Source organism: Pseudomonas sp. MWU16-30323 (assembly GCF_020515595.1).
GTDB classification, from domain to species: Bacteria; Pseudomonadota; Gammaproteobacteria; order Pseudomonadales; family Pseudomonadaceae; genus Aquipseudomonas; species Aquipseudomonas yamanorum.
In genome coordinates, this window is record NZ_JAIWYM010000042.1 from 1 (window position 1) to 40,781 (window position 40,781).

Here is a 40,781-nt window from a genome sequence, read left to right on the forward strand (position 1 = left end):
TCCGCAAACTACAAGCCATCCGCCTGGCTGCGGAGGCTCAACAATGAACATTGTTATTCCCCTCGTATTCACCACGCTATTTATCGGCGCCAAGTCACCCGTCCCGTTGCGCGGTACAGGTGAGGTCGTTCGCCCGATCACCGTACTCCGTCCCTATAACCCTTATAGCCAGTCATTGGCGCAGTCTTAACCATTGGATTAATTCGAATGCCCCAAGAATTTGTTTTGCTGGGTGATAAAACCACCCACGACGGTGAAGTGATCTCGGCTTCGTCCACGATGTTCGTCAATGGCAGGCCCGTGGCTTTAGTCGGTGACGAAGTCAGTTGCCCCCGGCATGGGCGTAACGCGATTACCGAGGGTACCGATCAATGGTCTGAAAACGGCCAGGCGATGGTCGTCAACGGCTGTCACAGCGAGTGCGGTTGCCAGGTGATTTCCAGTGCTTCCGATTGCAGGGTGGGTTGAGCCATGGGCTGGGATCGTCAGGCACCCGATAGGGGGGAAGTTCCGGCACCGATCGTGGTGAGCCGCTGGATATTGGCGGCGGTCGTGGCGGTGCTGGCCAGTGTGCTGCTGTTCTTGCTGTATGCCTCTGAGCGCGTGCCGCCGCTGCACGCCTTGAACATCTGGGCAGTGTCCGGCTCACCGTTGCTGATCTGGCTCCTCGCGTTTGGCGCGCGCGCTTACTTCTACGGTGGCGCGCTGAGTCATCAGCAGTTTCTTGAGGAGGAGGCGTCGGTTGCGCAACAGGCCTGGCAGGGCTGGGCACAACGTTATCTGGCCGTCTGCGGCAGTTGCGTGCTGCTGCCGGATCAGGTGTCTGCCGGCACGCTGTCGCAAGGTACTGTCAACTTTCCAAACCGTAGTGGGCAAGCAAGGCGAATTGCTGCCTTGTCGGCTTCGCAGGTCAGTGCGCTAACGGGATTGCAGTTGCTGCTTCAGGCACTGGACGCGACATTGCAGGCGCTTCCGGCGGGCCAGGCGCTGCACGTCACTTTGTTGAGTGATGTCGAGCCCATGCATCAGCCGGCGTTGCGCGATGCCTGGGAGCAGAGTTGGGTGGCGGTGATGGGCACGCCAATACCGGAAAAACTCACCGTGACTCACGAGCTGCCCTACCAGTGGATTGACGACACACTGAAGACGGCCAGCCCGGCCTTTGAGTTGATCCTGGTGTTGCAGCTACAGGGTGGCGCGGCGTATTCCGATGGATTGGCGGCATTGCTGTTGTGTCCCGACAGGCTGGCATTTGAGCTGGGGCTGCCAGTGAGTGGAAGGTTGTTACGCCCGATGCCGCTGGACATCACCCAGTTAAAAAACGAACTGGCGCTGTTTTTGCAAACCCAACCCGTCGCGCGTCAGGCCTCAAGCCTGTTGGCCGACGACGCAGACTGGCATCCATTAACCGGCGATGTCGTGGCTATCAGCAGCCAGACCGGCGCATCACTGAAGGCTGGGCAATTATGGATTCAGGAGTACCTGTGGGGACGCTCGGGCCCATTTAGTCATTGGCTGGTGACAACCCTTGGGGTTGAAATCGCACGGCATCAGCAGCGGCCTTTATTGTTGCTGGCCCAGGACGAAACGCGGCATTGGATCAGTACCGTTACCACCGGAGAATTGGCATGAAGCAGGGAAGCAATTCGTGGCGCCTGATTGGCATGTCGGTATGGGCCGTTGCATTGGCGTCGGTGTCAGGTTGGGTGATCTGGAGGTATGGTCAGGAGGTGGGACTCCTGGAGCCTGGGCAAAGGATTTCTGTTTTCCTGCTGATCATACTTATCGCCGCTGTGGGGCGACTTGCACCCCGTTTGCTGATGCAACTCAAGCGACTCAACCATCGTGACCAGGGCCAGGTGGATAAGGTCTATCCCCAACCAGACGCGCGTTTGGCGCCGTCGCCCAAGCCGGGTTTTAAGCTCGATGAGCTAGTCCATTCGCTTCACGTAAAATACGGCCTCTTCTGGCGCCGCAAGGTGCGTTTTTTTATCGTCTTCGGCGAGCCTGAACAGATGGCCGCCATCGCCCCCAGCCTGACCCAGGACCACTGGCTGGAAGGACAAAATACCGTCCTGTTGTGGGGCGGCAGCGTGCACGCCAAACGGGATGAGTCGTTGCTGGCGCAGTGGTGTGCACTGAGCCGCTGGCGTGCCCTGGATGGTGTTGTCTGGGCGCTGACCCGCGATCAAAGCGTCGACGATGCGGCGATGGCCGCCGGTGTTCGCTACTTGCGGGGCCTGTCCGCTGGACTGCGCTGGCAACTCCCGCTCCATCTTTGGCAGGTCTGCGACAGTCAATGGCCGCAAGCCAAACGTCAGGTCGACGCCGTCGGCTGTCGGCTGCCGCCAAAACTCACCGCCGCCGCCCTCGAAACCCACCTTGCAACCCTTATTGAGCCCCTGCGCGAAGCCGGCTTGGCCCAGATGAAAATCAACAACGCCCACGACTTCCTCCTGCGTCTGTCCCGCGATCTGGCGGCCGAAGGCATTCCCCGCTGGTGTCAGGCGCTCGCGCCGCTATTCGATCAATTCACACGTGGTGTCCCTCTGCGTGGCTTGTGGTTCAGCCTGCCGGTGGAGCGCGTTTCCAAGGATCATTTCTGGCCCATCGACCCGGCCTGGGGCGGCGTTCTGCAAGACAAACCCTTTATCCGCCGGGTCGGTTGGAGCATCCCGCGTATCGGCTACGCCCTGGCCATGAGCCTGGCGCTGGTGTGGGCCGCCGGCTTGCTGCTGTCTTACGTCAGCAACCGCGCCCTGATCACCCACGTGCAAACCTCGCTGACTGCGTTGCAGCACTCCAAACAAGGCGACGAACAGTTCCGGGCCTTGCACGAGCTGACCCGCGAACTCGCGCGGCTGGACTACCGCGCCGAACACGGTACGCCCTGGCACCAACGTTTCGGCCTGAACCAGAACCAGGCCCTGCTCGACACCCTGTGGCCGCGCTATGTCGAAGCCAATCACCGCCTGATGCGCGATCCGGCTGTGGCTAACCTGCAACGCCAACTCATGGCGTTGATCCAGCTTGCGCCGGACAGTCCCGAGCGCGTCGGCGCAGCCCGGGTCGCCTACGACCAGCTCAAGGCCTACCTGATGCTGGCGCACCCGGAAAAAACCGACGCCGAGTTCCTCGCTAACACCCTGAATAACGCCGAACCGTCGCGCCCCGGCGTGTCCCCTGGCTTGTGGCAAACCCTGTCGCCCGCCCTCTGGCAGTTCTACAGCGAGCAACTGCCCGCACATCCCGAGTGGCGCATCCCGGCCAACCCGACGCTGATCGCCCAGGCCCGGCAAGTCCTCCTCGGCGAACTCGGCCAGCGCAATGCCGAAGCCAGCCTCTACCAACGGGTGCTCGACGCCTCCATCAATCACTCACCCGCCCTGGAGCTGCGCCACATGGTCGGTGCCACCGACGCCCAGGCGTTGTTTTCCAGCGATGCCCGCGTGCCCGGCGTGTTCACCCGCCAAGCCTGGGAAGGCCAGGTGCGCCGAGCCATCGATGACATCGCCGAAGCCCGGCGCGAACAAATCGACTGGGTCCTCAGCGACCAGCCCGGCGATATCGCCAGTGACCTGACGCCGGCCATGCTGAAAAAGCGCCTCACCGAGCGCTACTTCGACGACTACGCCAGCGCCTGGCTGGACTTCCTCAACAGCCTGCGCTGGCATCCCTCTGACAGCCTGCCCGATGTCATCGACCAATTGACCCTGATGAGCGACGCCCGCCAATCGCCGCTGATCGCACTGATGAACACCGTGGCCTACCAGGGCCAGGCCGGCACCCGTGGCCAAGGTCTGAAAGACACGTGGGTGAAATCCGCGCAACAACTGATTGGCCAGGACAAGGTGGAGATGCTCGACCCACCGCTGCAAGCCGGCCCATTGGACGCGACGTTCGGCCCGCTGCTCTCCCTGATGAGCCAAGAGAAGAGCCTTAACCTGCACACCTTCCTGACCCAGGTCACCCGTGCCCGTCTGAAGTTGCAACAAATCAGCCACGCAGCCGATCCGCAGGGCATGACCCAGGCCCTGGCGCAAAGCGTGTTCCAGGGCAAGAGCATCGACCTGACGGACACCCAATCCTACGGCAGCCTGATCGCCGCCAGCCTTGGCGCCGAGTGGTCAGGTTTGGGCGAAACGCTGTTCGTGCAGCCACTGGACCACGCTTGGCAGCGCGTGCTGCAACCCTCAGCCGCGAGCCTCAATCGCCAGTGGCAGCGTGCGATTGTCACGCCTTGGCACAGCGCTTTCGCCAGCCGCTACCCGTTTGCCGCCACCGCCAGCGACGCCTCGTTACCGATGCTCGGCCAAATGATCCGGGCCGACTCGGGGCGCATCGAACAGTTTCTCCAGAGCCAACTGGGCGGCGTGTTGCGCAAGGAGGGCAACCGTTGGGTGGCCGACCGGCACAGCCAGGGCCTGCGCTTCAATCCGCAGTTTCTCGCGGCTATCAACCAACTGAGCGACCTTGCCGATGTGCTCTACACCGACGGTGGCATGGGCCTGAGTTTCGAACTCCAGGGCAAGGCCGCCCGGGACATCGTGCAAACCACCTTCATCCTCAACGGCGAACGGCACCACTACTTCAATCAGAAAGAAAGTTGGCAACGCTTCACCTGGCCCGGGCGCAGCGACTATCCGGGAGCGAGCCTGAGCTGGACCAGCGTGCATACCGGAGAACGTTTGTTTGGTGACTACCAGGGCACCTGGGGCCTGATTCGCCTACTGGAAAAAGCCCGGCTCACCGCACTGGACGATGGCGAGAGCCGCTACCGCATGGTGCTCAAGGCGCCGGATGGCCTGGATCTGACCTGGCACCTGCGCACAGAACTGGACGCCGGGCCGCTGGCGTTGTTGAAGTTGCGGGGTTTTACGTTGCCGCCGCAGATTTTTCTCACGGGGGAGCGGAGTGAAGGATGAATCCCGGGGAGGTGATCGTCCCTGGCACATTCGGCCAAAGATCCGCCACCAGGAAGAGCCGTTCGGCTTCTTCCCATTCTCCTTCGCTGTTTTCCACCAGGCGCACCAGCAATTGCGCGGGCGCCATGGGGTCCAGTTCGGTTAGCCAGTGCTGCATCCGGGCCGCGTCCCAGGCTTCGTCCGCCGGGTAGTGCGCCGGTGCCAGCCACGCATGGCGGGGCAGAGGTTGCCAGCGACCGGCGGGGCTCTGCTGGATAAACCTCGACCAATCGCGCTGATGCAGCCAGCGGCCATTCAGGTGCTGCGGATGCGCGCCCACCGGCGCCTGCGCCATGCCGGGCCATGGGTAGAGCAAATACCCGCCCAGCCATAGATGGGCATCAAATCTCTGGATATCCAACGCCGCCAGTATTTCGCGGCTTTCCGGCCGGGCGGAAATCGGCAATTGATGCTGCGCCAGATGGGCCAGTTTGCGGTCGAGCCGGTCATGACAGCCCGGGCCCAGCCATTGCGCGGTGTCCCGGCCATCGCCGTCCTGGGGGCCGAGGTAGAGTTTGATCGCCAGTTCCAGGTGGTGCACGCCGTCACGGTCACGCAGCAGCATGTCCAGCTCGCCCAGGGTATGCCCGGCCTGGCGGATCGGCAGGTTGGCCGCCAGCAATTCCACACCGGGCGCATGCTGCACGGCGAATTGCCACAACCGTTCGTAGTACAGCCCCAGTCGACGGGTACGTGCCTGGCTCAGCCAGTGCAGCAAGGCGCTGCTGTCCTGGTCCAGCTGGCGCAGCCAGTGTTCCAGCAAGTGCGGGGCCTGCACCCAGTCGCTGCCGGTGAGCGGGTGGCGTTGCGGCCAGGGTGTCTGCTCAAGCATCGGCGGGGCGAGCATCACCCACGCGAGGTCGCGCACCTCGGGGTGACGCAGTTGGCGGGGCAGGTGCTGTAAATCAGGGAACAGAGTCATGGTCCGAGCATAGCCTTTTACAGTCGGGAAGGGGGCTGAGAACCGTTGTCGTCTGGGGTTTGCGGCGACAAAGGATTTTGTGTAACGCCGGCTTTCGCCCATAATCGTTCTTTTTTGCCAGAACCCGAACCCCGCAGGAGCCCCATGGAGCAATTTCGCAATATCGGCATTATCGGTCGCCTGGGCAGTACCCAGGTGCTGGACACCGTCCGCCGACTGAAAAAGTTTCTGCTCGAGCGCCACCTGCATGTGATCCTCGAAGACACCATCGCTGAAATCCTCCCCGGCCACGGCCTGCAAACCTCGTCGCGCAAGATGCTCGGTGAAGTCTGCGACATGGTGATCGTGGTGGGCGGCGACGGCAGCCTGTTGGGCGCGGCCCGGGCGCTGGCGCGGCATAACGTGCCGGTGCTGGGGATCAACCGCGGGAGCCTGGGGTTCCTCACCGATATTCGCCCCGACGAGCTGGAAGTCGAAGTGGCCAAGGTGCTGGACGGCCATTACCTGGTGGAAAACCGCTTCCTGCTGCAAGCCGAAGTGCGCCGCCACGGCGAAGCCATCGGCCAGGGCGACGCCCTCAATGACGTGGTGCTGCACCCCGGCAAGTCGACCCGGATGATCGAGTTCGAGTTGTACATCGACGGCCAGTTCGTGTGCAGCCAGAAGGCCGACGGCCTGATCGTCGCCACGCCTACCGGGTCCACGGCCTACGCGCTGTCGGCCGGCGGGCCGATCATGCATCCCAAGCTGGATGCCATTGTGATCGTGCCGATGTACCCCCATATGTTGTCCAGCAGACCTATCGTGGTCGACGGCAACAGTGAGTTGAAAATCGTGGTGTCCAAAGACATGCAGATCTACCCGCAAGTCTCCTGCGACGGGCAGAACCATTTCACCTGCGCCCCCGGTGACACCATCACCGTGAGCAAAAAGGCACAGAAGTTGCGGTTGATCCACCCGCTGGACCACAACTACTACGAAGTGTGCCGCACCAAGCTGGGCTGGGGCAGCCGCTTGGGGGGTGGAGGCGACTGATGCTCGATCCCGCGCGTAGCTACGACCTGATTGGTGACGTGCACGGTTGCGCTCATACCCTTGAGCACTTGCTCGACCGGTTGGGTTACCACAAGCAGGGCGGCACCTGGCGGCATCCGTCGCGAATGGCCGTGTTCCTCGGCGATATCATCGACCGTGGCCCGCGCATTCGCGAGGCGCTGCATATCGTCCACGACATGACCGAGGCCGGCCAGGCGCTGTGCATCATGGGCAACCATGAGTTCAACGCGCTGGGCTGGAGCACGCCCGCACCCCCCGGCAGCGGCAAGCAGTTCGTGCGTGAGCACACGCCACGCCATGCGCGCTTGATCCATGAAACCCTGACCCAGTTCGAGCAGCACCCGGCAGACTGGCACGACTTCCTCGGCTGGTTCTACGACATGCCGCTGTTTGTCGATGCCGGACGATTCCGCGTGGTGCACGCTTGCTGGGACAACGGCTTTATCGAACCCTTGCGCGCGCATTTCCCGGACGGCTGCATCGACCAGCACTTCCTGCAAGCCGCTGCGGTGCCGGGCAGTTTCGCCAGCAACGCCTTCGACCGCCTGCTGCGCGGCACCGACATGCGCCTGCCGGACGGCCTGACCCTGACTGGCGGCGACGGGCTGACGCGCTCGTTCTTCCGCACCAAGTTCTGGGAAGACGACCCGAAAACCTACGGCGACATCGTGTTCCAGCCTGATGCGCTGCCGGAACCGGTGGCCGCCACGCCGCTGTCGTCCACCGAGAAAAATTCCCTGCTGCGCTACGGCGTCGACGAGCCGTTGCTGTTCGTCGGCCATTACTGGCGCAGCGGTAAACCGGCGCCGATCCGTCCGAACCTGGCCTGCCTGGACTACAGCGCGGTGCTGTACGGCAAGTTGGTGGCTTACCGGCTGGATCAGGAAACCCGCCTGGACCCGCGTAAATTTGTTTGGGTCGATGTCGAGCGCCCTGAGGTTATTACATGAGTACCGTGGCTGTATTACGCCTGCCGCTGGCGGTGGATTTGAGTGGTTTCGTCAAGCTTCTGCAGCGCATGCAAGTGCCCCATCGCGTCAGCGAAGAAGCCGGGGAGCAAGTGCTGTGGGTGCCCGATTCCATCAGCGAAGACGTGAAGGTCTTGTACCAGCGCTTTCCGGCCGGTGACCCGGACCAGCAACTGGATATTCCGGCACAGGCAGCGACGGCCAAGCGTCCGGGGTTTGTCCAGCAGCTGCGCCACAGCCCGGTGACCGGACTTATCCTGCTGCTGAGCATCATCGTCGGCGCCGTCACGCTGCTGGGGGATAACCTGCAAGCCATGAGCTGGCTGACGTTCCTGCCGTTCAGTGTGTCGGGCGAGTACCTGCACTTCACGCCGCTGGCCGACAGTCTCGCATCGGGGCAGTGGTGGCGGTTGGTCACGCCGATGCTGATCCACTTCGGCATCCTGCACCTGGCCATGAACGGCATGTGGTATTGGGAACTGGGACGGCGTATCGAGCTGCGCCAGGGCAGTATCAACCTGCTGGGCCTGACCCTGTTGTTCAGCCTGGTGTCGAACTACGCGCAGTACTATTTTGGTGGTCCTGGCCTGTTTGGCGGGTTGTCCGGGGTGCTGTACGGCTTGCTCGGGCATTGCTGGATCTATCAGTTGTTGTCGCCGAACCCGGCGTATCGCCTGCCTCGCGGGGTGTTGGTGATGATGCTGGTGTGGTTGGTGCTGTGCCTGTCGGGCCTGGTTTCGATGATCGGTTTCGGCGAAATCGCCAATGCGGCCCACGTGGGTGGCCTGGTGGTGGGTTGCCTGACCGGTTTGTTGGGTGGCTTGTACAGCCGCCGCAAAATGTCTCCTATTTAGTTAAGGAAGAGTCTTATGTCCTCTTTTGTCGAAATGATCGAAAACATCACCCCGGACATCTATGAGAGCCTCAAGCTCGCCGTGGAAATCGGCAAGTGGTCCGATGGCCGCAAACTCACCGCCGAGCAGCGTGAACTGTCGTTGCAGGCGGTGATCGCCTGGGAACTGCAGAACCTGCCGGAAGACCAGCGCACTGGCTACATGGGCCCGCAGGAGTGCGCCTCGAAGTCGGCGCCGGTGCCGAACATCCTGTTCAAGTCGGATGCCATCCATTGATTGAGATTGGCCGTGGTGCAGTCAGCAAGATGTCGGCGCAGTTGGGTGAGCCGACCGTTCAATACGCGTTTCGCCTGGGCGACATTGAGGTGCCGGTCAACCCGTTGATTGGCACCACCGTGCGCCTGGAATACCTCGGTGCGATCCATTGCACCCATTGCGGTCGCAAGACCAAGACCAGTTTCAGCCAGGGTTACTGCTACCCGTGCATGACCAAACTGGCCCAGTGCGACCTGTGCATCATGAGCCCCGAGCGCTGCCATTACGACGCCGGCACCTGCCGCGATCCGGCCTGGGGTGAAAAATTCTGCATGACCGACCACGTGGTGTACCTGGCGAATTCCTCGGGGATCAAGGTCGGCATTACCCGCGCCAGCCAGTTGCCTACCCGCTGGCTGGACCAGGGCGCGAGCCAGGCGCTGCCGATCATGCGGGTTGCCACGCGCCAGCAGTCGGGCTTCGTCGAAGACCTGTTCCGCAGCCAGGTGGCCGACAAGACCAACTGGCGCGCGCTGCTCAAGGGCGACGCCCAGGCGGTAAATCTTGCGCAGGTCCGCGACGAACTGTTCGCCAGCTGTGCCGAAGGCTTGCTGGGTTTGCAGGAGCGATTTGGCCTACAAGCCATCCAACCGGTTTCCGACATCGAACCGATCGAAATCCGCTACCCGATCGAGCAGTACCCGGCCAAGATTGTCAGCTTCAACCTGGACAAGAACCCGATTGCCGAAGGCACGCTGATGGGGATCAAGGGCCAATACCTGATCTTCGATACCGGCGTGATCAACATTCGTAAATACACGGCCTACCAGCTCGCCGTGCATCAGTAGAAGGACAACAGACATGCGCACCGAACAGCCGAAGATGATTTACCTGAAAGACTATCAGGCGCCGGACTACCTGATCGACGAGACGCACCTGACCTTCGAGTTGTTCGAGGACCATAGCCTGGTCCACGCGCAGCTGGTGATGCGCCGCAACCCCGAGCGCGGCGCCGGCCTGCCGCCGCTGGTGCTGGACGGGCAGCAGCTGGAGCTGCTGTCGGTGAACCTGGCCGACCAGGAGCTGACCGACGCCGACTACCAGTTGAGCGACAGCCACCTGACTGTGCACCCCACCAGCGCGACCTTCACCCTCGACACCACGGTGAGGATCCATCCGGAAACCAACACCGCCCTGGAAGGCCTGTACAAGTCCGGCGGCATGTTCTGCACCCAGTGCGAGGCCGAAGGTTTCCGCAAGATCACCTATTACCTCGATCGCCCGGACGTGATGAGCGTGTTCACCACCACGGTGATCGCCGAGCAACACAGTTACCCGGTGCTGCTGTCCAACGGCAACCCGATTGCTTCCGGCCCTGGCGAAGACGGCCGGCACTGGGCGACCTGGGAAGACCCGTTCAAGAAACCGGCGTACCTGTTCGCACTGGTGGCCGGTGATTTGTGGTGTGTCGAAGACACCTTCACCACCATGACCGAGCGTAGCGTGGCGCTGCGCATCTATGTCGAGCCGGAAAACATCGACAAGTGCCAGCACGCCATGAACAGCCTGAAGAAGTCCATGCGCTGGGACGAAGAAGCCTATGGTCGCGAGTACGACCTCGACATCTTCATGATCGTCGCGGTCAACGACTTCAACATGGGCGCCATGGAGAACAAGGGCCTCAACATCTTCAACTCCAGCGCCGTGCTGGCCCGTGCCGAAACCGCCACCGACGCCGCGCACCAGCGTGTGGAGGCGATCGTCGCCCACGAGTACTTCCACAACTGGTCGGGCAATCGCGTCACCTGCCGCGACTGGTTCCAGCTGTCGCTGAAGGAAGGCTTCACGGTGTTCCGTGATTCGCAGTTCTCTGCCGACATGAACTCGGCCACCGTCAAGCGTATCCAGGACGTGGCCTATCTGCGCACGCACCAGTTCGCTGAAGATGCTGGCCCGATGGCCCACGCGGTACGCCCGGACGGCTTTATCGAAATCTCCAACTTCTACACCCTGACCGTGTACGAAAAGGGCTCGGAAGTGGTCCGCATGATCCAGACCTTGCTCGGGGCCGAAGGCTTCCGCAAGGGCAGCGACCTGTACTTCGAACGCCACGACGGCCAGGCTGTGACCTGCGATGACTTTATCAAGGCCATGGAAGACGCCAATGGCGCCGACCTGACCCAGTTCAAGCGCTGGTACAGCCAAGCCGGTACACCACGCCTGGCGGTGAGCGAGTCCTACGACGCGGCGGCTAAAACCTACAGCCTGACCTTCCGTCAAAGCTGCCCGGAAACCCCGGACAAAGTAGAGAAACTGCCGTTCGTGATTCCGGTTGAACTGGGCCTGCTGGACAGCAAGGGCGCGGGTATCGCCTTGCGTCTGGCCGGTGAAGCCGCTGCGGGCGCCACGTCCCGGGTGATTTCGGTGACCGAAGCCGAGCAGACCTTTACCTTTGTCGACATCGCCGAACACCCGCTGCCGTCTCTGCTGCGCGGCTTCTCGGCGCCGGTGAAACTGAGCTTCCCGTACAACCGCGACCAATTGATGTTCCTGATGCAGCACGACAGCGATGGTTTCAATCGCTGGGACGCCGGCCAGCAACTGTCGGTGCAGGTGTTGCAGGAGTTGATCGCCCAATATCAGCAGGGCAAGGCATTGGTGCTGGATCAACGCCTGATCACCGCACTGCGCAGCGTATTGAGCGACGAAAGCCTGGACCAGGCGATGGTCGCCGAGATGCTGTCGCTGCCGAGCGAAGCCTACCTGACTGAAATCAGCGAAGTGGCGGACGTCGAGGCCATCCACGTGGCCCGCGAGTTCGCCCGTAAGCAATTGGCCGATCACCTGTTCGAAGGTTTGTGGCTGCGCTACCAGGCCAATCGCGACCTGTCGAAGAAAACCCCATACGTGGCCGAGGCGGAACACTTTGCCCGTCGCGCCTTGCAGAACATCGCACTGTCGTACCTGATGCTCAGCGGCAAGCCGGAAGTGCTGGCAGCGACCCTTGAGCAGTTTGACGCGTGCGACAACATGACCGAGCGCCTGACGGCGTTGGCGGTGTTGGTCAACTCGCCGTTCGAAGAAGAGAAGGCCAAGGCCCTCGCGGTGTTTGCCGAGAACTTCAAGGACAACCCGCTGGTCATGGACCAGTGGTTCAGCGTGCAGGCGGGCAGTGGTTTGCCGGGCGCCCTGGAGCGGGTCAAGGCGTTGATGCAGCATCCAGCGTTCAATATCAAGAACCCGAACAAGGTACGAGCACTGGTGGGCGCGTTTGCCGGGCAGAACCTGATCAACTTCCACGCGGCCGACGGTTCGGGTTATCGGTTCCTGGCGGATCTGGTGATCCAGTTGAATGGCTTCAACCCGCAGATCGCCTCGCGGCAGTTGGCGCCGTTGACCCGCTGGCGCAAATACGACAGCGCGCGACAGGCGCTGATGAAAGGTGAGCTGGAGCGGATCCGCGCTTCGGGCGAGCTGTCCAGTGACGTGTTTGAGGTGGTGAGCAAGAGCCTCGCGTAACTGAGACCGCCGTTTTCTCAAGGCTGAGCACTGCCTATGTGGCGAGGGAGCTTGCTCCCGCTGGACCGGGCTGGCGCTCCAGTGCGCAGCGCTCCCAAGATTTTGGGGCCGCTACGCAGCCCAGCGGGAGCAAGCTCCCTCGCCACAAGTGTTTTTAGATAACCGGCGGCCAGCGCAGGTCTTGAGCATCTTCGTCGGTATAGCGCGGAAAGCGCTCGGCGATCATCTCGTGGGGCACCCCCAGCGGTATCGCGCTGGCAGCGTCCAGACGGGCCACTTGCTCAGCCGAGAGTTGCACCGTCAGCGCGCCCAGGGTGCCATCCAGCTGTTCGCGGGTGCGCGGGCCCAGAATCGGAATCAGCGCGGTGGTGGAGCGACGGGCTTTTTCCCGCAGCCAGGCGATGGCGATGTGCGTCGGTGTGGCGTCCAGTTCACCGGCGACGGCCAGCAAGGTGTCGAGCACCGCTGTTTCCCGGGCACTTTTTTCTGCGTGAACCAGAATCCCCAGCTTGCTGGCGCGGGTATCGTCCTGGCTATTGCGGTACTTGCCGGTGAGAAAACCACCCCCCAGCGGTGACCACAGTGTGGCGGCCAGACCCAGGGCTTCGGCCATGGGCAGCAGCTCACGGTCGGCGGTGCGTTCGGCCAGGCTGTATTCGGTCTGGATCGCTACCAGCGGCGCAAAGCCGCGCACTTCGGCGAGCAGGTCGGCGCGGGCAATGCGCCAGGCAGGGAAGTTGGACAGCCCGGCATAGTGGATCTTGCCGGCCCGCACCAGGTCATCAAACCCCCGCAGGATCTCTTCCATCGGCGTGACGTTGTCGCTGATATGCGCCCAGAACAAGTCGATGTGATCGGTGTTCAGGCGTTTCAGGCTTTCTTCGACAGCGCGCACCATGTTCTTGCGGTTATTGCCGAGCTTGAGGGTGCCTTCGTCCTGAGGCTGGGTGCGCAAGGTGTACTTGCTGGCGATCACCAGGCGGTCGCGTTCCGACGCAATGAACTCGCCGAGCAGCACTTCCGATTGGCCGAACTGGTAGCCGTTGGCGGTATCGAGGAAATTACCACCGGCCTCGAGGTAGCCGTCGTAAATCCGCTTGGATTCTTCGCGCTCGGCGCCATGGCCCCAGCCGGTACCGAAGTTGGCGCTACCCAGGGCCAGCTCTGAAACCCGCAGGCCGCTGCGACGGCCAAAGACTTTATTGCGCATACGAGAACTCCTGACGCTGTGGGTTATTTAAATGTCTGGCAACATCTATTTAATATGATGTGAGTCATATTTTTCGTCAAGCGGCTTTTTTTACCCTTGAAGGGAAGGGCGTCTGCTCCTGACACTTTCTGACAGCGGCCTCTGCTAAGCTGCGCCACCTTCTATTTTTCGAGCGTGATCAACGTGTCGCGTACCAGCCGTCTGCTGACCTTGTTGCAAGTCCTGCGGGGCAAGAAACGCCCGGTGACGGCCGCCGTGCTGGCGGCGGAACTGGAGATATCCGAACGCACGCTGTACCGCGATATCGCCGAGCTGACGGCGTTGGGCGCGCCGATCTATGGCGAGGCGGGCGTGGGCTATGTGCTGCGTGCGGGCCTGTTCCTGCCGCCGCTGATGCTCAATGCCGACGAGACCGAAGCCATCGTGCTGGGCTTGCGGTACGTCGACCAGCGCGGTGATGACGTACTGAGCCAGGCGGCGGCCAATGCCCTGGCGAAGATTGCTGATGTACTCGACCCGGCGGCCCAGGAAGCGTTGCGCAATCCCACCTTGCTGCCGGGCCCACCGGGGTTCGGCTACCCGGAAAATCGCGTGCCGTTGAACGTGTTCCGCGAGGCCATTCGCGGCCAGGCCAAGCTGCACATCGATTACGCCGATGCCAGCCAGACCGCCAGCCAGCGCCTGATCTGGCCCCTGGCCCTGGGCTTTCTGAATGAAGTGCGGGTGATCGTCGCGTGGTGCGAATTGCGTGGGGCCTATCGCACCTTCCGTACCGACCGCGTGGCCGCCGCCAGCCTTTACGGCGAGCGTTATCCGGGGCGGCGCAGCGACTGGCTGCGGGGCTGGCGCAAGCTGATGGAGCAGAACGAATCCGGGCCGTTCACTCCTGACAAGAACTGACACAACGCTGCTTTAGCATGGCGCCATAAATCACTAACAAGGAGCTGTCACCATGTCCCAACCCACCCCCGAACTGGCCCCGGCGATTGCGGCCTACATTGCCGCTGCGAACGCCGGCGACACATCCTTGGTCGCCGACTGTTTTGCCGAAGATGCCAACGTGTTCGACGAAGGCGAGCATCAGGTCGGTACCGCCGCCATTGCGCGCTGGATGGAAGACACCGGGCGCCGTTACCAGCCCAAGGTCCAGGTGCTGAATGTGCAGCACCGCACGGGCAAGGTGCTGGTCAGCAACCTGATCACCGGTAGCTTTCCCGGCAGCCCACTGGAGCTGCGCTATACCTTCCGCCTCAACGAGCAGGGCAAGATTGCCCGATTGGATATTTCCCTGTAGCGGTCATGGCATACTGCCGGGCATGACTTTCGACTCGCCACTCGCCGCCTACCAGCACGCCATCACCCAACAGGGTTTCGTCCCCGACGACGCCCAGCGTGAGGCGGTGCAAGCCCTGCAAGACTGCCATCAGGCCCTGCATCACGGGCATGGGCCTATCACCGGGGTGTACCTGTGGGGCCCGGTCGGCCGGGGTAAGACCTGGCTGATGGACCAGTTCTACCAAAGCCTGCGAGTGCCGGCGCGGCGCCAGCATTTTCATCACTTCATGGGCTGGGTGCACCAGCGCTCGTTCCAACTGACGGGCACCCACGACCCCTTGCAGGCCCTGGCCCGTGAACTGAGCCGGGAAGTGCGGGTGCTGTGTTTTGATGAGTTGTTCGTCAATGACATCGGTGACGCCATCATCCTCGGCCGGCTGTTCCAAGTGATGTTCGAGGAAGGCGTGGTGATGGTCTGCACGTCCAACCAGCCACCGGACCAACTGTACGCCGATGGCTTCAATCGCGATCGTTTCCTGCCGGGAATCGAGGCCATCAAGCGGCATATGCGAGTGGTGGCGGTGGACGGCGGGGAAGATCATCGCCTGCATCCAGGGACCGCGCTGCAACGTTATTGGGTCGATCAGCCTGAGGCGTTGGCCGAGGTGTTTCACCAGTTGAGCCATGGGCAGGCGGTGAGCAGCGCGCCGGTTGCGGTGGGCTACCGCTCCATCGTGGCGGTGCAGTCCAGTGAGACGGTGCTGTGGTGTCGCTATGCCGATCTGTGCGAGCAGCCGTTGGCTGCGATGGATTTCATGCTGCTGTGTGATCGGTTCAAGGCCATTTTGCTAGGCGAAGTGCCGAATCTAAGCGCACAAAAGCGTCCGGGACGAATTGCCCGTGGCACCGAAGATGCGGCCGAACGGGTGGATGCCGGTGACCGGGAGCTGCCAGAACTGTCGGTGCATGACGACAGCGTCCGGCGGTTCATCGCCCTGGTGGACGAGTGCTACGACCGCAAGGTGCCGCTGTATATCGAGGCCAAGGTCCCCCTGGAAAGCCTCTATACCGAGGGTTACCTGGAGTTTTCGTTTCGTCGCACCCTGAGCCGCCTGCAAGAGATGCAACTGGCGCGGTTTGGCGAGCCTGGCGTGCTTTCACGCGGGCAAATGTAGTTAATCTCCTTCATCTAATGCCTGCTCCATGCTTACAATCGAGCCCTTTTATGGGGACCGAGTCCCTGTTGCACCGTTAACGAGGAAGGAAATGGACACCGCAGACATCCTGGTGCTGCAAGCCAGCTACACCAATCCGGTACACGCCGAGGCCATTGGCCTGGTGCTCAATCATTACGCCGAAGACCCCATGGGCTTTGGCCAAAGCTTGCCGGCCGACCGTTTGCAGCAACTGCCGGCGGAGTTGGCCAAGCGTGCCCATGCGTTCAGCGTGCTGGCCTTTGTCGGCGGCACGCCGGCGGGTCTGGTGAACTGCTTTGAAGGGTTTTCCACCTTTGCTTGCCGTCCGCTGGTGAACGTGCACGACGTGGTGGTGATGGACAAATTCCGTGGCCTGGGCTTGAGCCAGAAGATGCTGCAAAAGGTCGAGGAAATTGCTCGTCAGCGCGGCTGCTGCAAGATCACCCTCGAGGTGCTTGAAGGCAATGGCGTGGCGCAGTCGGCTTATCGAAAGTTCGGTTTTGACGATGCGGTATTTGATACCGAGCATGGCCGCATGTTGTTTTGGAGCAAACCGCTTTAATTAATGTTTATTTAATTAAAGGCAAAAAAAGGCGCCAGCAAGTGGCGCCAAGTTGACCTTAGCTATCAGAGCGGAATAGCACAGGGTATTACGGGTAAATCAGGTGTTAGGGGTCGTGGTAGTTTGATCGGCAGTGGCAGGTTTTGCAGTCTTGCCGTCAGCCATTGCTGTTTGCTGGGCCGTACCGTGGGTCTGTTCCTGAACGAAGGCGAAGTTGTTGTAGAACGCCTTCGAACGCTCTGAACCGCCTTCTGCAAAGGCTGCTACGGAGGTCATGGTCATCAGGCCGGCAAGGATAACAGTCGAAATTTTCATGGCAGTGTCTCATTAAGTGTATTGGGTTCCGCGCGTTGTGATCAGCGGCGGGATGGGGAGACTGTGGGCCAATGATATTAAGTAAGGGTTAACCTCACGCTGACCGAAAGTTAACGATTTCGTTAACTTCCCATCTTTCGCAGCGATGAATACAGAGCTTTCAGTCCAGTGCAAGGCTGATGGCGCGTGGGGCTCCCCAATAGTTCCGTTGCAGCGCGCAGTTGTCGCGATAGGACTGGCTGTCGCGGTAGGCGAGCACCGTGCGGCCCCGCAGGCGCCCATCAAACGCCAAGGGCCGCCAACGTCCAGGTAGCTGTAGTAATTGTCATGGGAGCCGCCACGTCGGGTTTCACCGCATTGCGCGGATGAAACCCGGGGGATTCAAGCTACTTGAGGACCACGTTGGCGGCGTCGTTTTGCTTGGGCTTGATCAGGCTGAAATCAATCAGCGGTTTTTGCTGGCGTGCATAGGGATCGCCAATCAGTCGCGGCCGGGGCTTGAAGCTGTCGCTGACCAGGCTCTTGCTGGGGTCCAGTTCATCGAAGCTCAACCCTGCCATGTCGGCCCAGGTATGGATCAGCTGCGAGCTGGTGTAGGGCCGCTGCAAGTCACCGGCAAAACTCCAGTCATGGCTTTCACGCCACTTGGGCGATGCGTAGGCCATGAACGGGATGGTGTACATCGGCGCCGTCGGCTTGCCTTCGTTACGGCCCAGGGTGGTGTGGCCGGCCGAGTCGAACACGTCTTCACCGTGGTCGGACAGGTACAGCAGGAAGCCGTTGGGGTCAGTCTTGGCGTAGTCCTTGATCAGGCTCGACACCACGAAATCGTTGTACAGCACTGCGTTGTCGTAGCTGTTGTAGGTCGGCAACTGCGCGTCGCTGATCGCCTCGGGCACGCCTTGGCGGTCGGTGAACTTGTCGAAGGTCGGCGGGTAGCGGTACTGGTAGCTCATGTGGGTACCCAGCAGGTGCACCACGATGAATTTGCGCTCGGCGGTGTCGGACATCGCCTTGGCAAACGGCTCCAGCACGTCGCCGTCGTATTGGCGCGCATTCTGGTTACGGTTGTTGTTCAGGTACACCTGCTCGTCGGCCTGTTCGGAAAAGGTCGTGAGCATGGTGTTGCGCTTGGTCATGGTCTGCTGGTTGGTGATCCAGAAGGTCTTGTAGCCGGCCTGCTTCATCACGCTGACGATGGACGGGGTCTTGAGGTACAGGTCCGGGTTTTCTTCGTCGGCGAAGGTCAGCACCTGTTGCAGCGCTTCGATGGTGTACGGGCGCGGGGTGATGACGTTGTCGAACACCGCGAGCTGGTCCCGCAGCTTGTCCAGCTCCGGCGTGGTGTTGCGCGGGTAGCCATACAGGCTCATGCGCTGGCGGTTGGTGGACTCGCCGATTACCAGCACCAGGGTCGACGGCTGGCCGGCCATGCTGTCTTTGAGGTTGGTCAGGGGCGGGATCTTGCTGGCGCTGGTCAGCATGCCTTGCATGTTATCCAGTTGTTCGGTGTAACGGCGGTAGGCGACGATCATCTGCCATGGCACTGCCGGCTCGATGCGGGTTTCAAAGCGGTCGATGGCCAGTTCCATGGTCTCGCTCTTGGCGATCTGCTTGACCAGGGGGTAACCGACGATGGCAATCACGATGGCGGCAGCCGCCAGCATGGCCTGGCCACGTGGCAGGTACACCGGGCGTACGCGGGTCCACAGGAAAATCGCCATCGCGGTGTGGGCAATGAACGCCAGCACGATCCACCAGGCAAAGTATTGGGTGGCGTATTCGCCCGCTTCAGAGATGTTCGACTCGAACATGATGAAGATGACGCTTTGGGAGAATTCCTGCTGGTAGATGAAGAAATAACCCAGGCTGGCCATGGAGCAGGCCCACAGCACCACGCCAATCAAGCCTGCCACCAGGCGCGCGCGACGCGGGAACAGCAGCATCGGCGCCAGCCACAGGGCGCTCATGAAAAATGCCTGGCGGAAACCGCTGAAGCCGGAGGTGCCGGTCAGTTGGATCAGCAGTTGGGTAATGCCCGAGAAATACCAGAAGAACAGGAACATCCAGCCGAGGCCGGCCCAATCAAAACCTTTCGCAGACGTAGTGCTGCGTTTGAACATCGCCATCCAGCGCTCCAACCCGATAATTTTTCAGTGTCAACGCGCAGGGATGCACGTAAACAGAGGGCCTGCGCACGTGGCGCGGCCCGATTCGGCGGGAGTATCGGGATGAGGATGTGAAAACTTCGTGAGTTATTCCTGAACGGTTCGTTCAGCTTAGGTTCAGCAAACGGCGGGCTGGGTGCCGGACGGCTGATTGAGCTGGCCCTGCAAGTGCGAGCGCAGACGCATGACTTCCTGCTGCAGTTGATCGCGCTCGTCTTTCAACTGGCGCAATTCATCGCGGCGAATAGTGACATAGAGGGTCTGGGGCGGACGGGTCATGTGTGCAGTGCTCATTGCTTACCTCGCAAATAGCCGGTGTATCGCGGTGCCAGAGCGCTTGATTCGAGGCCCTCGGCAACAGTCGAGGCAATTCTGAATTCTTTTTTAAGTGAAGGGAACTTTTTTATTTTTGATGGTCGCTGTGACTTTTAACCCACTGAAGGCTAAAGGATGGCCACTTTTTGTCATGAAACTATGCCAATCCGCTCTGGACTAACCCTCATTAGCCTCATTGCGCTATAAACTGTGACACACATTTATTCGTAGTAAGGAGCATCAGCACATGCAACTGGGGATTATTGGACTAGGCCGCATGGGTGGCAACATTGCGCGGCGCCTGATGCTCAATGGGCATACCACCGTGGTTTACGACCGCAATGAAGCATTCGTAAAAGGTCTGGCAGGCGAGGGCGCCACGGGCGTTGCCGACCTGGCGGGCCTGGTGGCCGGGCTGCAAAAGCCTCGGGCGATCTGGGTGATGCTGCCGGCAGGCGACCCGACCGAAAACACCATTGAAGAATTGAGCCATCTGTTGGAAGACGGTGATGTGATCATCGACGGCGGCAACACCTTCTATAAGGATGACATCCGCCGGGCCAAGGCCCTGTCGGAAAAAGGCCTGCACTACGTCGACGTCGGCACCTCCGGCGGTGTCTGGGGCCTGGAGCGCGGCTACTGCATGATGATCGGCGGCGACGCCGAGACCGTTAAGCTGCTGGACCCGATCTTCGAAAGCCTGGCGCCGGGCCTGGGTACCATCCCGCGCACCAAGGACCGTTCTGCCACAGCTGACAGCCGTGCCGAGCGCGGCTACATCCACGCGGGGCCTGCCGGTTCCGGGCACTTCGTCAAGATGATCCACAACGGCATCGAGTACGGGATGATGCAGGCCTTCGCCGAAGGGTTCGACATTCTCAAGACCAAGAACTCGGAAAACCTGCCGCAAGACCAGCGCTTCGACCTGAATGTCGCCGACATCGCCGAAGTCTGGCGTCGTGGCAGCGTGGTGTCGTCCTGGCTGCTGGACCTGACTGCCGACGCCCTGGCCACCGATCCCAAGCTCGACGGTTATTCCGGCTCGGTCGCCGACAGTGGCGAAGGCCGCTGGACCATCGAAGCCGCCATGGAGCAATCGGTACCGGTTCCGGTGCTGTCGAACTCGCTGTTCGCGCGCTTCCGCTCCCGCCAGCAAAGTACTTATGGCGACAAAATGCTTTCTGCCATGCGCTTCGGCTTTGGCGGCCATGTGGAGACGCCCAAAAAATGACCGCCAACGGCAAGAAACCCAAGGCCGAACCCGCTCCGCCCACCACTCTGTTTCTGTTTGGTGCCCATGGTGACCTGGTCAAGCGCCTGCTGATGCCGGCGCTGTACAACCTCAGTCGTGATGGACTGCTGGGTAACGGCTTGCGCATCGTGGGCGTTGATCACAACGCCATCAGCGACGCCGATTTCGCCAAGAAACTCGAGGACTTCATTCGCACCGAGGCCGCCAGCAAGGTCAAGGGCAATGGCGAGGACGCCCTGGACCCGCAACTGTGGGCCCAGTTGGCCAAGGGCATCAGCTACGTCGAGGGTGACTTCCTCGACGACAGCACGTACGCCGACATCGGCAAGAAGATCGCTGACAGTGGCACTGGCAACGCGGTGTTCTACCTGGCGACTGCGCCGCGTTTCTTCGCCGAAGTGGTGCAGCGCCTCGGCGCTGCCGGCTTGCTCGAAGAAACCCCGGAGGCGTTCCGCCGGGTGGTGATCGAAAAGCCTTTCGGCTCCGACCTCGCCACCGCCGAAGCGCTGAACGCCTGCCTGCTCAAGGTGATGAGCGAGAAGCAGATCTATCGCATCGACCATTACCTGGGCAAGGAGACTGTCCAGAACATCCTGATCAGCCGTTTTTCCAACGTGCTGTTCGAGGCGTTCTGGAACAACCATTACATCGACCACGTGCAAATCACCGCCGCCGAGACCGTCGGCGTGGAAACCCGTGGCAGCTTCTTCGAACACACCGGCACGTTGCGGGACATGGTGCCCAATCACCTGTTCCAGTTGCTCGCGATGGTCGCCATGGAACCGCCGGCCGCCTTTGGCGCCGATGCGGTGCGGGGCGAGAAGGCCAAGGTAATCGGGGCCATACGGCCCTGGTCGCTGGAAGACGCACGGGCCAACTCGGTGCGCGGCCAGTACACCGCCGGTGAAGTCGCCGGCAAGCAACTGCCGGGTTACCGCGAAGAGGCCAACGTTGCGCCCGACAGCAGCACCGAGACTTTCGTCGCCCTCAAGGTGATGATCGACAACTGGCGCTGGGTGGGTGTGCCGTTTTACCTGCGCACCGGCAAGCGCATGAGCATCCGCGACACTGAGATCATCATCTGCTTCAAGCCGGCACCTTACGCGCAGTTCCGTGATACCGAGGTCGATGAACTCAAGCCGACGTACCTGAAGATCCAGATCCAGCCGAACGAAGGCATGTGGTTCGACCTGCTGGCGAAAAAGCCCGGGCCGACCCTGGACATGGCCAACGTGGAGTTGGGTTTTGCCTACAAGGACTTCTTCGAGATGCAGCCGTCGACGGGGTACGAAACCCTGATCTACGACTGCATGACCGGCGACCAGACCTTGTTCCAGCGCGCCGACAACATCGAAAACGGCTGGCGTGCGGTGCAGCCTTTTCTCGATGCGTGGAAGCAGGATGACGGCATCCAGGCCTACAAGGCGGGTGAGGACGGCCCGGCGGCGGCTGATGCGTTGCTGGCCCGCGATGGCCGTACCTGGCACAGCCTCGGATGAGTGACTTGCCGAGTCAACCCATCCGGTTTGTATTGAGTGATATGGACGGCACGTTGCTGCATCCGGATCACAGCCTCAGCCAGCGCACCATTGATACGGTTCGCGCCTTGCGCGCGGCCGGGGTGTTTTTCAGCCTGGCCAGCGGGCGACCGCCCAAGGCTATGCGTCAGCAGGTCGAAGCGCTGGGCGTCGATGTGCCCATTGCCGGCTTTAATGGCGGCACGCTGGTCAATCCCGACGGCAGTATTCTGGTGGCGCATCACTTGCCGGCAGAAGCGGCGCTGGTGGCATTGGCTTTATTTACGCCGCAGCCGGACGTAGAAGTCTGGCTGTTTGCCGACGGCGACTGGTTGCGGCGCGATCCTGGCGGGCCGATGGCGGTTCGCGAGGAACATGGCCTGGGCTATCCAGCCATCGTCGTGGAGAGCTTCGAGCCGTTTCTGGATCGGGTCGACAAGATCGTGGCGGCCAGTACCAATACCCAGCTGCTGGTGGAGCTCGAGGCGCAGTTGCAGCCGAGAGTCGAGGGGCTGGCGCAAGTGTCCCGCTCGCAACCGGTGTTCCTGGATGTGACCGCGATGAAGGCCAACAAGGGCGAAGCCTTGAAGACCCTCGCGGCGCACCTCGGTGTGCCGCTGGAACAGACGGCGGCCATCGGCGATGGCGGCAACGACCCGGCGATGTTTCACGTGGCGGGGTTGTCGATCGCCATGGGCCAGGCCGAAGAAGTGGTCAAGCGTCAGGCCAGCGTCGTAACCGGCAGTAATGTCGATGACGGTGCGGCGGAAGCCATAGAGCGGTTTATTCTCTCGGCCGATTGATTGGCAACCCCACTAATAAGTAGTCAGCTATGCAAAGTTGCAACGTGCATAGCTGACTCTCTACTCGTGTTATTACGGGCCAATATACTGCGCACTCCAGCGGCACACTTTCTGGCGCCGCCCCGCGCGAGTTTCAGTTACTTGGGCATTGCCCAGGATTGCAACTGATAGCCATCTTTGTCGAGTTCGGCACGGGCTTGCAACAGCAAGTTCTCAAGCTGTGCCGGGTCGGAATAAGTGCTGGAAGACAGCTGCTTGCTACCGATGCGGGTATTGGTGAGGTCGATGACGCTCAGGCTCAGGGCGTCGTGGCCGTCGTGCCAGGCCACACAATGAAAGGGCTGAAAAGCACGGTCTGCGATCAAAAGAGCTTCGTTGATGCGGAGCGGGGCGTTCATGGGGTCTTCTCTCTAAGTGCCCATTCAAGTGAAAGCCGTTGGTTGGGCGTGCCTAACGACTGGTTACTTGTACTGATGCACGATCACCGGGTACGGGTCACATGTTAGAAGAAGATTTTTTAACTTTCCCTGATTAAAGTCATGTAAGGGGCTATTTTGAAAGCCTCATGAAAGTTACGCCGCGGCAATTGACCGCACCCGGCTGACCGAAAACGGCAAATTTGTACGCGGCTTATAACGAATAGGTACAAAGACTGCGTCAAAATCTTGCTAGGGTTACCAACAGGATTTCCAAATAACTGTTTTTAAATAACTTTAACGATTTTGACGCCAAGGAATAGTCATGGTTGTTACACCTGCCCCGCGCCGCCTGCTTGTGGTCGATCCCTGTGATGACTGCCACCGGCTATTACCCGGTTTGCGCGCAGCGGGGTGGGACGTAGACAGCTGTGCCCTTGAGTCGGTGGGTGAGCGGTCCTGCGACGTGGGATTGTTGCGCCTGCAGCCGTTCCATCTGGAGCGGCCTGAAGCGGTCAAGGAACTGATCAGCCGCAGCGGCACCGAGTGGATTGCCGTGCTTAACCAGGAAGTGCTGCGCCTGCAGAATGTCGGTGATTTTGTCTGCGAGTGGTTCTTCGACTTCCATACCTTGCCGTTCGATGTGTCCCGGGTGCAGGTCACCCTGGGCCGCGCCTTTGGCATGGCGCGCCTGCGGGGCAAGGGCAACAACGCGCCTGCCGGCCAGCCGGAGCATGAGTTGCTGGGCGACAGCCGCCCCATTCGCGAACTGCGCAAACTGCTCGCCAAACTGGCGCCGACCGAGTCCCCGGTGTTGATTCGCGGCGACAGCGGCACCGGCAAGGAACTCGTCGCCCGCACCCTGCACCGCCAATCCCAGCGCCACGCCAAGCCGTTTGTGGCGATCAATTGCGGGGCGATCCCCGAACACCTGATCCAGTCCGAACTGTTTGGCCATGAGAAGGGCGCCTTCACCGGCGCCCACCAGCGCAAGATCGGGCGGATCGAGGCGGCGCATGGCGGCACGTTGTTTCTCGATGAGATCGGCGACTTGCCCATGGAACTGCAAGCCAACCTGCTGCGTTTTCTCCAGGAAAAACAGATCGAGCGCGTCGGCGGCAGCCAGCCGATTCCGGTGGATGTACGCGTATTGGCAGCCACCCACGTTGACCTGGAAGCCGCGGTGGCAAAGGGTGCCTTTCGGGAAGACTTGTATTACCGGCTCAACGTCCTGCAAGTGGTGACTGCGCCGTTGCGCGAGCGCCATGGTGACGTGGCGATGCTGGCCAACCATTTTTCACACTTCTACAGCCAGGAAACCGGCCGGCGTCCCCGCAGCTTCAGTGAAGACGCGCTGGTGGCCATGGGCGAGCACGGTTGGCCGGGCAATGTGCGGGAGTTGGCCAACCGCGTGCGGCGCGGCCTGGTACTGGCCGAAGGGCGGCAAATCGAGGCCGTTGATCTGGGATTGCAAAGCCAGCAGGCAATCGCGCTGCCGATGGCTACACTGGAAGATTACAAGCACCGTGCCGAACGTCAGGCGCTGTGCGATGTGCTCAACCGGCACAGCGACAACCTGAGTGTCGCGGCCCGTGTGCTGGGGGTTTCCCGGCCGACGTTCTACCGGTTGCTGCACAAACACCAGATCCGCTAGGGCGGGTAAACCGAAAAGCCCCGCAACGACCCTTATCGTTGCGGGGCTTTTCCCGTTGTCATGCGTTAAAAGTAGTACGGGAACTTCAGGCTGAAGCTGAACGAAGGCGCATCCGGCGTGATCCCGATGGCCAGGTTCGGCACGATCGTCAGGTTGTCGGTCGCCGCAATCGTCATGCCCACGTTGAAGTAACCCGCGTTGGCGTCGCTGGAAACCACCGACTGCCAGTCGCCGCCATCCGGCTTGAGCTTACTCTTGCGTTGCACCAGGTCGGACACCGAGAACGACATACTCATCTTCTCGTTCAACGCAAACGCCACGCCTGCGCCGATCTGGAAGCTGTCGCCCAGCTGTACCTTGCCGGGGACTTTCTCGACAGGGTTGGAGCTGATATCGCTGAACGAGTCCTCGATGTTATGGGTATACGACAGCGAGCCAAACAGCACCGCAGGGTCGAAGGTCTTGACCAGCGAAATCCCCGGCGTGATCGACCACACACCGTTGCCGGTCGGCAGGTTTTCCGGCACATAGAGGTTGGTGTTGCTAGGCGACTGGATCAGCTTGATGCCAAACGGGTCTTCGCCGGTGGGCGCCTTGACCCGCACCGACACCACCGCATCCGGCAGGTTGACGCTCTCGTCGAGGAACTTGTAGGCAATCCCGAAGTTGACGTCACCAATGGTTGGATTACGCGTGACCGATTGTTCCGAGGTCGCCGTGCCGCTGCCGCCGTTGGCACCGCCGGACTGGTAGGTCGACTCGCGGTACACCACGGGTACGTTCACGTCGAACTGCCAACGGTTGTCGAGGTTATAGCGGCCCGTAAGGTCGACGGTCCAGTTATCCGACTTGATCCGGTCCAGGTTGATGTTGCCAAGGAAGATCGAGTCCAGCGCCAAAAAGCCGTTGAGGGTCAGCTGGCGCGCGTCATAACGGGAATAGGTCACGCCGGTTTCGAAGCTGAACTTGCCGTTGCCAAAGAATCCGCTGGCTTCGTTGTACAGGTTGCTCACGCTCTGCGCCGGGGCTGAATCGTCCTTGAGGGACTGGCCGTAGGATGCGCCACCGGCTGCACCGCCCGAGGCCGCAGCCGCGCCGACGCCAGGCGTGTTGCCGGCCACGGTGGTGCCGCCTTTCTGGAAGTCTGCCGGGGATTTGGCCAGGCGTTTCGGTGGCGGGGCCGCCGGCTGCTCTTCAACCTGGCGTACCCGTTGTTCCAGCACCGCCAGTGCTTTTTGCTGCACTTCGTAGCGTTGCTTGAGTTCCAGCAATTCCTTTTTCAACGTGTCGATGTCGGCGTCCGGCGCTGCATACAAGATGGATGCGGGCAGGAGCGTGCTTAAACAAATTACAGCCCGGAGCGATAGCGATCGATGCATGAAATAAGCCGTCCCTTTCTAATGCGCAAGTGTCGAGGCACAGCGTAGTTCAATATCCGTTAGGGCGTAGGCCCTTGAGTTGATTCAGGTTGAGGTTCTGCCCCAAATTGTTCAAACCGTTGTTGCCCAGCACCACATTGAGCTGCGTCATGTTGCTCACAAAGTTGCTGTTACCCTGCAAAACCGTGCCTTGCAGGACATTGCCGGCGCCGATCTGCTGCAACGAGTTGCCCTGGTTGTTGTTGGCCAGGATCGCCATTTGCAGCCCGCCATTGGCAGCCGATACGGTAACCTGGCCGGCGCCGGTGCTACCGGTGACCGACTGGCCAGCCACCAGCGCTTGCCCGGATTGCACGATATTGGCCGGTGACAAGCCGTTCTGGTTCACATTGATATTCACGTTATTGCTGGCGGTGTTGCCATCGCCGGCGGCGCGCACGCTTTGGGTCACGCCCTGGCCACTGCCCAGGCCCGCGCCACCGACCACCGTGCCGGTGCCATTTGGCTGGTTGGGCGAGACTTTGGTGGGGCTGTCGGTTACCTGCACATAAAACTGCGGGGTGACGGTCGATGCGTTGACGTTCATGCTGGCCGAGCCGGTCACGCTGTCGCCGGCGGCGTTGGTCCAGGTGCTGCTCATCACGATGCCAAAGCTGATGATCCGCCCCGGCATCACGTAGCGGCCGCGCAAGTCGGCCAGTTCCGAGTCCCTTATTTCAATCGGCTTGAACACCGATGACGCGTAAGCGGGCATTGAGGCTGCCAGGCACATGACCGTCAGCCAACGGTAAGTGTTCATCGTTTGCTCCTGGAGCGTCCTGCTCCTTATTGCGCTTCTAGAAGAAGTCGCTCTGGATAAAACCGAAGTCCATCAACTCACTGTCCCGAACCGGACTGAACTCATTGATTCTGTTTTTTGCGGTCAGCGGCGTGGGCGGGTCAAGCAGCACGTTGGTCTTGTCATAGCCTTCGCCCAGTACGGCGAAGACGATGCCATTCCAGCCTTTGACGAAGTCGTCCTTGGCATAGCGTTTGTGACCCAATACCGGGTCGCCGATGTAGACCCAGTCCTTGTCGGCACGCTGCATCACCACAAAGTGCTTGTAGCCACGGATCTCCAGCAGCACCACCACCGGGATTTTCACCGTGAGCAGTGTGTCGGCATTGATCCGGTAACCCCGGGCGCGCATGCCGATGCTTTCCAGGTAGCGCTTCATGTCCAGCATGGAGAAGCCCTGGGTGCGGACCAGGTCCTGATCGGCGTTGACCAGCATGCCTTTGATGATGTGGTCTTCATCCACATCCATCCAGTAGGCCTGGCGCAGGATGGTGGCCAGGGCGGCGGCACCGCAGCTGAAATCGGTTTTCTGTTCCACCAGGTTGGCGAACTTGCGTTCACGGATGCTCTCGACCTTCTTGAAGATCACGCCACCGCCGGGCATGGCAGCAATCGCCATTTGCCCCGCCCAGGTCGGGCCGGTGAGCAATAACAGGAGGGTGAGGGCGATGATCCGCATGATCGAATGGCCTGATGGACACTGGAATAAAAAGGGGCCTTGTTGCCAAGGCCCCGTTGCATCAGAAACGTACGCCGGAGGAAATCACAGTGGTGTTGCCCTGCTGATTGCCCACGCCTGCAGCAATGTTGGCGCCCAGGTTGCCCGAAGAGCCATTAAGCGAGTTGTTGGCGCTGGCGTTGTTCACGACAGGCAGGTAGGTAGTGCTGCCCCAGTGCCCGGACTGAGTGGCCACGGTATTGAGGAAGGTGTTGTCGACGCTGGTTTGAGTGGTGTTGCTCGATGCAGCGGCGGCGGCACCACTGGCAGTAGCAATTGCCAGTTGGTTTTTCTGTTGGTTGAAGTTACCCGCGCCAACGTTCACACCCAGGTTGCCGGAGCTGCCGTTGGCCGAGTTGTTGAGCGACGCGTTGTTGTGGGTAGCCACCTGGATCGAGGTGTTGCTGTGGTTGTCCTGGGTAATGGTGCCCAGGGCAAACACGGTAGCCGCATCGCCGGCCGCAATGGCGGTCTGGTTGTCTTGTTGGTTGCCGTCACCGGCGGCGATGTTGGCCTGGGCGTTGCCGCTGCTGCCGTTCAACGAGTTGTTGGCCGATGCGTTGTTCTGGGTGCCCAGGTTGAGCACTTTGTTGTTGTGGCTCGACTGTGCATCGGAAACCGCTGCCACTACCGAGGTAGGAGCAGGTTTAGGGTGGTGATAGCCACCGGCGTGTGCGGCACTGGCGACGATTGCAGCGAGAGCGAAGGCCAGTGGTTTAAGAGCCATTGTAGTTTTCATGGTATTTCCCCTTGCTTCTAATTAGTTGGTTAAGTGTTGGTACGGTCCAGCTTCAAGCTCCAATGAATCATTGGATCTGTACGTTCAGGGCGTTAGCCATGCGGTTCCCCACCCCGGCACTCTGATTCACCTGTACCACTCCACGGCTGCCGGTGAAGGCCTGGTCGCTTGTGACGACCTGGCGGCTGCCAGTGGTAGAGGTGAACCCTGAGTTTGGTGACAGCGCCACGTTCTGTTGCGACATGGCGCTGTCGTCGATGCTTTGCGGGCCAGCGTTCACGCTGATCCGCACGGCATTGATCATCTGGTTGTTGGCCCCGGCCGACTGGTTGACACCCAGTACACCGCTGCCATTGCTGAAAGAGTTGCCCTGGATCGCCACGTTGGCGTTCTGGGAGCGGTCGGCGGGTGCGCCGCCAAGGGTCTGGCTGATCGAGCCGCCAGCCTGGGTGTTAGTGCCTGCTGAAATGGCGCGGCTGTTGAGTTGTTGCTGCTGATCGCCGGCCGCCTGGTTGATCGAGACGACGCCGTTGTATTGCTTGCCGGAGTTGTCGATCACTGCGCTGTTGTCAGCCATGGCGGCCGAGCAGCCCAGGATCGCGAGGAATAACCAGGAATGTTTCATCTCACTGACCCCCCATCAGGCTGCCGATGTTGTTCAGGGGCGCCATGCCGCGGGAGATTGAGCCGTTGATCTGGCCGGAGAGACTGGAGCCGCCGCCATGACCGGCCGCTGCACCACCACCGAGACCCGCGCCGCCACCGTTGTTGGTCAGGCCGGGCAGGTTGCCGCCAGGCAGGATGGCGCGAGTGATGCTGGAGCCGCTGCTGATGTTGGCGTAATCGTTGTCGCTCAGTTCGCTGGTGGCCCGCAGGATCTGGGGCGCCGGGTTGGCGTTCACGGTAGTGGGGTTGGGGTCGACGCCGGCAGACCGGCCGGCCATGTGGCCGTGGACGGTGCGTTGAATCACGATCACGCCGTCGCCTGCCGCGAGCACTGGGAGGCTCACGCTGGTACTTAATACACAGCTGATCAGCAGAAGGCTCAATGAGCCTGTATGAAGTGTCTTCACGACGGCATTCCTTATTCTTGGCGCTGACCCTAAACAGCGCTGTCAGGAATAGAGCAGGAGCTGTGCCGCTTTTGATTTTATGAAGAAATTCAATGAGTTGGGATCGATGAAAAAGAAAGGACGGCGGGATGTGTTTCAAAGGTGAGACAACAGGCCTGAATTCAACTCGCCTGGCAGCTGTCTCAGGAATGAAACACCGGCCGCCATAAACCTGGCAGCCCGCAGCCGGCTGTCAGCTCAGCCGGTGCAAGTGTTTCAAAAGTGGACAGTTCCAGGCAGAGAACGTCCGTGGAGGAGGGCATGCGCCCTGTCTCCAGGATCAGCCCTTGGGTGTTTTACGCGGGATCGAATTGAGTACGGGGTTGCCGTCCTGGTTCTGGGTCAGGTAGACCGGCAGGACCTTGGGCAGGGAGGGGACGAGGTTGGACACCTCGTTGATGTTGTAGATGCCACCAATGCGGATCGCGCCGGTACCGGCGTCGGCCAGCATCACCGGTTTGCTCAAGTAGCGGTTGATCAGCGGCAACGCGTCGGCCAGGGCCAGGTTGTCGAGGATCAGCTTGCCGTCACGCCAGGCCAGGGCCGTGTCGCCCGGGGCAATTGGCTGGGCCAGGGGGCTGGCGTCGCCACGGTTGTAGCTGGCCTGCATCCCGGGCGACAGGCGCAGGCCGCTGTGGGCGTCATCGCTGCTCACCAGCACCGAGCCTTGCAGCAGCATGACCCGCACATGGTCTTCGTATTTCCACACGTTGAACTGAGTGCCGGTCACCCGAACCTGACCGTCTCCGGCGTGGACAATGAAGGGGTGTTGCGGGTCATGGCTGACATTGAAAAACGCCTCGCCTTTTTTCAGGGTGACCCGGCGCTGGTCTTTGTAATGGCTGTAGACCAGCTCGGTGCCCAGGTTCAGTTCCACCTGGCTGCCATCATCGAGGGTGACCTGGCGCAGGCTGTTTTCGGTTTCGTAGTGCTTATAGGCGCTGGGCAACCAACCGGCTTCCCAGCCGGTGAAGGCCGCCAGTGGCAAGGCCACCAGGCATATCGCCGCCGCTATTGCGTAGTTGCTTGAACGGCGGCGAGGCTGGAGTCGCACCACGGCAGGGGCCGGTTCGCGGCGGGGCAGGTGATCGGCAACGTCCCAGATTTCCAGCATCGCCGCGTATTCGAAGGCATGCAGTGGATGCGCATCGTGCCACTGCTCGAAGGCCCGACGCTCGGCGGTCGTGCAATCGCTGGCATGCAGACGCATGCACCAGTGCGCAGCGGCATCGGTGATGGCGTCATATTCGGCTTCTGATAGGGACTTATCTGTCATTAACTCATCCTGATTTCGCACATTCTAACCTCCACAGCAGGACGGCGAGAACAACCATCATGGCGAATGCACATCAATTGGAACTAATTCTCGTCTGCAAGGCCCTAAAAATCAGGACAGCTGACACTCAATCCCTAATGGAGCACGAAAATGCTTAAGAAAACCTTAGCCGCCATCGTTGCAACCTCGGCCCTGCTCAGTGCCGGTGCCGCCCTCGCGGACAAACCGGGCGCAGGCTGGATCACCATTGAAAAAGCCATCGAGACCGCCAAGACCAAGGCCGGCTACGTCGAGATCTACAAGATCGAAGCCGATAACGACGGCTACTGGGAAGGCGAGGGGCGCAAGGCCGATGGCGTCGTCTATGAGTTCCGCATCGACGGTGAGTCGGGCAATGTGCTGCGTGATCAGAAAGACTGAATGAGCTGACAGGGTGCGGGCGTTGGGCCCGCACCCTGTCTGTTACGGTGTGGCTTGGGCAATCGAAGGCACGGCGTCCAGCTGGCGCCCCAGGGTTGTGATCAGCAAGGTCAGTGAGTCGGCGTTATCCATCTGTGTGCTGAACCGCCGGGTCAGGTTGGTTTTGAAAATTCCCCGTGCACTGCTCAAGTCCGCGCCTCCGGTTGTGGCAAGAATCTGCCGCTTGATGTAGTCATCTTCCGGATCGGTTCCCAGATCAGACCCGGTAGCCCCCCACGCGTCCGATGATTTGAACAATTGCCCCAGTGGCGTATTGATCGAGTACGCGTTCTCCTGCACGTTGCGCAGCCAGTCCTGAATATCGCGCCCGGCTTGGGTCTGCACTTCAATCAGGTCGGAAAAAGGTGAGGTGGAATTGAGGTAGGTGACATCGGCGGTCTTGCTCACGATATGGGTCAACTCATGAATCAACGTAGCCGCCCGGGCATGGGCTCTTTGGTCGAAGTGACTGATCAGGCGCCCTTCGAAATCGGCCGTAGGCGGGTTGAAGAAGTTTTCAGTGAGGTAGATGCGCCGATCCGGGTCGCCGTCGATGGTAAACGCCCAATGCCGTTCGGGTTCGGAAGTATGCGCACCGGAGACGAAACGCCGGGAGTTGAGCGAGTAAAGTGTCGGCTCCAGTGCCTCATCGAGGAGGGCGGTCACCGTGTCCATGAGCTTTTGCCCGAGGACTGCCGGAAACTTGGCCGGGCCGGTGTCGGCGTCTATCGGGAGGCCGAAGAAGCGGTTGATGAAGCGATGCACCCGGGTCACGGGCGGGTATTGGGGGTCGAGCAGTTTCAGGTTCTGCTGGCAGTTGTGCAGGTAGAAGGTTGCCAGGTCCAGTGCCTCGACGATCGCCTGGGCCCTGTGGGGCGCAACACGCCGAATCTCGGCCAGGCCTCGGGCTTCGACGTTCATCACCCGATCCACCTCTGACCTCACCTGACGGCGTTCCATCATGGCACTCCAGCCAGGGCCGTGGCGGCGAACCGAGGCGTCCGGATCCAGGGTCCATTTACGCTCGGCATCCCGTCGCACAAACGGTCCTTTGGACCGTGCACTGAACAGCCGCCAATGGCCATCAACCGGTTTGGCCCGATAGACCTTGCCTGCGCAAGGCAGGTAATGCTGGTTGTCCGTCGTTGTGTAGGCGCCCGAGTTGCCAGCCGTCAGGCCCTCCAGGCTGATGTCGCTGGCTTCGTACGCTTGCAGCCGGGTACGGGCCTGGGCGGTGATATCGATGTCTTGCCAGGCACTGGCTGTTTGCGTCGGCGCGGGCTGCGGTGGAGCGGCGCCAGGCGTGGGTGGTTCATCCATCAATGCGCGTATGGAAGCCATTTGCGCGACACCGCCAATAAAGGTTTGCAGTGCCTCGCGCCATCGGTGTTGCTGCAAGTCTTCGGCAGAGGCCTTGAACAGTGTGTAGCTTTGCCAGATCACCAACGGCACCACCAGCTTGCCCGGCAGCAACGCTGGCGCCTGTTGCAGTCCACGGCTGAACAGGGCTTTGAGGGTGTCCCAGGATGACCGGCCATTGGCCTGTGTTTGCTGTTCAAACAGGCTCGAGATCAATTCAATGTTGTCGCGGTACAACAGCTTGAGCACGTGGCCCTTGATCGGATTGTCCCCCAGGGTGATTTCCGAGAGTTCCCCGACCGTGCTGGCCCAGAGGTTTCTATACGTGGCTTGCTCAGCCTCTGGCAGGCGCGCGATCACCCAGTCCTGCAACGGGCCGGGCAGGTTGAGGCGGCGGATTAAAGCCGCCTCGTTTTCGAACTCCTGGAACGCCTGCTGCGGCCCGTAGGGCGCATACATCACCAGCGGTGCCTTTGCGGCGGCGTTAATCAGGTAGACCCCAAGGGCCTTGATGGTGCGGGCGCCCGCCGTGGCGATCAACTCCAGGGGACGGACAGTCGAGGTTGCGCCGCTGACCGTTGCACGGGCGATCGCATCCGGCATGTCGAGGACTTGTTCGATCAGGCTCAATCCCGAGGGCGATAACCGTTCCTGTAGCGTCAGCGCGTGGGCGTTTTGCAGCAGCTGCCAGGGCAGTTGCCGGATATATCGCTGCTCCCGTGCTTCGGCACCTGGCTTGCCCGGCGTGAGCCTTTCGGCCAGGTAGGCCAGGTAGGCCTGGTTGTCCTGCTTGAGCGGCAGGCGCGCGAGTATCTGGCGCACCACAGTGGCGGTCAGGCCGGCGGCCGTAGACGCTACCTCGAACGCAGCGGCTTGCTGGCTGATGTGATTGAGGGCGTAGTCCACCAGGTTTTGCCGTTGGCCGGCCAACACCAGCTTGGGGAGGATATAGACGTCTTGGGGGCGTAAGTCATAGGCCTGCAACAGCTCGCCGAGCTTGCTGCCAACGTACTGTGGCAGCGACAGGAAATCGTCCAGGTAGTCTTTGTCACCCGTGAGGCTATGGCGGTATTGCTCAAGGATTTCCACATGGCGACGCTGTTGGCTGACAGACGCCATCCCCAACCAGGCGGGCAGTGATTGCTGTGCCATGAAGGTCTGGGCGATTTGCGAGGCGTGGCCCAGGTCGTTGGCCGGCAAGGCCTTTTCCAGCTCGCCGAGACGCTTCAGCAAGGCGTCCCCCGGTAGCGTCAGGCTGAGGCAGTGGGCCCGTTGTGCCCTGTAGTGATCAATCCAGGACTGCTGGCGGTCTTGCGCGACCGCGCCGCTGATCAGCATGAACTGACCGAGTGGGCAGGCCTGGTGCGGCTTGCGATAGCGCGGGTCGAGATTGGCCAGTAGCTGCCAGCGAAGGTCCGGGGCGGCCAGTCGTCGTTGCAGTTCCGTCTGCAATTGGCTGACGTTGGCGAAACTCTCCAGGCCGCGGGCCGGCGTCCACAGCACGGCCCGGCCTGAGTGGGACGGGTCCAGGCCGCCGCGTTCGGTGAGCATCAGGCAATGGGCCAGGGGCACCCGTTGCATCAGGCCCTCGGGTTCGACGGTCAACGCATAGGCATCCGGGATGAAGCCACCCAGGCCCTGGCGCCGTCGGCGATCAGAGTGTTGAAGATCAAACACCGTTTGCACGATCGATTCATCACGGGCGTCCAGGCTGTGGTTGAGGCGCCTGAGCCTGGCTTCGCCCTGGATCGCCACCGCCATGGCATGGACCATCGGCGCCTTGAGTTGTTCCAGGTGTTCGCGGGGAATATCGGTGATGTTGTAGTGATGAAACTTGATCAGTGCGGCATCGAGAACGGCGTTGGCTTGCGATATGTCCAGGCTGGCCAGTGGTGTGGCGGGCCCACTGCCCTGATTGGCGTAAAGGCCGTAGTGCGGCGTTTGCGGAATTGGCCCGCGCCCCTGTATCAGGCGCGCAAGAAAGTAACTGCGCAGGCTTTGGCTTTCCAGGGGCGCAGTGGCGTGGGTCGCGCTTGCGCCGGCGGCGTATCGATTGACGTAGATCTTCCCGGGATCCTGGCCAGTCAGGCCCCGGCGGTTGAGCTCTAAGGTGAGTGCCTGATGGACGGTATTGGCCAGTGTGGGCTGGGCGTGCACCTGGGCTGCCAGCGAGTCCCGGATGTCGGCCATCTGCTTGTGCAGCAGGGCGGCCCGGTCGCCGGCCAGTGACACCGGTCGGGTCGGGTCGGCCAGCACCGAATGGGGCGTCCAGCGTCCGGCTGTATCCAGGCCCGGGAGGTGGCTGTCGATCATGTACCGCACATCCAGCGCGTAATCGAACAAGGCCGAGGGGTCAATGCCAGCGCGGGTGCGCCGGTAAAGATCGAGGGCGTAGCGAAGGTTCTGTTGCTGCTTGCCGATGATGGCTTCGAGCACCTGCTCAAACACAGGGCCTGCGATGGGAGTGCCGGAAAACTGCGGCGTCTTGAGCCCGACAAACAACGCCCGCTCCTCCAGAGACATCAGGTTGTAGAGGTCGTCTTCATACCCTGGCGCCTTGACCATGGCCTTGAGGGTGTCTATCAGGTCGTCGTAGGTACCGAGTACTTGCAAACCCTTGTCGGGGGTGTAGAGAAAGGTCTGCGAGTTGCCGATCATCAAGGTGCTGGCCAGTTCGACGGCGTTGGCTGGCTGCTCCCAGATCTTCACGTTCTCCACCTGCAGTGTCTGGCCGCCTAGCGGGGCCTGGGATGAGTACAGCGCTGCCAATGCCAGGCTTTGCTCTGGACTGATGATGGATTGCTGGCGCTTGAACAGCAGATCCAGGCGCGCATTGGCCGTCATGGCCTGGGCGAACCAGGCCCGACGTGAAACGCCCGGCGCGATCTCGGTGTTCCAGAACGTCTCCAGTGCACTGTGCAGGAACGGGATCAGTTGGCCGGCCGCTTGCTTGATCGCGCTCTCCCAACGCTGCGCGTCGCGGGCCTTGCGGTCGGGGTCTTTGGCGTCGTCAGGCCGCCTGGGATGGAAAAACGTCCGGGTTTGCCCGGCTGGCCAAGCCTGCTCACGGTAATACAACAGCACGGCGTCATTGAGCTGCAACGAGTCGAGCCAGCGCGGCACCGTGTGCCCGGGGGGGTGACTGGCGAAAAAACTGACATGGGCTTCGCTGGGGGCGAGCCCGGGGAAGAGTGGGCGGCAGATGCTTTCGAGCAGCTGTGAAAGCAGGGTGCCCAATGGCGGCAACTGTTTCAACTCCGCCAACAGTGCCTGGCGATTTTCCTGCTGATAGCGCTTGAGGGTTTTTTCCTGTTCACCCCACACATCATCAAGCATCGTCTCCGGTGTCAGCACCAAGCTGTTGTCCAGCACCTGCGATGCCTGTTGTTGCAAGGGCAGGAAGCACAGCAGTCGCGTAGCGTCGGCGGGGGTTTTCAGGCGCTGGGTCAACGCAGTGATCACGTGGGTGGGGCTGTCGAATTTTTCCAGGCCGCCGTAGGGGGTGTAGAGCCAGGCGTGCGGGTAGGCGCTGGTGGAACTCATCATGAAGCTGCCCGCCAGTTCGACGGCGTTGGCGGCACTTTTATTCAGCCAGATGCGCTGCGCAATCATTGGCGGCGACTGTTGGCGACGGCCTGCGTCGCTGGCAAAAAACACCTTGCCGAGAAACTCGATGTCCCGGCTGTCGATGTTCAACTGGCGCTCACGCTCCAGTGCCCTCCAGTCCACGCGCAGGGCTTCGGGGAAAAAATAGGGGAGTGGGGTGTGGCTCATCATCCGGGTCCTTGAAGGGGTAGAGGCCTGCAACCTATCCAGGCCTGGCGCCACAAGGGGCTAGATATGTCTGGCACTCCCTGTCGACAGCCACGGGGCAAACCCTGTCTAATCGACGGACCGGTTCTTGTACGCTGTTGCCCATTCCAATAATTAAACGGGAGCTTCAGATGTCTGCATCGCCTTTGGATGTCGAGTCTTCATCAGAGCGACTCAGTTATGCGCAGTTGACTGACCTGCTGCGCCAGGTATTCGTGCGCCATGGCACGTCGGCCGACGTGGCCCAAGTGCTGGCCGAGAACTGCGCCAGCGCCGAGCGCGACGGTGCCCATAGCCACGGTGTATTCCGTATTCCCGGTTACGTCTCGACCCTGGCCAGTGGCTGGGTCAACGGCAAGGCGGTGCCGGTGGTCGAGGATGTGGCCAGCGGGTTTGTGCGGGTTGATGCCGGTAATGGTTTCGCCCAGCCTGCACTGCAAGCCGCCCGCCCGCTGCTGGTGGAGAAGGCCCGCAGTGCCGGGATTGCCCTGCTGGCCATTCATAACTCCCACCACTTCGCGGCGCTTTGGCCGGATGTGGAGCCTTTCGCCGAAGAGGGCCTGGTGGCCTTGAGCGTGGTCAACAGCATGACCTGCGTGGTGCCCCACGGCGCCGACCGCCCGCTGTTCGGCACCAACCCCATTGCCTTCGCCGCGCCCCGCGCCGATGGCCTGCCGATCGTGTTTGACCTGGCCACCAGCGCCATTGCCCATGGCGACGTGCAGATTGCCGCGCGCAAGGGTGAACGCCTGCCACCCGGCATGGGCGTGGACAGCCTCGGCCAGCCCACCCAGGATCCCAAGGCGATCCTCGAAGGCGGCGCGCTGTTGCCGTTTGGCGGGCACAAGGGCTCGGCCCTGTCGATGATGGTCGAGTTGCTGGCGGCAGCCCTCACGGGCGGTAACTTCTCGTTTGAGTTCAACTGGTCCGATCACCCCGGCGCCCGCACCCCATGGACCGGCCAACTGCTGATTGTGATCGACCCGAGCAAGACCGCCGGGCAGAGCTTCGCCGAGCGCAGCCAGGAACTGGTGCGGCAGATGCATGCGGCGGGGTTGCGGCGTTTGCCGGGGGACCGGCGTCATCGCACAAGGGCGAAGTCGCTGGCAGGGGGGATTGAGATAGAAACGGCAGAATTGAGCCGCTTGCGGGTGTTGGCACAGGCGTGAAGCGAGCTGCGCCCGGGGAGGGCGCAGCCGTTGCATCAGATCAGTTGCGGCGGCCCAGCAACAGGCCGACCACCAGGCCAAACCCGGCGGAAATCGCCACGGTCTGCCATGGATGGCCACCGATATAGGTTTCGGTGGCATCCACCACCGGCTTGCTGCGCTCGCGCACATTGGACACCGAGTCCAGTGCCTGCTTGAGCTTGATGGCGACCTGTTCACGCAGGGTTTCACCTTCTTCCCCCACCAGTGACGCACTGCTTTTGAGCAGCTTGTCCGATTCTTCGATCAGCGCGGTCAGTTCACTGAAGGCTTGATCCTTGATTTGGTCTTCGACGGCTTGGGCGGCAGATTTGCGGGCCATTGGGTTAACTCCTTGCGGGTGAATGTGGCAATGAATGCGCTTGATGAAGAATGGAGTGTTTGAAGCAGGCAAAAGTTGCAGTTTTTTTCCTACGGTCAGCTTAGGTGAAATCCAGGCCAGGAAATTTCGACCTACAGTGTAAGATGTCACCTATTTGTGCAGCAGGTAATTCAACATGAGCTTCAATCTGGCCAACAAGCCCCTCGCCGAGCGCGCCGCGCTGGAAGATGAAAAGTCCCGTCTCTACGACCTGTGGCAAAGCAACCTGGGCAAAGCCAAGGGTGAGGCTGCCCGCCTGTTTGGCGAGCGCGCCAAGCGCAAGGGCAAATGGGCCGAATGGGTGCGTGCGGAGCTGGACGGCATGTCACCGCCGGAGTTTTCCAACATGGTGCGCAGTGAAGTCAATCGCCTGATGGCGGCGAAGTAAAACAAGCCTCGATCGCCTCGCGCACCTTGAACAGCAACGGATCCAGCTGTGCCTGGGTGCGCCAGCCCAGCTCCACCGGGTAACGCGGCAAGGCCAGCGGGCAGGGCAGTACTTTCAGCCCGGTCATCTGCGCGATGGCCTGGGCCGCATGACCGGGAATCGTTGCCACCGCCTGGCTGCCCTTGAGCAGGAACGGCAGCGCCGCGAAGTGCGTGGTGGAAGCGCCTACGTGCCGGCTCAGCCCCTGTGCGGCCAGGCCCTCGTCGGTAATCCCGATAAACCCGCCGGATGACACCAGCAGATGCTCGCGCTTCACGAACTCGTCGAGGTCGATGGCCTGTTGCCCCGGCGCCAGGCTGGCGGGGTCCACCAGGCACGCATAATGGCCTTCCCCCAGCACCTGCCGGCTCAACCGGCGCTCGGCAAACCCGCCGGCGGTGATCGCCAGGTCCAGGCTGCGGTCGAGCAGGGCGCTGGCAACGATCTGGCTGTGGGTCTGGCGGAAAATCAGCCGCAGCTTCGGTGCACGCCGGGCGATCTCTTCAATCAGCCGGCGGCCGTAGGCGATCTCGAAATCATCCGATAACCCCAGCACCACCGAGCGGCCCTGATACTGGCTGCCCTGGGGGTCGACCATCGCCAGGCTTTGGCGGCAGCGATCCAGGGCTTCGCTGATCACCGGTTTCAACTGGTTGGCGCGCAAGGTCGGCGCCAGGCCTCGACCGGTGCGCACGAACAATTGATCGCCATACACATCCCGTAGACGGCGCAACGCCGCACTGATCGCCGACTGCGTGACGCCAAGGCGCAAGGCGGCGCGGCTGGCGCTGGACTCGTCGTGCAGGGCCTCGAAGGTTTTCAGCAGGTTGAGATCGACGTTTACGATATTCATCTGGCTCATATCAGTTAGCAGCGAAGTGGGCTTTATTCATGATTGCCGCTGACCGGAGAATGGGCAACCCCATTGATACGGAGTGATCGTGATGCCTGTTTCTACCGTGGCTGCGCTGCAAATCGGTTCCTTGCCGGGTGGCAAGGCTGAGACCTTGGAACAGATCCTGTCCTACGAGGACGAAATCCTGCGCAGCGGTGCGCAACTGGTGGTGATGCCCGAAGCGTTGCTCGGGGGGTATCCCAAGGGTGAAGGTTTCGGCACCCAGCTGGGTTATCGCCTGCCTGAGGGGCGTGAAGCCTTTGCCCGTTATTTTGCCAATGGGATTGATGTGCCGGGTGCGGAGACCGAAGCGCTGGCTGGTTTGTCGGCGCGCACCGGGGCCAGCCTGGTGTTGGGCGTGATCGAGCGCAGTGGCAGCACGCTGTATTGCACGGTGCTGTATTTCGAGCCGGTGGGCGGGTTGGTGGCCAAGCATCGCAAATTGATGCCTACCGGCACTGAGCGGCTGATCTGGGGCAAGGGCGATGGTTCGACGTTGCCGGTGATTGACGCGGCGGTAGGGCGCATCGGTGGTGCGGTGTGCTGGGAGAACATGATGCCGTTGTTGCGCACGGCGATGTATGCCAAGGGCGTGGAGGTGTGGTGCGCGCCGACGGTGGATGAGCGGGAAATGTGGCAGGTGAGCATGCGGCATATTGCCCATGAGGGGCGGTGTTTTGTGGTGAGTGCGTGTCAGGTGCAGGCGTCACCCCAGGCGTTGGGTGTGGAGATTGCGAACTGGCCGGTGGATCGGCCTTTGATCGCGGGGGGCAGTGTGATTGTCGGGCCCATGGGGGACATTCTTGCCGGGCCGTTGCTCGGTGGGGCGGGGTTGCTGGTGGCGCGGATTGATACGGATGATTTGGTGCGGGCGCGGTATGACTATGATGTGGTTGGGCACTATGCCCGGCCGGATATTTTTGAGTTGACGGTGGATGAGCGGGTTCGGGCGGGGGTGCGGTTTATTGGTGATTGA

Annotated in this window: 38 protein-coding genes; 22 read left to right on the top strand and 16 right to left on the bottom strand. The window is 61.3% G+C overall.

Going from position 1 to position 40,781, the window contains the following annotated elements; all coding sequences use genetic code 11:
• From LIY45_RS28220 to LIY45_RS28235, 4 genes are all read left to right on the top strand, one after another.
• Positions 1 to 190 (top strand): hypothetical protein (locus LIY45_RS28220; protein ID WP_226478334.1); only part of this gene is annotated, 190 nt, incomplete at its 5' end.
• A 17-nt stretch (positions 191 to 207) separates the two neighbouring features.
• Positions 208 to 468: a PAAR domain-containing protein gene (locus tag LIY45_RS28225; RefSeq protein ID WP_226478335.1), complete on the top strand. Its 261-nt coding sequence runs from the start codon at positions 208 to 210 to the stop codon at positions 466 to 468.
• Positions 469 to 471: 3 nt separating this feature from the next.
• Positions 472 to 1,632 carry a hypothetical protein gene (locus LIY45_RS28230; protein WP_226478336.1) on the top strand — a complete coding sequence of 387 codons (1,161 nt, stop codon included), beginning with the start codon at positions 472 to 474 and terminating at the stop codon, positions 1,630 to 1,632.
• Positions 1,633 to 1,664: 32 nt separating this feature from the next.
• Positions 1,665 to 4,925: an ImcF-related family protein gene (locus LIY45_RS28235; RefSeq protein ID WP_226478356.1), complete on the top strand. Its 3,261-nt coding sequence runs from the start codon at positions 1,665 to 1,667 to the stop codon at positions 4,923 to 4,925.
• Here the strand turns inward: LIY45_RS28235 and LIY45_RS28240 are convergent.
• Complete coding sequence (locus LIY45_RS28240) at positions 4,900 to 5,886, bottom strand: DUF1853 family protein (RefSeq protein WP_226478337.1); 987 nt, start codon at positions 5,884 to 5,886, stop codon at positions 4,900 to 4,902. The two genes, LIY45_RS28235 and LIY45_RS28240, sit on opposite strands and share 26 nt — an antisense overlap.
• 144 nt (positions 5,887 to 6,030) lie before the next feature.
• On the opposite strand from LIY45_RS28240, the gene LIY45_RS28245 reads away from it, so the two are divergent.
• From LIY45_RS28245 to pepN, 6 genes are read left to right on the top strand one after another with little or no spacing between them, the layout of a single operon-like run.
• The gene (locus LIY45_RS28245) at positions 6,031 to 6,921 is read left to right on the top strand and encodes an NAD(+) kinase (RefSeq protein WP_003217892.1); all 891 of its coding nucleotides are present in this window, start codon (positions 6,031 to 6,033) and stop codon (positions 6,919 to 6,921) included.
• The gene (locus LIY45_RS28250) at positions 6,918 to 7,892 is read left to right on the top strand and encodes a metallophosphoesterase (protein ID WP_172834610.1); all 975 of its coding nucleotides are present in this window, start codon (positions 6,918 to 6,920) and stop codon (positions 7,890 to 7,892) included. Before LIY45_RS28245 ends, LIY45_RS28250 begins: the two co-directional genes overlap by 4 nt.
• Positions 7,889 to 8,764, top strand: coding sequence for a rhomboid family intramembrane serine protease (locus LIY45_RS28255; protein ID WP_226478338.1), 876 nt, complete (start codon positions 7,889 to 7,891; stop codon positions 8,762 to 8,764). Before LIY45_RS28250 ends, LIY45_RS28255 begins: the two co-directional genes overlap by 4 nt.
• Positions 8,765 to 8,779: 15 nt before the next feature.
• Positions 8,780 to 9,040, top strand: coding sequence for a DUF1315 family protein (locus LIY45_RS28260; RefSeq protein WP_003217900.1), 261 nt, complete (start codon positions 8,780 to 8,782; stop codon positions 9,038 to 9,040).
• A complete protein-coding gene (locus LIY45_RS28265) occupies positions 9,037 to 9,867 on the top strand; it encodes a DUF2797 domain-containing protein (RefSeq protein WP_226478339.1) in 831 nt (276 codons plus the stop codon). Before LIY45_RS28260 ends, LIY45_RS28265 begins: the two co-directional genes overlap by 4 nt.
• Before the next feature lie 13 nt (positions 9,868 to 9,880).
• Positions 9,881 to 12,538, top strand: a complete 2,658-nt coding sequence (gene pepN, locus LIY45_RS28270) for an aminopeptidase N (RefSeq protein ID WP_226478340.1) — start codon at positions 9,881 to 9,883, stop codon at positions 12,536 to 12,538.
• Positions 12,539 to 12,692: 154 nt separating this feature from the next.
• Here pepN and LIY45_RS28275 read toward each other — a convergent pair whose 3' ends face one another.
• Positions 12,693 to 13,748 carry an aldo/keto reductase gene (locus LIY45_RS28275; RefSeq protein WP_226478341.1) on the bottom strand — a complete coding sequence of 352 codons (1,056 nt, stop codon included), beginning with the start codon at positions 13,746 to 13,748 and terminating at the stop codon, positions 12,693 to 12,695.
• 183 nt (positions 13,749 to 13,931) lie between these two features.
• Between LIY45_RS28275 and LIY45_RS28280 the strand changes: the two genes are divergently transcribed.
• The 4 genes from LIY45_RS28280 to LIY45_RS28295 all read left to right on the top strand — a co-directional run bounded on the left by LIY45_RS28280 (position 13,932) and on the right by LIY45_RS28295 (position 16,781).
• Positions 13,932 to 14,648: a YafY family protein gene (locus LIY45_RS28280; protein ID WP_226478342.1), complete on the top strand. Its 717-nt coding sequence runs from the start codon at positions 13,932 to 13,934 to the stop codon at positions 14,646 to 14,648.
• A 52-nt stretch (positions 14,649 to 14,700) separates the two neighbouring features.
• The gene (locus LIY45_RS28285) at positions 14,701 to 15,042 is read left to right on the top strand and encodes a nuclear transport factor 2 family protein (protein ID WP_226478343.1); all 342 of its coding nucleotides are present in this window, start codon (positions 14,701 to 14,703) and stop codon (positions 15,040 to 15,042) included.
• A 22-nt stretch (positions 15,043 to 15,064) separates the two neighbouring features.
• Positions 15,065 to 16,198 carry a cell division protein ZapE gene (gene zapE / locus LIY45_RS28290; RefSeq protein WP_226478344.1) on the top strand — a complete coding sequence of 378 codons (1,134 nt, stop codon included), beginning with the start codon at positions 15,065 to 15,067 and terminating at the stop codon, positions 16,196 to 16,198.
• 91 nt (positions 16,199 to 16,289) lie between these two features.
• Positions 16,290 to 16,781 (top strand): GNAT family N-acetyltransferase, encoded by a 492-nt coding sequence (locus LIY45_RS28295; protein ID WP_226478345.1) that lies wholly within the window; start codon positions 16,290 to 16,292, stop codon positions 16,779 to 16,781.
• Between the two features lie 99 nt (positions 16,782 to 16,880).
• Here the strand turns inward: LIY45_RS28295 and LIY45_RS28300 are convergent, their stop codons facing one another.
• The 3 genes from LIY45_RS28300 to LIY45_RS28310 form a co-directional block, all read right to left on the bottom strand.
• Positions 16,881 to 17,096: a hypothetical protein gene (locus LIY45_RS28300; RefSeq protein ID WP_226478346.1), complete on the bottom strand. Its 216-nt coding sequence runs from the start codon at positions 17,094 to 17,096 to the stop codon at positions 16,881 to 16,883.
• 386 nt (positions 17,097 to 17,482) lie between these two features.
• On the bottom strand, positions 17,483 to 19,225 hold the full coding sequence (locus tag LIY45_RS28305; protein WP_226478347.1) for a phosphoethanolamine transferase CptA: 1,743 nt from the start codon (positions 19,223 to 19,225) through the stop codon (positions 17,483 to 17,485).
• 156 nt (positions 19,226 to 19,381) lie between these two features.
• Positions 19,382 to 19,558, bottom strand: coding sequence for a DUF6026 family protein (locus LIY45_RS28310; RefSeq protein ID WP_256124662.1), 177 nt, complete (start codon positions 19,556 to 19,558; stop codon positions 19,382 to 19,384).
• 244 nt (positions 19,559 to 19,802) lie between these two features.
• Between LIY45_RS28310 and gnd the strand changes: the two genes are divergently transcribed.
• The 3 genes from gnd to LIY45_RS28325 are packed head-to-tail and all read left to right on the top strand — an operon-like array spanning position 19,803 to position 23,151.
• The gene (gene gnd, locus LIY45_RS28315; RefSeq protein WP_226478357.1) at positions 19,803 to 20,810 is read left to right on the top strand and encodes a phosphogluconate dehydrogenase (NAD(+)-dependent, decarboxylating); all 1,008 of its coding nucleotides are present in this window, start codon (positions 19,803 to 19,805) and stop codon (positions 20,808 to 20,810) included.
• Complete coding sequence (gene zwf / locus LIY45_RS28320) at positions 20,807 to 22,330, top strand: glucose-6-phosphate dehydrogenase (RefSeq protein WP_017477055.1); 1,524 nt, start codon at positions 20,807 to 20,809, stop codon at positions 22,328 to 22,330. The genes gnd and zwf overlap by 4 nt, the downstream gene beginning before the upstream one ends.
• On the top strand, positions 22,327 to 23,151 hold the full coding sequence (locus LIY45_RS28325) for a Cof-type HAD-IIB family hydrolase (protein WP_017477054.1): 825 nt from the start codon (positions 22,327 to 22,329) through the stop codon (positions 23,149 to 23,151). The genes zwf and LIY45_RS28325 overlap by 4 nt, the downstream gene beginning before the upstream one ends.
• A 137-nt stretch (positions 23,152 to 23,288) precedes the next feature.
• On the opposite strand, the gene LIY45_RS28330 is transcribed toward LIY45_RS28325, so the two are convergent.
• Positions 23,289 to 23,549, bottom strand: coding sequence for a hypothetical protein (locus tag LIY45_RS28330; RefSeq protein ID WP_226478348.1), 261 nt, complete (start codon positions 23,547 to 23,549; stop codon positions 23,289 to 23,291).
• 343 nt (positions 23,550 to 23,892) lie between these two features.
• On the opposite strand from LIY45_RS28330, the gene LIY45_RS28335 reads away from it, so the two are divergent.
• Entirely contained in the window at positions 23,893 to 25,221 is a 1,329-nt protein-coding gene (locus LIY45_RS28335) for a sigma-54 dependent transcriptional regulator (RefSeq protein ID WP_026077905.1), read from the top strand.
• A 65-nt stretch (positions 25,222 to 25,286) separates the two neighbouring features.
• On the opposite strand, the gene LIY45_RS28340 is transcribed toward LIY45_RS28335, so the two are convergent.
• The 7 genes from LIY45_RS28340 to LIY45_RS28370 form a co-directional block, all read right to left on the bottom strand.
• Positions 25,287 to 26,600, bottom strand: a complete 1,314-nt coding sequence (locus LIY45_RS28340) for a hypothetical protein (RefSeq protein ID WP_226478349.1) — start codon at positions 26,598 to 26,600, stop codon at positions 25,287 to 25,289.
• 49 nt (positions 26,601 to 26,649) lie between these two features.
• On the bottom strand, positions 26,650 to 27,399 hold the full coding sequence (locus LIY45_RS28345) for a hypothetical protein (protein ID WP_017477051.1): 750 nt from the start codon (positions 27,397 to 27,399) through the stop codon (positions 26,650 to 26,652).
• Positions 27,400 to 27,436: 37 nt separating this feature from the next.
• Complete coding sequence (locus tag LIY45_RS28350; protein ID WP_017477050.1) at positions 27,437 to 28,117, bottom strand: C39 family peptidase; 681 nt, start codon at positions 28,115 to 28,117, stop codon at positions 27,437 to 27,439.
• A gap of 61 nt (positions 28,118 to 28,178) precedes the next feature.
• Positions 28,179 to 28,883 carry a hypothetical protein gene (locus LIY45_RS28355; protein ID WP_226478358.1) on the bottom strand — a complete coding sequence of 235 codons (705 nt, stop codon included), beginning with the start codon at positions 28,881 to 28,883 and terminating at the stop codon, positions 28,179 to 28,181.
• Positions 28,884 to 28,962: 79 nt separating this feature from the next.
• Entirely contained in the window at positions 28,963 to 29,520 is a 558-nt protein-coding gene (locus LIY45_RS28360) for a hypothetical protein (RefSeq protein ID WP_017477048.1), read from the bottom strand.
• Position 29,521: 1 nt separating this feature from the next.
• Positions 29,522 to 29,968, bottom strand: a complete 447-nt coding sequence (locus LIY45_RS28365; RefSeq protein ID WP_026077902.1) for a hypothetical protein — start codon at positions 29,966 to 29,968, stop codon at positions 29,522 to 29,524.
• Positions 29,969 to 30,287: 319 nt separating this feature from the next.
• On the bottom strand, positions 30,288 to 31,283 hold the full coding sequence (locus LIY45_RS28370; protein WP_226478350.1) for a FecR family protein: 996 nt from the start codon (positions 31,281 to 31,283) through the stop codon (positions 30,288 to 30,290).
• 150 nt (positions 31,284 to 31,433) lie between these two features.
• On the opposite strand from LIY45_RS28370, the gene LIY45_RS28375 reads away from it, so the two are divergent.
• Positions 31,434 to 31,703: a PepSY domain-containing protein gene (locus LIY45_RS28375; protein WP_226478351.1), complete on the top strand. Its 270-nt coding sequence runs from the start codon at positions 31,434 to 31,436 to the stop codon at positions 31,701 to 31,703.
• 42 nt (positions 31,704 to 31,745) lie between these two features.
• Here LIY45_RS28375 and LIY45_RS28380 read toward each other — a convergent pair whose 3' ends face one another.
• A complete protein-coding gene (locus tag LIY45_RS28380) occupies positions 31,746 to 36,875 on the bottom strand; it encodes a DUF6543 domain-containing protein (protein ID WP_226478352.1) in 5,130 nt (1,709 codons plus the stop codon).
• A gap of 170 nt (positions 36,876 to 37,045) precedes the next feature.
• Here LIY45_RS28380 and LIY45_RS28385 point away from each other — a divergent pair, with 170 nt between their 5' ends.
• On the top strand, positions 37,046 to 38,083 hold the full coding sequence (locus LIY45_RS28385) for an Ldh family oxidoreductase (protein ID WP_226478353.1): 1,038 nt from the start codon (positions 37,046 to 37,048) through the stop codon (positions 38,081 to 38,083).
• A 40-nt stretch (positions 38,084 to 38,123) separates the two neighbouring features.
• Here the strand turns inward: LIY45_RS28385 and LIY45_RS28390 are convergent, their stop codons facing one another.
• A complete protein-coding gene (locus tag LIY45_RS28390) occupies positions 38,124 to 38,444 on the bottom strand; it encodes a DUF883 family protein (protein ID WP_003217958.1) in 321 nt (106 codons plus the stop codon).
• A gap of 175 nt (positions 38,445 to 38,619) precedes the next feature.
• Between LIY45_RS28390 and LIY45_RS28395 the strand changes: the two genes are divergently transcribed.
• On the top strand, positions 38,620 to 38,871 hold the full coding sequence (locus tag LIY45_RS28395) for a hypothetical protein (RefSeq protein ID WP_003217960.1): 252 nt from the start codon (positions 38,620 to 38,622) through the stop codon (positions 38,869 to 38,871).
• Here LIY45_RS28395 and LIY45_RS28400 read toward each other — a convergent pair.
• Positions 38,846 to 39,763, bottom strand: coding sequence for a LysR family transcriptional regulator (locus LIY45_RS28400; RefSeq protein WP_226478354.1), 918 nt, complete (start codon positions 39,761 to 39,763; stop codon positions 38,846 to 38,848). The two genes, LIY45_RS28395 and LIY45_RS28400, sit on opposite strands and share 26 nt — an antisense overlap.
• 91 nt (positions 39,764 to 39,854) lie before the next feature.
• Here LIY45_RS28400 and LIY45_RS28405 point away from each other — a divergent pair, with 91 nt between their 5' ends.
• A complete protein-coding gene (locus LIY45_RS28405; protein ID WP_226478355.1) occupies positions 39,855 to 40,781 on the top strand; it encodes a carbon-nitrogen hydrolase family protein in 927 nt (308 codons plus the stop codon).

Bases quoted from the DNA above. Each gene is read 5' to 3' on its own strand.
- LIY45_RS28390 (WP_003217958.1), bottom strand. From the start codon at position 38,444: ATGGCCCGCAAATCTGCCGCCCAAGCCGTCGAAGACCAAATCAAGGAT.
- LIY45_RS28350 (WP_017477050.1), bottom strand. From the start codon at position 28,117: ATGCGGATCATCGCCCTCACCCTCCTGTTATTGCTCACCGGCCCGACC.
- LIY45_RS28275 (WP_226478341.1), bottom strand. From the start codon at position 13,748: ATGCGCAATAAAGTCTTTGGCCGTCGCAGCGGCCTGCGGGTTTCAGAG.
- LIY45_RS28330 (WP_226478348.1), bottom strand. From the start codon at position 23,549: ATGAACGCCCCGCTCCGCATCAACGAAGCTCTTTTGATCGCAGACCGT.
- LIY45_RS28305 (WP_226478347.1), bottom strand. From the start codon at position 19,225: ATGGCGATGTTCAAACGCAGCACTACGTCTGCGAAAGGTTTTGATTGG.
- zapE (WP_226478344.1), top strand. From the start codon at position 15,065: ATGACTTTCGACTCGCCACTCGCCGCCTACCAGCACGCCATCACCCAA.
- LIY45_RS28395 (WP_003217960.1), top strand. From the start codon at position 38,620: ATGAGCTTCAATCTGGCCAACAAGCCCCTCGCCGAGCGCGCCGCGCTG.
- LIY45_RS28405 (WP_226478355.1), top strand. From the start codon at position 39,855: ATGCCTGTTTCTACCGTGGCTGCGCTGCAAATCGGTTCCTTGCCGGGT.
- LIY45_RS28260 (WP_003217900.1), top strand. From the start codon at position 8,780: ATGTCCTCTTTTGTCGAAATGATCGAAAACATCACCCCGGACATCTAT.
- LIY45_RS28380 (WP_226478352.1), bottom strand. From the start codon at position 36,875: ATGAGCCACACCCCACTCCCCTATTTTTTCCCCGAAGCCCTGCGCGTG.
- LIY45_RS28230 (WP_226478336.1), top strand. From the start codon at position 472: ATGGGCTGGGATCGTCAGGCACCCGATAGGGGGGAAGTTCCGGCACCG.
- LIY45_RS28225 (WP_226478335.1), top strand. From the start codon at position 208: ATGCCCCAAGAATTTGTTTTGCTGGGTGATAAAACCACCCACGACGGT.
- LIY45_RS28375 (WP_226478351.1), top strand. From the start codon at position 31,434: ATGCTTAAGAAAACCTTAGCCGCCATCGTTGCAACCTCGGCCCTGCTC.
- LIY45_RS28240 (WP_226478337.1), bottom strand. From the start codon at position 5,886: ATGACTCTGTTCCCTGATTTACAGCACCTGCCCCGCCAACTGCGTCAC.
- LIY45_RS28340 (WP_226478349.1), bottom strand. From the start codon at position 26,600: ATGCATCGATCGCTATCGCTCCGGGCTGTAATTTGTTTAAGCACGCTC.
- LIY45_RS28285 (WP_226478343.1), top strand. From the start codon at position 14,701: ATGTCCCAACCCACCCCCGAACTGGCCCCGGCGATTGCGGCCTACATT.
- LIY45_RS28355 (WP_226478358.1), bottom strand. From the start codon at position 28,883: ATGGCTCTTAAACCACTGGCCTTCGCTCTCGCTGCAATCGTCGCCAGT.
- LIY45_RS28385 (WP_226478353.1), top strand. From the start codon at position 37,046: ATGTCTGCATCGCCTTTGGATGTCGAGTCTTCATCAGAGCGACTCAGT.
- zwf (WP_017477055.1), top strand. From the start codon at position 20,807: ATGACCGCCAACGGCAAGAAACCCAAGGCCGAACCCGCTCCGCCCACC.
- LIY45_RS28335 (WP_026077905.1), top strand. From the start codon at position 23,893: ATGGTTGTTACACCTGCCCCGCGCCGCCTGCTTGTGGTCGATCCCTGT.
- LIY45_RS28400 (WP_226478354.1), bottom strand. From the start codon at position 39,763: ATGAATATCGTAAACGTCGATCTCAACCTGCTGAAAACCTTCGAGGCC.
- LIY45_RS28235 (WP_226478356.1), top strand. From the start codon at position 1,665: ATGTCGGTATGGGCCGTTGCATTGGCGTCGGTGTCAGGTTGGGTGATC.
- LIY45_RS28370 (WP_226478350.1), bottom strand. From the start codon at position 31,283: ATGACAGATAAGTCCCTATCAGAAGCCGAATATGACGCCATCACCGAT.
- LIY45_RS28325 (WP_017477054.1), top strand. From the start codon at position 22,327: ATGAGTGACTTGCCGAGTCAACCCATCCGGTTTGTATTGAGTGATATG.
- pepN (WP_226478340.1), top strand. From the start codon at position 9,881: ATGCGCACCGAACAGCCGAAGATGATTTACCTGAAAGACTATCAGGCG.
- LIY45_RS28360 (WP_017477048.1), bottom strand. From the start codon at position 29,520: ATGAAACATTCCTGGTTATTCCTCGCGATCCTGGGCTGCTCGGCCGCC.
- LIY45_RS28245 (WP_003217892.1), top strand. From the start codon at position 6,031: ATGGAGCAATTTCGCAATATCGGCATTATCGGTCGCCTGGGCAGTACC.
- LIY45_RS28255 (WP_226478338.1), top strand. From the start codon at position 7,889: ATGAGTACCGTGGCTGTATTACGCCTGCCGCTGGCGGTGGATTTGAGT.
- LIY45_RS28310 (WP_256124662.1), bottom strand. From the start codon at position 19,558: ATGAGCACTGCACACATGACCCGTCCGCCCCAGACCCTCTATGTCACT.
- LIY45_RS28345 (WP_017477051.1), bottom strand. From the start codon at position 27,399: ATGAACACTTACCGTTGGCTGACGGTCATGTGCCTGGCAGCCTCAATG.
- LIY45_RS28300 (WP_226478346.1), bottom strand. From the start codon at position 17,096: ATGAAAATTTCGACTGTTATCCTTGCCGGCCTGATGACCATGACCTCC.
- LIY45_RS28295 (WP_226478345.1), top strand. From the start codon at position 16,290: ATGGACACCGCAGACATCCTGGTGCTGCAAGCCAGCTACACCAATCCG.